This is a genomic window from Phenylobacterium sp. J367, from assembly GCF_024699985.1.
In the GTDB taxonomy this organism is placed as follows: domain Bacteria; phylum Pseudomonadota; class Alphaproteobacteria; order Caulobacterales; family Caulobacteraceae; genus Phenylobacterium.
In genome coordinates this window covers 2,488,891-2,544,706 of sequence record NZ_JAJONA010000001.1, presented here as the reverse complement: position 1 = coordinate 2,544,706, position 55,816 = coordinate 2,488,891, and the positions used below count along the sequence as shown (strand labels likewise).

At 71.0% G+C, this 55,816-nt stretch carries 49 protein-coding genes and 12 pseudogenes (2 of these 61 running past the window's edge); 34 read left to right on the top strand and 27 right to left on the bottom strand.

Features of this window, described 5'->3' with window-relative positions:
• Window positions 1-41: pseudogene (locus LRS04_RS26905) on the top strand (hypothetical protein); its annotated part reaches 94 nt to the left of the window's first position; the annotation flags it as partial.
• 301 nt (window positions 42-342) lie between these two features.
• Here LRS04_RS26905 and LRS04_RS13705 read toward each other — a convergent pair.
• From LRS04_RS13705 to LRS04_RS13675, 8 genes and pseudogenes are all read right to left on the bottom strand, one after another.
• Entirely contained in the window at window positions 343-1,827 is a 1,485-nt protein-coding gene (locus LRS04_RS13705; protein WP_257816843.1) for a tannase/feruloyl esterase family alpha/beta hydrolase, read from the bottom strand.
• Window positions 1,824-2,186, bottom strand: a complete 363-nt coding sequence (locus tag LRS04_RS13700; RefSeq protein WP_257816842.1) for a tannase/feruloyl esterase family alpha/beta hydrolase — start codon at window positions 2,184-2,186, stop codon at window positions 1,824-1,826. Before LRS04_RS13700 ends, LRS04_RS13705 begins: the two co-directional genes overlap by 4 nt.
• A gap of 22 nt (window positions 2,187-2,208) precedes the next feature.
• Window positions 2,209-3,207 (bottom strand): alpha/beta hydrolase family protein, encoded by a 999-nt coding sequence (locus LRS04_RS13695; RefSeq protein WP_257816841.1) that lies wholly within the window; start codon window positions 3,205-3,207, stop codon window positions 2,209-2,211.
• Window positions 3,204-5,228, bottom strand: coding sequence for an acetoacetate--CoA ligase (locus tag LRS04_RS13690; protein WP_257816840.1), 2,025 nt, complete (start codon window positions 5,226-5,228; stop codon window positions 3,204-3,206). Before LRS04_RS13690 ends, LRS04_RS13695 begins: the two co-directional genes overlap by 4 nt.
• A gap of 130 nt (window positions 5,229-5,358) precedes the next feature.
• Window positions 5,359-7,608, bottom strand: coding sequence for a TonB-dependent receptor (locus LRS04_RS13685; protein WP_257816839.1), 2,250 nt, complete (start codon window positions 7,606-7,608; stop codon window positions 5,359-5,361).
• Between the two features lie 265 nt (window positions 7,609-7,873).
• A pseudogene (locus tag LRS04_RS27955) lies at window positions 7,874-7,966 on the bottom strand (hypothetical protein); the annotation flags it as partial.
• Window positions 7,967-8,217: 251 nt separating this feature from the next.
• Window positions 8,218-8,838, bottom strand: a pseudogene (locus tag LRS04_RS27950) (AraC family transcriptional regulator ligand-binding domain-containing protein); the annotation flags it as partial.
• A 40-nt stretch (window positions 8,839-8,878) separates the two neighbouring features.
• Window positions 8,879-10,186: an MFS transporter gene (locus LRS04_RS13675; protein WP_257816837.1), complete on the bottom strand. Its 1,308-nt coding sequence runs from the start codon at window positions 10,184-10,186 to the stop codon at window positions 8,879-8,881.
• Between the two features lie 224 nt (window positions 10,187-10,410).
• Between LRS04_RS13675 and LRS04_RS13670 the strand changes: the two genes are divergently transcribed.
• On the top strand, window positions 10,411-11,406 hold the full coding sequence (locus LRS04_RS13670; protein ID WP_257816836.1) for an AraC family transcriptional regulator: 996 nt from the start codon (window positions 10,411-10,413) through the stop codon (window positions 11,404-11,406).
• 12 nt (window positions 11,407-11,418) lie between these two features.
• Here LRS04_RS13670 and LRS04_RS13665 read toward each other — a convergent pair whose 3' ends face one another.
• Window positions 11,419-12,597 carry a cyclopropane-fatty-acyl-phospholipid synthase family protein gene (locus LRS04_RS13665; protein WP_257819113.1) on the bottom strand — a complete coding sequence of 393 codons (1,179 nt, stop codon included), beginning with the start codon at window positions 12,595-12,597 and terminating at the stop codon, window positions 11,419-11,421.
• 104 nt (window positions 12,598-12,701) lie between these two features.
• On the opposite strand from LRS04_RS13665, the gene LRS04_RS13660 reads away from it, so the two are divergent.
• Window positions 12,702-14,084 carry an RNB domain-containing ribonuclease gene (locus LRS04_RS13660; RefSeq protein WP_257816835.1) on the top strand — a complete coding sequence of 461 codons (1,383 nt, stop codon included), beginning with the start codon at window positions 12,702-12,704 and terminating at the stop codon, window positions 14,082-14,084.
• On the opposite strand, the gene LRS04_RS13655 is transcribed toward LRS04_RS13660, so the two are convergent.
• Window positions 14,081-15,331 carry an acetyl-CoA C-acetyltransferase gene (locus LRS04_RS13655; RefSeq protein WP_257816834.1) on the bottom strand — a complete coding sequence of 417 codons (1,251 nt, stop codon included), beginning with the start codon at window positions 15,329-15,331 and terminating at the stop codon, window positions 14,081-14,083. The two genes, LRS04_RS13660 and LRS04_RS13655, sit on opposite strands and share 4 nt — an antisense overlap.
• A gap of 389 nt (window positions 15,332-15,720) precedes the next feature.
• On the opposite strand from LRS04_RS13655, the gene LRS04_RS13650 reads away from it, so the two are divergent.
• Window positions 15,721-16,062, top strand: a complete 342-nt coding sequence (locus LRS04_RS13650) for a DUF1905 domain-containing protein (RefSeq protein WP_257816833.1) — start codon at window positions 15,721-15,723, stop codon at window positions 16,060-16,062.
• A gap of 143 nt (window positions 16,063-16,205) precedes the next feature.
• On the opposite strand, the gene LRS04_RS13645 is transcribed toward LRS04_RS13650, so the two are convergent.
• Window positions 16,206-16,949 (bottom strand): SDR family NAD(P)-dependent oxidoreductase, encoded by a 744-nt coding sequence (locus LRS04_RS13645; RefSeq protein WP_257816832.1) that lies wholly within the window; start codon window positions 16,947-16,949, stop codon window positions 16,206-16,208.
• Between the two features lie 151 nt (window positions 16,950-17,100).
• Between LRS04_RS13645 and LRS04_RS13640 the strand changes: the two genes are divergently transcribed.
• Complete coding sequence (locus LRS04_RS13640; protein WP_257816831.1) at window positions 17,101-18,420, top strand: aminotransferase class V-fold PLP-dependent enzyme; 1,320 nt, start codon at window positions 17,101-17,103, stop codon at window positions 18,418-18,420.
• Between the two features lie 4 nt (window positions 18,421-18,424).
• Here the strand turns inward: LRS04_RS13640 and LRS04_RS26900 are convergent, their stop codons facing one another.
• The 4 genes and pseudogenes from LRS04_RS26900 to LRS04_RS27940 form a co-directional block, all read right to left on the bottom strand.
• The gene (locus LRS04_RS26900; protein ID WP_308238140.1) at window positions 18,425-18,856 is read right to left on the bottom strand and encodes a UTRA domain-containing protein; all 432 of its coding nucleotides are present in this window, start codon (window positions 18,854-18,856) and stop codon (window positions 18,425-18,427) included.
• 136 nt (window positions 18,857-18,992) lie between these two features.
• Window positions 18,993-19,058: pseudogene (locus LRS04_RS27945) on the bottom strand (hypothetical protein); the annotation flags it as partial.
• A 71-nt stretch (window positions 19,059-19,129) separates the two neighbouring features.
• On the bottom strand, window positions 19,130-20,014 hold the full coding sequence (locus tag LRS04_RS13630; protein ID WP_308238139.1) for an amidohydrolase family protein: 885 nt from the start codon (window positions 20,012-20,014) through the stop codon (window positions 19,130-19,132).
• Between the two features lie 67 nt (window positions 20,015-20,081).
• Window positions 20,082-20,483: pseudogene (locus LRS04_RS27940) on the bottom strand (amidohydrolase family protein); the annotation flags it as partial.
• A 70-nt stretch (window positions 20,484-20,553) separates the two neighbouring features.
• Here LRS04_RS27940 and hutI point away from each other — a divergent pair.
• The 9 genes and pseudogenes from hutI (at window position 20,554) to cueR (ending at window position 29,179) form a co-directional block, all read left to right on the top strand.
• A pseudogene (gene hutI, locus LRS04_RS13625) lies at window positions 20,554-21,759 on the top strand (imidazolonepropionase).
• Window positions 21,756-22,226: an aromatic amino acid lyase gene (locus LRS04_RS13620; protein ID WP_257816830.1), complete on the top strand. Its 471-nt coding sequence runs from the start codon at window positions 21,756-21,758 to the stop codon at window positions 22,224-22,226. The pseudogene hutI and the gene LRS04_RS13620 overlap by 4 nt, the downstream one beginning before the upstream one ends.
• Entirely contained in the window at window positions 22,211-22,669 is a 459-nt protein-coding gene (locus tag LRS04_RS13615) for an aromatic amino acid lyase (RefSeq protein ID WP_257816829.1), read from the top strand. The genes LRS04_RS13620 and LRS04_RS13615 overlap by 16 nt, the downstream gene beginning before the upstream one ends.
• Window positions 22,623-23,288: an aromatic amino acid lyase gene (locus LRS04_RS13610; RefSeq protein WP_257816828.1), complete on the top strand. Its 666-nt coding sequence runs from the start codon at window positions 22,623-22,625 to the stop codon at window positions 23,286-23,288. The genes LRS04_RS13615 and LRS04_RS13610 overlap by 47 nt, the downstream gene beginning before the upstream one ends.
• Window positions 23,289-24,102: pseudogene (gene hutG / locus LRS04_RS13605) on the top strand (N-formylglutamate deformylase). It abuts the gene before it with no gap.
• Window positions 24,103-24,114: 12 nt separating this feature from the next.
• A complete protein-coding gene (gene hutU, locus LRS04_RS13600; RefSeq protein ID WP_257816827.1) occupies window positions 24,115-25,779 on the top strand; it encodes a urocanate hydratase in 1,665 nt (554 codons plus the stop codon).
• 50 nt (window positions 25,780-25,829) lie between these two features.
• Window positions 25,830-26,306: a HutD family protein gene (locus LRS04_RS13595; protein WP_257816826.1), complete on the top strand. Its 477-nt coding sequence runs from the start codon at window positions 25,830-25,832 to the stop codon at window positions 26,304-26,306.
• Window positions 26,307-26,379: 73 nt separating this feature from the next.
• On the top strand, window positions 26,380-28,740 hold the full coding sequence (locus LRS04_RS13590) for a heavy metal translocating P-type ATPase (protein ID WP_257816825.1): 2,361 nt from the start codon (window positions 26,380-26,382) through the stop codon (window positions 28,738-28,740).
• 10 nt (window positions 28,741-28,750) lie between these two features.
• A complete protein-coding gene (cueR, locus tag LRS04_RS13585) occupies window positions 28,751-29,179 on the top strand; it encodes a Cu(I)-responsive transcriptional regulator (RefSeq protein ID WP_257816824.1) in 429 nt (142 codons plus the stop codon).
• Here cueR and LRS04_RS13580 read toward each other — a convergent pair.
• Together LRS04_RS13580 and LRS04_RS13575 are read right to left on the bottom strand one after the other, a co-directional pair.
• Entirely contained in the window at window positions 29,145-29,357 is a 213-nt protein-coding gene (locus LRS04_RS13580) for a hypothetical protein (RefSeq protein WP_257816823.1), read from the bottom strand. The two genes, cueR and LRS04_RS13580, sit on opposite strands and share 35 nt — an antisense overlap.
• Before the next feature lie 62 nt (window positions 29,358-29,419).
• On the bottom strand, window positions 29,420-31,057 hold the full coding sequence (locus LRS04_RS13575; RefSeq protein WP_257816822.1) for an NAD(P)/FAD-dependent oxidoreductase: 1,638 nt from the start codon (window positions 31,055-31,057) through the stop codon (window positions 29,420-29,422).
• Window positions 31,058-31,372: 315 nt separating this feature from the next.
• Here LRS04_RS13575 and LRS04_RS13570 point away from each other — a divergent pair, with 315 nt between their 5' ends.
• The 6 genes and pseudogenes from LRS04_RS13570 to LRS04_RS13545 all read left to right on the top strand — a co-directional run bounded on the left by LRS04_RS13570 (window position 31,373) and on the right by LRS04_RS13545 (window position 34,723).
• Window positions 31,373-31,558 carry a hypothetical protein gene (locus LRS04_RS13570; protein ID WP_257816821.1) on the top strand — a complete coding sequence of 62 codons (186 nt, stop codon included), beginning with the start codon at window positions 31,373-31,375 and terminating at the stop codon, window positions 31,556-31,558.
• Window positions 31,543-32,406, top strand: a complete 864-nt coding sequence (locus tag LRS04_RS13565) for a hypothetical protein (RefSeq protein ID WP_257816820.1) — start codon at window positions 31,543-31,545, stop codon at window positions 32,404-32,406. Before LRS04_RS13570 ends, LRS04_RS13565 begins: the two co-directional genes overlap by 16 nt.
• A 187-nt stretch (window positions 32,407-32,593) precedes the next feature.
• Window positions 32,594-33,160 (top strand): GMC family oxidoreductase, encoded by a 567-nt coding sequence (locus LRS04_RS13560; RefSeq protein ID WP_257816819.1) that lies wholly within the window; start codon window positions 32,594-32,596, stop codon window positions 33,158-33,160.
• Window positions 33,061-33,348 (top strand): annotated as a pseudogene (locus tag LRS04_RS13555) (GMC family oxidoreductase N-terminal domain-containing protein); the annotation flags it as partial. The gene LRS04_RS13560 and the pseudogene LRS04_RS13555, both read left to right, overlap by 100 nt.
• 88 nt (window positions 33,349-33,436) lie before the next feature.
• Window positions 33,437-34,204: a GMC family oxidoreductase gene (locus LRS04_RS13550; RefSeq protein ID WP_257816818.1), complete on the top strand. Its 768-nt coding sequence runs from the start codon at window positions 33,437-33,439 to the stop codon at window positions 34,202-34,204.
• Between the two features lie 144 nt (window positions 34,205-34,348).
• Window positions 34,349-34,723: an HAD-IIIC family phosphatase gene (locus LRS04_RS13545; RefSeq protein WP_257816817.1), complete on the top strand. Its 375-nt coding sequence runs from the start codon at window positions 34,349-34,351 to the stop codon at window positions 34,721-34,723.
• Between the two features lie 18 nt (window positions 34,724-34,741).
• Here the strand turns inward: LRS04_RS13545 and LRS04_RS13540 are convergent, their stop codons facing one another.
• Window positions 34,742-35,029 carry a hypothetical protein gene (locus LRS04_RS13540; protein ID WP_257816816.1) on the bottom strand — a complete coding sequence of 96 codons (288 nt, stop codon included), beginning with the start codon at window positions 35,027-35,029 and terminating at the stop codon, window positions 34,742-34,744.
• Between the two features lie 585 nt (window positions 35,030-35,614).
• On the opposite strand from LRS04_RS13540, the gene LRS04_RS13535 reads away from it, so the two are divergent.
• Both LRS04_RS13535 and LRS04_RS13530 read left to right on the top strand, forming a co-directional pair.
• Complete coding sequence (locus LRS04_RS13535) at window positions 35,615-36,328, top strand: phosphotransferase (RefSeq protein WP_257816815.1); 714 nt, start codon at window positions 35,615-35,617, stop codon at window positions 36,326-36,328.
• Complete coding sequence (locus tag LRS04_RS13530) at window positions 36,325-37,014, top strand: capsular biosynthesis protein (protein WP_257816814.1); 690 nt, start codon at window positions 36,325-36,327, stop codon at window positions 37,012-37,014. Before LRS04_RS13535 ends, LRS04_RS13530 begins: the two co-directional genes overlap by 4 nt.
• A gap of 246 nt (window positions 37,015-37,260) precedes the next feature.
• On the opposite strand, the gene LRS04_RS13525 is transcribed toward LRS04_RS13530, so the two are convergent.
• The 3 genes from LRS04_RS13525 to LRS04_RS13515 all read right to left on the bottom strand — a co-directional run bounded on the left by LRS04_RS13525 (window position 37,261) and on the right by LRS04_RS13515 (window position 39,237).
• Window positions 37,261-37,992 carry a ParA family protein gene (locus LRS04_RS13525; protein ID WP_257816813.1) on the bottom strand — a complete coding sequence of 244 codons (732 nt, stop codon included), beginning with the start codon at window positions 37,990-37,992 and terminating at the stop codon, window positions 37,261-37,263.
• Window positions 37,993-38,124: 132 nt separating this feature from the next.
• Entirely contained in the window at window positions 38,125-38,385 is a 261-nt protein-coding gene (locus tag LRS04_RS13520) for a hypothetical protein (RefSeq protein ID WP_257816812.1), read from the bottom strand.
• Window positions 38,386-38,478: 93 nt separating this feature from the next.
• Window positions 38,479-39,237, bottom strand: a complete 759-nt coding sequence (locus tag LRS04_RS13515; RefSeq protein WP_257816811.1) for a competence/damage-inducible protein A — start codon at window positions 39,235-39,237, stop codon at window positions 38,479-38,481.
• 267 nt (window positions 39,238-39,504) lie between these two features.
• Between LRS04_RS13515 and sfsA the strand changes: the two genes are divergently transcribed.
• From sfsA to LRS04_RS13495, 4 genes are all read left to right on the top strand, one after another.
• Window positions 39,505-40,233: a DNA/RNA nuclease SfsA gene (gene sfsA / locus LRS04_RS13510; protein ID WP_257819112.1), complete on the top strand. Its 729-nt coding sequence runs from the start codon at window positions 39,505-39,507 to the stop codon at window positions 40,231-40,233.
• 47 nt (window positions 40,234-40,280) lie between these two features.
• Entirely contained in the window at window positions 40,281-40,694 is a 414-nt protein-coding gene (locus LRS04_RS13505; protein ID WP_257816810.1) for a hypothetical protein, read from the top strand.
• 94 nt (window positions 40,695-40,788) lie between these two features.
• Window positions 40,789-41,607: a type I methionyl aminopeptidase gene (gene map / locus LRS04_RS13500; RefSeq protein WP_257816809.1), complete on the top strand. Its 819-nt coding sequence runs from the start codon at window positions 40,789-40,791 to the stop codon at window positions 41,605-41,607.
• 118 nt (window positions 41,608-41,725) lie between these two features.
• Window positions 41,726-42,604, top strand: a complete 879-nt coding sequence (locus LRS04_RS13495) for an ABC transporter ATP-binding protein (protein WP_257816808.1) — start codon at window positions 41,726-41,728, stop codon at window positions 42,602-42,604.
• A gap of 48 nt (window positions 42,605-42,652) precedes the next feature.
• On the opposite strand, the gene LRS04_RS13490 is transcribed toward LRS04_RS13495, so the two are convergent.
• Window positions 42,653-42,847, bottom strand: coding sequence for a hypothetical protein (locus tag LRS04_RS13490; RefSeq protein ID WP_257816807.1), 195 nt, complete (start codon window positions 42,845-42,847; stop codon window positions 42,653-42,655).
• A gap of 710 nt (window positions 42,848-43,557) precedes the next feature.
• Between LRS04_RS13490 and LRS04_RS13485 the strand changes: the two genes are divergently transcribed.
• Entirely contained in the window at window positions 43,558-46,209 is a 2,652-nt protein-coding gene (locus LRS04_RS13485) for a M1 family metallopeptidase (RefSeq protein ID WP_257816806.1), read from the top strand.
• Window positions 46,210-46,435: 226 nt separating this feature from the next.
• Window positions 46,436-47,189 (top strand): annotated as a pseudogene (gene radC / locus LRS04_RS13480) (DNA repair protein RadC).
• Here radC and LRS04_RS13475 read toward each other — a convergent pair.
• Genes LRS04_RS13475 through LRS04_RS13465 form a run of 3 tightly spaced genes read right to left on the bottom strand, consistent with a single transcriptional unit; the run spans window position 47,167 to window position 50,486 of the window.
• Entirely contained in the window at window positions 47,167-48,690 is a 1,524-nt protein-coding gene (locus LRS04_RS13475; protein WP_257816805.1) for an ATP-binding protein, read from the bottom strand. The pseudogene radC and the gene LRS04_RS13475 overlap by 23 nt on opposite strands.
• A gap of 3 nt (window positions 48,691-48,693) precedes the next feature.
• Window positions 48,694-50,184: a circadian clock protein KaiC gene (gene kaiC / locus LRS04_RS13470; protein ID WP_257816804.1), complete on the bottom strand. Its 1,491-nt coding sequence runs from the start codon at window positions 50,182-50,184 to the stop codon at window positions 48,694-48,696.
• Window positions 50,181-50,486 carry a circadian clock KaiB family protein gene (locus LRS04_RS13465; protein ID WP_257816803.1) on the bottom strand — a complete coding sequence of 102 codons (306 nt, stop codon included), beginning with the start codon at window positions 50,484-50,486 and terminating at the stop codon, window positions 50,181-50,183. Before LRS04_RS13465 ends, kaiC begins: the two co-directional genes overlap by 4 nt.
• 209 nt (window positions 50,487-50,695) lie before the next feature.
• Between LRS04_RS13465 and LRS04_RS13460 the strand changes: the two genes are divergently transcribed.
• The 4 genes and pseudogenes from LRS04_RS13460 to LRS04_RS13445 all read left to right on the top strand — a co-directional run bounded on the left by LRS04_RS13460 (window position 50,696) and on the right by LRS04_RS13445 (window position 54,193).
• On the top strand, window positions 50,696-51,454 hold the full coding sequence (locus LRS04_RS13460; RefSeq protein WP_257816802.1) for a Crp/Fnr family transcriptional regulator: 759 nt from the start codon (window positions 50,696-50,698) through the stop codon (window positions 51,452-51,454).
• 247 nt (window positions 51,455-51,701) lie between these two features.
• A complete protein-coding gene (locus LRS04_RS13455) occupies window positions 51,702-52,226 on the top strand; it encodes a DUF4402 domain-containing protein (RefSeq protein WP_257816801.1) in 525 nt (174 codons plus the stop codon).
• A 76-nt stretch (window positions 52,227-52,302) separates the two neighbouring features.
• Window positions 52,303-53,421 (top strand): annotated as a pseudogene (locus LRS04_RS13450) (DUF885 family protein); the annotation flags it as partial.
• On the top strand, window positions 53,417-54,193 hold the full coding sequence (locus LRS04_RS13445; RefSeq protein WP_308238337.1) for a DUF885 domain-containing protein: 777 nt from the start codon (window positions 53,417-53,419) through the stop codon (window positions 54,191-54,193). The pseudogene LRS04_RS13450 and the gene LRS04_RS13445, both read left to right, overlap by 5 nt.
• On the opposite strand, the gene LRS04_RS13440 is transcribed toward LRS04_RS13445, so the two are convergent.
• On the bottom strand, window positions 54,168-54,365 hold the full coding sequence (locus LRS04_RS13440) for a PfkB family carbohydrate kinase (protein ID WP_257819109.1): 198 nt from the start codon (window positions 54,363-54,365) through the stop codon (window positions 54,168-54,170). The two genes, LRS04_RS13445 and LRS04_RS13440, sit on opposite strands and share 26 nt — an antisense overlap.
• A gap of 154 nt (window positions 54,366-54,519) precedes the next feature.
• A pseudogene (locus LRS04_RS13435) lies at window positions 54,520-55,044 on the bottom strand (PfkB family carbohydrate kinase); the annotation flags it as partial.
• Between the two features lie 77 nt (window positions 55,045-55,121).
• Between LRS04_RS13435 and LRS04_RS27935 the strand changes: the two are divergent.
• Together LRS04_RS27935 and LRS04_RS13425 are read left to right on the top strand one after the other, a co-directional pair.
• Window positions 55,122-55,733, top strand: a pseudogene (locus tag LRS04_RS27935) (beta-N-acetylglucosaminidase domain-containing protein); the annotation flags it as partial.
• 64 nt (window positions 55,734-55,797) lie between these two features.
• Window positions 55,798-55,816, top strand: the beginning of a protein-coding gene (locus LRS04_RS13425) for a siphovirus ReqiPepy6 Gp37-like family protein (RefSeq protein WP_257816799.1). The gene runs 374 nt beyond the window's last position; the window shows 19 of its 393 coding nt (coding positions 1-19); the start codon lies at window positions 55,798-55,800; the stop codon falls past the right edge of the window.

Here is a 55,816-nt window from a genome sequence, read left to right as displayed (position 1 = left end):
TCCAGCTGAGACCCGGCTACGCCCCCTCCGAGGAGCTCAGGCGCGAGATCCTGGAGTACGCCGCGCGGACGATGGCCAGGTACAAGGTCCCCCCGCGGCATCGATTTCGTGGACGCGCTGCCGCGCAGCGAGGCTGGCAAGATCCTGCGAAACAAGGTCCGCGCGCCCTATTGGGAAGGCCGCGCCCGGGCGATCTGAGCCGCGCGGCGGCGGGCGGGCTTGAGGGCCGGTTTGTCCCGCCGGGGCTCCAGCACCAGCCGGTCTTCCGCCGCGTCCCATCGCGCCTGCACCCGGTCGCCGTCGCGGACCTCGCCGCCAGGCATGGCGCGGGCCAACTCGGTCTCAAGCGTCCCGCGGATCAGCCGCCGGAGTTCGCGCCCCGCGTCGACCGCGGCCCTTGCGGATGCGGTGATCGCCGCCCTGCGCTGAGTCCGTGTCGGTGGGCGGGATCCGTGACGTGCGCCCGCCACCATGGTGGGGGGCGGATCGTGTTCGGCGGCCGTGACGTCCGGCGCCGGCGCCCCCCGCTCCGGCTATCCTCCGGCCCCGTCGGCCGGCCCCCCGCGGCCGGACCACCGCGCAGGTGAAGTTCCGGGCGTCGTTCGGGTCGCCGGCGCCGCGATACCAGGCCTTGGCGGGATAGGCGCAGAGCGGCCGCTGCATCGCGATCCCCTTGGCCGGCTGACCGCCGACATAGCGGGTGGCGATCACCTGCGCCGGCGCCGGGCCGCCGTCGACCCAGGTCTCCAGCGCCGCGAAGAGGTCGTGCTGCGGGGTCAGCGTCGGCGTCGGGATGGCCCCGCCGGACGCCGAATTGAAGACGTCCGGGCCCGGCCCGCCCGCACAGTGCGAGAACCCGGGCGCCATGAACAGGCGGGCGAAGTCCTGCACCTGGTCGAGCCCGCCGGCGTCGCGTGCGGCGCGATCGTAGAACGCCACGCTCTGGTCCGGCGGCACCAGACTGTCGGCCCAGCCGTGGTAGATGATCAGCTTGCCGCCCCGGGCGCGGAAGTCGCGCAGGCTGCCGCGCGTGGCGTCGTTGACGATCGGGCCGAGCGCCCGGTCGACCCGGGCCATGTCGCGCTCGACCTGGAACCCCGACCAGTCCCATTTGGCGCCGAACACCCACTTGAAGAGGCTGACGAAGGCCGGCTCGCCGTTCGGCCGCGACTGCAGGAACGTCCAGTCGTAGAAGCCGGTCGCCTCGCTCCCCGGAAGCCAGCCGTGGAACAGCGGCCGGCCGGCGCGGCTGGTCGGGCCCGAGTAGAACGCCCGCGCCGTCGCGACCTCGGCGGCGGTCAGGCAGTCGGCGCGGTCCCCGTCGCGGCAGGCGAGCACAGCGGGGTCGAACCGGCAGGCCTTGGGGTCGCCGATGAAGGGATCGCCGGCCAGGCCGCTGCCGGCGCCTCCGCAGCGCTGGACGGCCGTGTCGCTGAGCAGGCGGAGCTTGGCGTCGGAGAGACGGTGGCCCGGCTTCAGGTGGGCCGCGAGGTCGTTCCACAGCACCGCCCCGTGGCCCCAGGTGCGGTTGATCACCGGCGCGCCCACCAGGATGCCGTCGTAGTCCTCGGGGTAGTAGAGCGCCTCGATCAGGCCTTGCTGGCCGCCGGTCGAGCAGCCCGTGTAGAAGGCGCGCCGCGCGGGCGTCCCGTAGAAGGCCTGGGCCACGGCCTTGCCGGTGACGGTCATGGCGTGGGTGGAGCGCCGGCCCCAGTCGCGCCACTTGACCGGCTGGCCGATCAGCGCGTCGCCCGCCAGCGGCGTCGCCGGCGCCGTGCCGGTGTCGGTGACCGCGGTGACGTAGCCGCGCCGCAGGCCCGCGCTCATCGGACCGTAGGCCCCGTCAGGATGCCGGCGAACCCGCCGTTGCCGTTGCCGTGGAAGACCCCGGTCCAGCCGCTGGCGGGCAGCCAGATCTCGACGCCGATGTCGGAGCCGGGCTCTGTGCTCACCGAGGCGACGACCCGGCAGAACGGCGGCAGGTCCTGCGTCCGCATCGCCCCCATGCCGGCGAAGCCTCCGGCCGGGACCGGTTCGGCGCTCCTGATCACGGCGCCCGGCAGTTTCAGGTCGCGGAGCGCCTCGCACGACGCCGCCGCACTGGGGCCGGCGGCGGCGAGCGCCAACAGGGCGGCTGCGCCGGCCAGCAGGGTGCGGGCGGTCACCGGGCGGGTCTGCGGGAACATCGGCGGCTCCATGGTTTGCGGATCACCAGTTTCGGATACGGCGCGGATCGACGGGTTCGGCGGGCAGGCCGGCCGCGCGCTTCTGGGTGTCCATGACGGCGCGCGTCTCCATCACCTGGCGGTCGATCCAGGCGGGCGGATCGATCTGCCGGCCCAGGAAGCCCAGGGCGTCGGCAAGGCGCGGCGCGAGCGAGGGCCCCACGTGCTCGGCGCCGCGGACCAGGCGGTACTCGTGCGCGACGCGGGCATCGAACAGGACGCGGTGCAGGAACTCGACCCCATGGGTCAGGTAGAGCATGTCCTGGTCGCCGACCTCCAGATAGACGCCGAGGTCGGCCAGGCGCCGCGGGTCGCCCCTGGCGATGGTCGCGGGATTGTTGGCCGCCCAGTAGGCCTCGTCGACGGGGGAACCGAAGATCCGCTGGTAGATCTCGTCCGAGCGCCAGAACTTCACCTTCGGCCCGATCTCGCGCCATGCCAGCGCGGGCTCGACCGCCGGCTCCAGCGCCGCCACCGCCGCGAACGTCTCGGGATGCTTGAAGGCGAGCCGGAGCGCGCCCAGCCCGCCCATCGACCAGCCGCCGACGAATGTCCCCCGCCGCGCCCCGTCCACCGGCAGGGTCGCGCGCAGGTGCGGCAGCAGGTCCTGGAGAATGAAGCTCTCCCACCGCTCGGCCCCGTCGCGGGTGTCCATGTAGAGCGACCGGCCCGCGGCCGGCATCGCCACGATCAGGGGCGCGATGCGGCGCTCCGCGATGGCGCCGTCGATGACCCGGGCGAAGCGCGTGAGGTCCGCCTCGCTCCCGCCGCCGCCGTGCAGCAGGAGCAGGAGGGGATAGCGCTCGCCCGGCGCTCGCGCGCCCGGCGGGCGGTACACGCTCACGGCGACCGCGGCGGCGACGTGCGTCGAGCGGAGCCGCAGCGTGCTCAGCCGGCCCTGCGACGGGTCGGACGCCGCCGCCGCCACCGGCGCAGCCGCAGCCAGGGTCGCCGCCTTGGCGAGGTCCCGGCGGCGGATCATGCAGGGCTCGCGCTCGGAGCCCTGGCGAGCCACGCCCCGGCCTGGGCCCGGTACCAGGCGACGACGTCGGGGTTCTCGATCCCGTCGAGGTTGAAGACCTTCGTCACCGGCCACCCCTGGAACAGCCGCTTCACGGGAAGTTCCTGCTTCTTGCCGGAGAGCGTGCGGGGAATCCCCGGGGCCTGGATGAAGGCGTCCGGCACGAAGCGGGGCGACAGCGCGTCCCGGATCGCGCCGGCCATCGCCGCCTCCAGGCCGGCGTCGAGCGCCCGCCCGTCGCGCGGGACGACGAACATCAGGAGCTGGCTGCCGCCCTCCCCGTCCTCGAGGTCGATGACCAGGCTGTCGGCCACGTCGGCGAGGCGTTCGACGGCGGCGTAGAGCTCGGCGGTGCCCATGCGCAGGCCGTTGCGGTTGATGGTGGCGTCGCTGCGGCCGCTGATCGAGCAGCTCCCGTCCGGCTCGACCTGCAGCCAGTCCCCGTGCCGCCAGACACCGGGCCACTGGCCAAAGTAGGAGGCACGGTAACGCTCGCCGTCCGCGTCGCCCCAGAAGTAGAGCGGCATGCTCGGGAAGGGCCGGGTGCAGACGAGCTCGCCCACGCGGCCGATGACCGGATGGCCATCCTCGTCCCACGCCTCGACGGCCGCGCCGAGATGCCGGCACTGCAGCCGCCCCGGGGCCGGCGGCAGCTCCCGGTTCCCCGACAGGAACGCCGCGGCGATGTCGGTGCCCCCGGAGATGTTGCACCACCAGATGCCCGGTCGGCCCAGGGCCGCGAACTGCCCCTCTCCCCAGCGCTCCACGTCGGCCGGCAGCGGCGAGCCGGTGCTCCCGAGCGCGCGAACGGCGCTCAGGTCGCCGACCTCGCCAAGGGAGAGGCCGGCCTTCCGGCAGCTCGCGAAGAAGGCCGCACCCGCGCCAAACCAGGTCACCCGATGGCGCGCCGCGAACCGCCAGAGGCGGCTCCAGTCCACCTCGTCCCGGGACCCGCTCGGCGAGCCGTCGAAGAGGCAGATGGTAGTCCCGCTGAGCAGGCCGCCGGCCTGCTGGTTCCACATCACCCAGCCCGTGGCGCTGTACCAGTGGAACCGCTCGCCGAAGGTGTTCGGGTCGTAGCTCGGGCCGAGGTCGAGGTGCATGTTGCCAACCACGCCGGCGAGAACCACGCCGCCATGGCCGTGGACGATGGCCTTGGGCAGCCCCGTGGTCCCGCTGGAATAGAGGATCCAGAGCGGATGGTCGAACGGCAGCCATTCCGGCTCGAAGGCCGCTGTCTCGGCATCGTCACGAGCCTGAGCCGTGGCGAAGTCCGTGGCCCCGTCGATCGGCGTCTCGCCGTGGCCCGTCGAGACGACGAAGACGGCCTGCAGGCTCGGCAGGCCGCGCCGGATCTCCTCCACCACGCCGCTGCGGTCCCGCGCCCGGCCGCCGTAGTGGACGCCGTCGACGGCGATCAGCGCCTTGGGCATGACCTGCCGGAAGCGGTCGAGCACGGCGGGCGTGCCCATGTCCGGCGAACAGAGGGTCCAGATCGCGCCCAGGCTCGCGCAGGCCAGCAGGGCGACCACCGCTTCGGGCGCGTTCGGCAGGTAGGCCGCCACCCGGTCGCCGCGTCCGACGCCGGCGCGCCGAAGCTCCAGGGCGAGCGACGCGGTCCGCCGCCTGAGCTCGGCCCAGCCCACCTCCACGACGCGTCCCGTCTCGTCCTCGGCGAGGATCGCCGGCTGCCCCGCGGCCTCCGCGGCCTCCGCGTGCCGGAAGACCTGCCGGGCATAGTTCACCTGCGCGCCGTCGAACCACCGGGCGCCCGGCATGCCGCCGGCGAGGACCGCGCCGTGCGGGGTGGGCGACTCCAGGCCGCCGTAGACCCAGATGCTCTCCCAGAAGGCGGCGAGGTCGGTCGTCGACCAGGCCCACATCGCCTCGTAGTCGTCGAACTGAAGACCGTGGGTCGCGTGGAGCCATTCCCGGTACAGCGCGAGCTGCGGCTTTGGATCGGCCCGGTCGGGGCGTGGCATGGCAAGGTCCCGTGTAAGCGGACGGATCGCGGCGTGGCGGAAAGTCTGCGGGTGCGGGCCGCCGCCCGCACCGCGCAGGGCCCACCCTGCGGGGTGGGCCGCAGCTCGGCGGGGAGGCGCCCGAGCTGTCCTAGAACTGGTGGGTGATCGTGACGCCGTACATCCGGGGCAGGCCCATGGAGCCGGTGACCGCGGGCGTGGCGCCCGATCCCGCCGAACCCTGGCTGATGTAGCGCTCGTCCGCTGCGTTGCGGATCCAGGCCAGCAGGGCCCAGGCCCGGTCACGTGAGGCCAGTTCCACCGACCCGTTCAGCAGCCCGTAGGCGGCCTGCGAGTTCTGCGGATTGTTGTAGATGTCGAAATAGGTCCGGCTCTGCCACTTGTAGTCCGCCCGCGCCGTGAGGTTCAGGTTGTCGGACACCGGGACCGTGTACTGGGCCGAGAGGTTGTACTGCCAGCGCGGGGCCTGGGTCAGCGTATTGCCTTCGAGCTGGACGGCGCCGGGCGGCAGCGGCTGTCCGTCCCGGGTCTCGCCGACGCAGGACGGCGAGGTGGGCTGGGTCGGGTACAGCGGATCGTTGTTGCAGAAGAAGCCGAACCCGGCGTCGAGGTAGGTCACCGCGCCGGTGAACCGCAGGCCGTTGATCGGATTCGCCTCGCCTTCGAACTCGATGCCCTTGATGGTCGCCGAGGTGGAGTTCTCTACGCGGGGGAAGCGCACCTGGGTCGCCTCGTTCAGGCGGAACACGGTCTGCTGCAGGTTGGTATAGTCGGCGTAGAAGCCGGTGAGGCCCAGCCGCACCTTGCGGTCGAACATCATGGCCTTGAGGCCCGCTTCGTAGTTCCAGACGTACTCCGGGTTGAACCGGTTCACCGGCATGGAGACGTCGCCCAGCGTGTTGAAACCGCCCGATTTGAAGCCCCGCGAGATGCTGGCGTAGACCAGGGTCTCCTCCGTCGGCGTGTAGTCGAGCACGAAGCGCGGGGTGAAGGCGCTGAACTTGCCGGAGTCCGAGCTCAGGCGGGGCACGCCGCCCACGGAGGAGTCCATCTGGTAGGACTTGTCGTCGGTGGTGTAGCGGCCGCCGACCGTCGCGCGCAGCTTGTCCGTCACCTGGTAGCGGAACTGCGCATAGGCGGCGTAGGAGTCGAGGGTCTCCTCGGGAAGATAGACCAGGTAGTTCCGGAAGGCCGCGAGGCTCAGGTAGAGCGGCTCGCTGGACTCGCCGCGCATGTAGAAGGCGCCGGCCACGAGGTCGGCCCGCTCGCCCAGGTCGGCCGTCAGGGTGAGTTCCTGCGTCACCTGCCGGGCGTAGATGCCGATCAGGTCGAACCGCGAGGTGTTGTACGGCGTGGCGTCGACGTCGAGGTCGGTCAGGTCGATCTCGTGATCGATGAACCCCGTCGTCGAGGTCAGCGTCATGTCCGGCGTGATCGCCCAGGTGGCGATGGCGGTGGCCCGGATGCTCTCCACGTCCCGGCGGTTGGGCTCGTTGAAGTAGAAGGTGAGATTCTCAGGGTCGTTGCGCGTGTAGATGTAGGTCGGCAGCTCCGGCACCGTCGGCCGCGCCGGATCGGCCCGGCCGAGGATCTGGGCGAAGCCGGGGTCGCTGCGATCGCGGGTGTAGTCGACGAGGCCGCGGAGGCTGAACGATCCGTCGGCGTGAACAGCAGTTGCCCGCGCACCTCGGCGACGTCGGTGTTGTCGTTCCGTCGCCCGAGGAAGCCGTTCTTCAGCCAGCCGTCCGCCACCTCGCGCTGAAACGACAGCCGGCCGGCGAGCTGGTCGGAGAACGCCGCGTTGAGGTGCCCGCGGACGCCCCGGCGGGACCGGTCGCCGACGGTGACGCTGAGGCTGCCGTCGTCGTCCGGGCGCCGGCGCCTTGCTGTGGATGTTGATCGCGCCGCCGGTGGCGTTGCGGCCGGCGATCGTGCCTTGCGGCCCGCGCAGGACCTCGACCCGCTCGAGGTCCAGGAACGCCGGGTTCATCATGAAGTGGTTGAGCAGCGGCACGCCGTCGAGCGAGACGGTGACGCCCGACTGGCTGCCGATGTCCTGGCCCGCCTGGCCGATGCCGCGCATGGCGATGAAGACGTTGGTCGAGCGGGTGCCGAACTGCAGGCTGGGCGTCAGCTGGACGAGGTCGCCCACCTCCTTCGCCCCGGCCCTTTGCAGCGTCGTCTCCGAGATCGCCGTGATGGCGATGGGGATGTTCTGCAGGCCCTCGGCGCGCTTCTCGGCGGTGACGACCACCTCTTCCAGCGCGGCCTCGTCGGCCCGCGGCTGGGCGAAGGCCGTGGCCGGCAGGGCCACACTGCCCAGCAGGGCTGCGGCGCCCAGCGGCAGCGCGCCAGCGCGTCGGATTACATTGCGGTTCATTGCACCCTCCCTCGATCGCAGGATCGCTTCAGCCCGGAGTCTGAAGCTCCGGTCCCTGAGGAATGGCCGCGGTCGGGGCCGGGACTCAATCGCAGGGCTGACAGCGTGATTTGGCGTAAGTGACCAGGCTCCGCGCGGCGGCTCACGGGACCCGCCGCTCGCCAAGCACCGCCGTCGCGCTCGCCAGCCTGGCGGCGTCGGCCACGTACTGGGCGCGGAAGGACGACGGCGTCATCCCGGCCCAGGCGGCGAACTGCCGCGAGAAGCTGCCGGGATCGCTGAATCCCAGGACCAGGCCGATCTCGGTGATCGGGATGTCGCTGGCGAGGAGATAGGCGCCGGCCAGCTCGCCGCGCAGGCGGCTGCGGATCTCCTGGAAGCACTCCCCCTCGCGGTGGAGGTCGCGCCGGAGCGCCGCGGGCCGGTCCTCAGCCGCGCGGCGACGGCCTCCAGGCTGGGCGACCAGTCGCCCGCCTTGTGGAAGTCGAGCAGCACCTGCTGGGTGCGCTCCCGCCAGCTCGCGCCGCCGCCCGGCGCCTCGAACCAGTCGGGCTCGCCGGCATAGTAGGCCTCGTAGTCGCCGAGGGCGTTGTGGGCCAGGGGCGCCGACAGGTCGTTCCAGTCGTACGAGAGCGAGTCGACCTCGGCGTCGAACCTCACCGGGCAGCGGAAGACGGCGAAGCGGTCGAAGCCGTTCTCCTGCACGGGCCGCGGTCCCTGGATCGACAGGCCGCGCAGGGCCAGCGGCCGGCCGATCAGCCAGCTGAAGAAGTGGTAGATCCAGAGGAACCGGATCCACACCAGGACCTGTCGGTCGACGCCCTCGACCGTGTGATACTCGCACGTGTGCTGCAGGCCGGTCCCGTGGTCCTCGGTCACCGCCGGCCCGGCGTCGGACGACATGGCGTTGGTGAAGCGGATGCTGACCCGGAGCGCCTCGCCGAAGGTGGCGCAGCTCATCAGCGAGATCATCCGCTCCGCTTCCAGCGCCAGCCGGCTCGGGTTGGCGAAGAAGCCCAGGAAGACGTCGTCCAGGGCGAACTGGGTCTGGCGGACCAGCCGGACCAGGGCCTTGCCGTCGATCGTCCGCGCGGGGCGGCCATAGACGGCCGGGTCTATGCCCGCCTTCAGCAGGATCTCCGCCGGATCCTTGCCGCGGCGGACCGCGCCCTGCAGCAGGGCCTGCACCGCCGCCCCGTCCAATCCCGTGGGTGATGTCGGACCCTGCATCGGCTCACAGGCTCCTCAGGCCGCGAACGTCGCGGGCTCGTCAGCCTTCCGGTGGGCATGGAGCCAGGACACGCAGACGAGCGAGACGAAGCAGGTTGCCGCCATGTACCCGGCCACCGTCATGCTGTTGCCGGAAGCCGCGAACAGGGCCGTGGCGATCATCGGCGCGAAGCCGCCGCCCAGCAGGACGCCGACCTGATAGCCCAGGGACGCCCCCGAATATCGGACCTCGGTGGAGAACAGCTCGGCGAACAGCGCCGCCTGGGGGTCCGTACATCATGGCCACGCAGCAGAGGCCGACCGCGATCGCCGCGCCGACGCCGAGCGGCGAGCCGGTCTCCAGCAGCGGGAAGAAGGCGAAGGACCACAGGCCGGTCGTGATGCAGCCCAGCCGGAAGAGGCCATACCGGCCGAACCGGTCGGACGCCGAGGCGACGAGGATCAGCGCCGGGATCATGCACAGGCTGCCGAACATCACGCCGCCCAGCATCAGCTCGCGGGACAGGGCAAGCTCCGTGGTGCCGTAGGAGATCACCCAGGTGATGATCACGTAGAAGCAGGCGTTGCTGGCGATGAAGGCCCCGCCGGCCAGCAGGATCCGCCGCCAGCTCGAGGCGATGACCTGCAGGATCGGCGAGCGCCGCGGCGCCTGCGACGGTCCGGCGGCCTTCCGCTCGGCCGCGGCCGCCACGAATTCCCGCGACTCCTGGATGCGCGTGTGGACGAAGAGCGCCAGGCCGACGACGACGATGCTGAGCAGGAAGGGAATCCGCCAGCCCCAGGCCTCGAACGACGCCCGGTCCATCAGGCCGTCGGAGAGGATGAAGGCGACGTTGGCCAGGATCACGCCGGACGGCACGCCGATCTGCACGAAGCTGCCGAACAGGCCGCGGCGGCCCTCGGGGGCGTTCTCGATGGCGATCAGCGCCGCCGCGCCCCACTGTCCGCCGACCGCGAACCCCTGCGCGAACCGCAGGACGATCAGCATCAGCGGCGCCCACATGCCCGCGGTCGCGTAGGTCGGCAGCAGGCCGACCAGCAGGGTCGAGACGCCCATGATGACCAGCGCCGCCACCAGGGTCGTCTTGCGCCCGTAGAGGTCGCCGAAGTGCCCGAACACCACGCCGCCCAGCGGGCGGGCGATGAAGCCGACGGCGAAGGTGCTGAAGGCCGCGAGCTGCGCCACCAGGGGCGACAGGTCCGGGGAGAAGAAGATGTGCGGGAACACCAGCGCCGCCGCCGTCCCGTACACGAAGAAGTCGTACCACTCGACGCCCGCGGCGACCGACGAGGTCATCGCAAGTCGGACGGTCGAGCCGCGGGTGTGTGCGGCGGCCGGCGCTGTCATGGGGTCCCCTTCCCTGTCGCGGCCGATCTGCGCCGGCCGCAGCCACAGGATAGGAAGAAGCCGGTCCGCGATTTGAGGTCCCGGACGGACACATATATGTCTTTGCCGGACAAACTTGGGGGGTGCGCTTGGCAAAGAGACCGGTCGGCCCGCGCGCGGGCCCGTCTTCAGGGCAGATCCCGCCACCCGGCCGGCCGCTTCGCCGTCCGCTGCCGCGTCAGAGGATGTTCGCGCCCTACAAGATCGCCACGCTCATCGACACCGTGGCCGCGCAGGCCGTGACCGCCGACGACGTGCTCGCGGGCACGGGCCTCAGCCTGGCCGACGTCCGCCACCCGCACACCCTCACCTCGATCAGCCAGTACCTCGCCGCGTGCGACAACGTCGTGCGGGTCGGCGTGGACCTGGACGTCGCCTACGAGGTCGGATCGCGCCTGCACCTCTCCGCCTACGGCATGTATGGCTACGCCCTGATGTGCTCGCCGACGATGCGGGACTTCTTCGACTTCGCGGTGCGCTACCACCCGCTCGCGACCCCGATCCAGCAGCTCGGCTGGCGCCGGGACGGCGACGTGGCGGTCTGGACGTTCACCGAGATCTACGGCGATCTCATGAGCCAGGACCTGCGCAACTTCCTGCTGCGCCAGCAGATGATGATGACCTCGACCCACATGCGCGACGTGATGGGCGCGGGCGCCCGGCCGATCCGGGCGTCCTTCGGCCTGGCCGACATCGGGCGGGCGGCGGCCGACGAGGCGGCGCTCGGTTGCCCCTGCCAGTTCGGACAGACCGCCCACGAGCTCCACTATCCGGCGGCCGTCCTCGACCAGGCGCCCGAACTCGCCAACCGCCTGACCCGCGCCATGCTGGAGGACACCTGCGACCGGCTTGTGGGCCAGGCCAAGATGGCGACGGGCGTCGCGGGCGACGTCTACCAGCTGCTGATGCTCTCGCCGAACCGGTTTCCGTCGATGCAGGCGGTCGCCCAGCGCCTGGGAATGACCGAGCGCACCCTGCGGCGGCGTCTCGACGACGACGGGCACACCTATGCGGGGATCGTCGACGACGTGCGCAGGACTCTGACCCTGGAGTATCTCCAGACCACCCGCATCAGCGCCGACGACATCGCCTGGAAGGTCGGCTTCAGCGACAGCGCCAACCTCCGCCGCGCCGTCCGGCGGTGGACCGGAACCACCATCGGCGAGCTGCGGCGCGGCTGACCGGCCCCGGCGCTAGTCGGCCATGTAGGTCCGGGTGACCGGCAGGACGTCCACCCGGCGGGTGAGCTGGACCTGCAGGTTCATGTGTCCGCCATACCGGAAGCCGACCTCGGCGGAGGCCAGGTAGAACTCCCACATCCGCCGGAAGCGCGCGTCCCAGAGCTCGGGGATCTCCGGATCGGCCAGGAAGCGCTCGCGCCACTGGCGCAGCGTCTCGGCGTAGTGCAGGCGCAGGACCTCCACGTCGGTGATCCACAGGCCCGCCTCCTCCACCGCGCGGGACACCTCCGACAGCGCCGGGATGTAGCCGCCCGGGAAGATGTACTTGCGGGTGAAGGCGTTGGTGAGGCTGGGGCCCTCCATCCGGCCGATGGTGTGGATCAGCGCGACCCCGTCCTCGGCCAGCCGGTCGCGCACCACCTGGAAATAGGCCCTGAGGTTCGGTGCGCCCACATGCTCCAGCATGCCCACCGAAACCACGCGGTCGAAGGTCCCCGCCAGGTCGCGATAGTCCGCCAGCTCGATCCGGACGCGGTCCTCCAGCCCGGCCGCCGCGATCCGCCGCTGGGCCAGGTCGAGCTGCTCGGTGGAGAGGGTGACGCCCAGCACCTCGACGCCGAAGTCCCTCGCCAGCGTCATCGCCAGCCCGCCCCAGCCGCAGCCGATATCCAGCACCCGCTGGCCCGGCGAGAGGCGCAGCTTGGCCGCGATGTGGCGCTTCTTGGCGGCCTGGGCCTCCTCGAGCGTCATGTCCGGCCGGGCGAAATAGGCGCAGGAGTACTGCAGATCCTCGTCGAGGAAGCGCCGGTACAGGTCGTTGGAGACATCGTAGTGGTGGGCGACGTTGGCCCGGGCGGTCGCCCGCGCGTTGGCCTGCTGCAGGCGCCGGCGGATCGCGCGCCTGGTCCGCTTCAGCCAGCCGCCACGCCCCTTCGGCAGACGTGACCCGCTGCGTCCGGTGAGCTCAAGGAGATCCCAGACCGTGCCCCGCTCGAAGACCAGGTCCTCATCCATGAAGGCCTCGCCGAGCCCCAGCCCGGGCTTGGCGGCGATCCGCCGGACGCCCCTGGCGGTCACGCGGACGACCACGGGCGGACCGGTCCCGTCCCCCGCATGGATCTCGCGACCTCCCGGCATCCGCACGGTCAGATCGCCAACCTTCACCTGCTCCGAAAGCAGGGTCTCGATCATGCCCATGCGGACGACTATGGCCACGCTTGCGCGAGGTGCAACACCCCGGCGCGGACCCGACTTGCCTTGAACCTTTCCCCGGTCCGTGCGTCTGGAAACGCCACATGAAGTCGCTCGTCGATCCGAACGGAGTCCTGGCTGGAGGCCTGGCCGCCATCCGCGACCGCTACAAGGTCCCCGCCGCCTTCCCGCCTGAGGTGGTCTCCGCCGCCGAGTCCGCCGCGCGGCGGCCGCTCACCGACCATGCCGACCGCACGGCCTGGCCGTTCGTCACCCTGGACCCGGCCACCTCCACCGACCTCGACCAGGCCTTCGTCATCGACCGCGACGGCGAGGACCTGGTCCTGCGCTACGCCATCGCCGACGTGGCCTGGTTCGTGGACGACGGCGGGCCGCTCGACGTGGAGGCCTGGAAGCGCGGCGAGACGCTCTACCTGCCCGACGGCAAGGCCGGCCTCTATCCGCCGGTCCTGAGCGAGGCCGCCGCCAGTCTGCTCCCCGGCGCCCCCAAGGCCGCGGTGATCTTCTCGGTGCGGGTCGCCCCGGACGGTGCGGTGCGGCTCGACGGGGCCGAACGGGCGGTGATCCGCAGCACGGCCAAGCTGGCCTACGACCGGGTCCAGCCTTCCGAGCTTCCGGCCGGCTTCGCCGAGCTGGCCGACCGTATCCGCGCCGCCGAGGACCGGCGCGGCGCCAGCCGTGTGGATCCGCCGGAGCAGGAAGTCTCGCGCCGCGAGGACGGCCGCTTCGAGCTGCGCTTCCGCCCGCGCGCGCATGCCGAGGACCAGAACGCGGCCCTGTCGCTCGCCACCAACCTCGCCGTCGCCGACCTGCTGCACGACAACGCGACGGGCCTCTTCCGGGTGATGGCCGAACCCGACGCCCGCGCCGTGCGCCGCCTGCGCCAGACGGCGAAGGCCTTCGATGTCGCCTGGCCCGCCCACGTGGCGCTCGGCGACTTCGAGCGGACGCTCGATCCCCGGAAGCCCAAAGACGCCGCCCTGATGATGGCGATCCGCCGCGCCGGGCGGGCGGCGGCCTACGAGCCCTACAGTCCGGAGCGGAAGCCCTGGCACGCCGCCATGGCCGCCCGCTACGCCCATGCCACCGCCCCGCTGCGCCGCCTCGCCGACCGCTATGTGGTGACCGCGGCGCTCGCGGTCGCCAACGGCCGTCCCGTGCCGGAGGCGACGCAGGCCGCCTTCGCCAGATTGCCCGAGGTGATGGCCCGCGCCGACGCCAAGGCCGCCCAGGTCGAGCGCGCCGTGATCGACCTCGCCGAGGTGGCGGTGCTCCAGGGGCGGGAGGCCGAGACCTTCCGCGCGGTGGTCACCGACCTGGATGAGCGCGGCGCGCGCATCCAGCTCTGCGAGGACCCGATCGTCGCCCGCGTGGCCGCCGCCAACGCCGGCATCGGCGACGTGCTCTACGTCCGACTGGCGCCGTCACCGGCCGGCCAGTCGGTGGCGTTCCAGCGCGTGGATTAGACGCGCTCGATGATGATCGCCGGGGCCATGCCGCCGGCGGCGCACATGGTGACGAGGCCGCGCTTCAGGTCGCGGCGCTCCAGCTCGTCGAGGATGGTGCCGATCAGGATCGAGCCCGTGGCGCCGATCGGATGTCCGAGCGCCATGGCCCCGCCGTTCACGTTCACCTTCTCGCGGTCCAGGTTGAGGTCGCGGATGAACTTCTCGGCCACCACCGAGAACGCCTCGTTGATCTCCCACAGGTCGATGTCGTCCGGCGTCAGGCCGGCCTTGGCCAGCACCTTCTTCGCCGCCGGGACCGGCGCGTTCAGCATCAGGGTCGGGCTGTCGCCCAAATTGGCCGTGGCGACGATGCGGGCGCGGGGCTTCAGCCCGTTCTTCTTCGCGTACTCCGGGGAGGCCAGCAGGATCGCGGCGGCCCCGTCGACCACGCCCGAGGAGTTCCCGGCGTGGTGGAAGTGCTGGATCTTCAGGTCCGGATAGACGCGGTTGATCAGGCCGGCGAGCGTCGTGCCCTCGGCGTCCATCGGCATGTTGGCCATGGCCTCGAACGACGGCTTCAGGCCGGCCAGGCCCTCCCGCGTGGTCTGCGGGCGGGGGAACTCCTCCCGGTCCAGGGCCACCGTCCCGTCCTCGCGATAGACCGGCACCAGGGACCGGTCGAAGCGGCCCTCGCGGATCGCCACGTCGGCCCGCTGCTGGCTCACATAGGCGAGCTCGTCCAGCGCCTCGCGGCTGATGCCTTCCAGGGTCGCGATGGCGTCGGCGCAGACGCCCTGGTGGCTCTGCGGGTGCTTGGCGCGCAGGCGGGTGTTGCCGCTGTCGATCAGCGGCGGGCCGCCGTCCGGCCCCTGCATGGCGGCGGTGGCGGCCGTGTAGCTCATCATCTCGGTGCCGCCGGCGATCACCAGGTCTTCCATGCCCGACATGATCTGGGCCGCGGCCAGGTTCACGGCGGTGATCCCCGAGCCGCAGAAGCGGTCCAGCGTCACGCCCGAGGCGCGGGTGTCGTAGCCGGCGTCCAGCGCCGCCATCCGGCCCAGGTCGCCGCCCTGCTTGCCCCGCTGGGAGGAGGTCCCCCAGATGATGTCGTCCACCTCGGCGGTGTTCAGGCCGTTCCGCTCGGCGATGGCCTTCAGCACGGTGGCCGCCAGGTGCTGCGGGTGATGCTCCGCCAGCGCCCCCTTGCCCACCTTGCCGATGCCGCGGGGCGTGCGGGCCGCGTCGATGATCAGGGCTTCGGGCATGGGTCGTTCCTCGGATGCGATTCAGGGTTCGTCGCCCCGACCCTCCCCACCCGACGCAACGTCAGTCCAGCGCCGCTAAGAAGAACCACGGAATACACGGACCACACGGAAGGAGAGGTCCACGACCCACACGAACGAAGAAGACCTCGAAAGGCACGAAAGACACGGAAAACAGGCCAGCGCTGACCGTGCCCGCTCGGCGAGGCCGTCGATCATCGATCGCGCGCCGCCGGCGCGCATTCCAACCCTCGGCGTCGGCCGATCTCTTTTCGTGTCTTTCGTGCCTTTTGTGGTTCAATCCGGTCGCCTTCCGTGTGGTCCGTGTATTCCGTGGTTCGAACCCTGTTCGTGTGGTTCGTGTGGTTCGTGGACCTCCAACCGGGGACGGCATGCCTGACCTCCTGCTCGAGCTCGCCTTCGAGGCCGAGGCCATCCACTGGCGCGGGCCGTCGCCCTACTTCTTCATCCCCGTCCCGGCCCCCGAGGCCGCCGAACTCAAGGCCGTCTCCCGCGCGGTCAGCTACGGCTGGGGTATGGTGCCGGCCGAGGCCGAGATCGCCGGCCACGCCTTCGCCACCGCGCTATTCCCGAAGAACGGGACCTACTACCTGCCCCTGAAGGACGACGTCCGCGACCGCACCGGCGTCACCGCCGGCCACCTCGTGCCGCTGACGCTCAGGGTGTATGCCAACGCCTCCCTCTCCCCCGCGCAGCGGAGAGGGAGAGGGTAGGGTGAGGGGCCGGCTGGCCCTCGCCGCCGCTCCGGATCAGAGCCCGAGGGCCCTCGCCCGCTCGCCGGTGAAAAATGTTCTCACGAGCCGCCCCTCACCCTACCCTCTCCCTCTCGGGCTTCGCCTCGGGGGGAGAGGAACCTTCAGCCCATCCCCCCGTCCACCCGCACGATCGCCCCTGTGGTGAACGACGACGCCGGGCTGGCCAGGTAGAGGGCGGTGGTCACCACTTCCTCCGGGCGGCCGGGGCGGCGCAGCGCATTGTCGGCGGTTTCGCGGGCCTCGGCGCTCCAGGCCTTGGAGATGTCGGTGAGGAAGGGGCCGGCGGAGATGGTGTTGACCCGCACCTTCGGCCCGTACTCGTGGGCCAGCGACACGGTCATGGCGTTCAGCGCCGCCTTCGCCCCCGAATAGGGCACCGCGCCCGGCAGCGGCACGAGCGCGCCCGAGGACGAGACGTTGACGATCACCCCGCCCTCGCCGTCGGCCATCCGCTTCGCCACCTGGCTGGCGAGCCGGAACGGGCCCTTGAAGTTCAGCCCGACCACGCTGTCGAACAGCGCCTCCGTCACCTCGTGGCTCGGGACGGCGGGCGACATGCCGGCGTTGTTCACCAGGATGTCGATGCGTCCGAACGCGGCGTAGGCGGCCTCGATCAGGGCGTCGATCTGGTCCCACTTCGCGGCGTGCACGGCCACCGCCAGGGACCGGCCCCCCATGGCCCGCACCTCGTCGGCGACGGCCTCGCAGGCGTCCAGCTTGCGGCTGGCGACGATCACGTCGGCGCCGTGCCTCGCGAAGGCCCGCACCATCTGCAGCCCCAGCCCCCGGCTGCCACCGGTGACCAGCGCCACCTTGCCGGTGAGGTCGAAGAGATCGTCCGCCACGCGCCGCTCCCCATGCTTCCGACCGGAGCCTAGGGCGCTCGCCCCTGGGTCAGGCAAGCGAACGTGAGCGGCCCACCCGGAACCCCCGGCTCCGCTTGGAATTACGCCCGGCGTTCAGGGAATGGCGGCGCTTGCCGGCGGGAGGTGCGTTGTGGGTCTCGATCGGCGTCAGCTTCTCCAGATGTCCGGCGGCGCGCTGGCCGCCGCGGCCGCGGTTCCAGCGCACGCCCAGGTCGCCCCGGAGGTCGCCGCCCCGCCGCACGCCCCACAGCCGCCCGTCGACTGGTCCCGCGTGCGCAGCCAGTTCGTCCTCGCTCCCGACCGGGTCGACATGTCGGCCATGCTCATCGCCTCGCACCCCCGCGAGGTGCGCAACGCGATCGAGCGGCACCGCAGGGCGCTGGACGAGCAGCCGATCGAATACCTGGAACAGAACAACCGCCGGCTCCAGAACGCCGCCCGCCAGGCGGTCGGACGCTACATGGGCCTGCCGGCGGGCGACGTGGCGCTCACCGACTCCACCACCATGGGGGCGGGCCTGGTCTACAATGGCCTCCTGCTGCGCCCCGGGCAGGAGGTGCTGACCACCCATCAGGACTACTACGTCACCCACGAGGCGCTGAGGCTCGCGGCGATGCGCACCGGCGCGAAGGTCCGCCGCATCTCGCTCTACGACCGGCTGGAGACGGTCACCCCCGACAGCCTCGCCGCCAATGTTGTGGGCCAGATCGGCCCGTCGACGCGCGTGCTGGCGCTGACCTGGGTGCTCTCCTCCACCGGCCTGAAGGTCCCCGTCGCCCAGATCAGCCAGCGGGTGCGCGCGATCAACGCCACGCGACCCGCCGACCAGCAGGTGCTGGTCTGTGTCGACGGCGTCCACGGCTTCGCCAACCAGGACGTGGGCTTCCAGGAGCTGGGCGCCGACTTCTTCTTCGCCGGCTGCCACAAGTGGCTGTTCGGCCCGCGCGGCACCGGCGTGGTGCTGGGCTCGCCCGCCGGCTGGTCGGCCATGGCGCCGACCATCCCGACCTTCCTGGACAGTAGCGCCTATTCCAACTGGATCTCCGGCGCCGAGCCACAGGAATGCACGGGCGCCCGGCTGACGCCCGGCGGCTTCAAGGCCTTCGAGCACATCTGGGCGCTCTCCGACGCCTTCGTCCTGCACGAGTGGGCGGGCCGCAAGGCCGTCGCCGACCGCACCGCCGAACTCGCCGACCAGCTCAAGACCGGGCTCGCCGCCATGCCGCACGTGACGCTCTGGACGCCCCGCTCGCGCGAGCTCTCCGCCGGCATCGTCTCCTTCGACGTGGCCGGGATGAGCGCCAACCAGGCGGTGGCCAAGCTGCGCGAATGGAAGATCCTGGCGTCGGTGGCGCCCTACGCCCGGCCGCACGTCCGCCTCACGCCGTCGATCCGCAATTCGCCGCAGGAAGTCGACTTCGCGCTCCAGGCCGTGCGGGCGATGGCCTAGCCGATCAGCCGCGGTTCGGCGTGAACCTGGCCACCAGGTCGTAGGCCTCGCCGGGGAAGGTCAGCCGCACGTGGGTGATGCGGTCGTCGCCGCGCCAGGTGCGGCGCTCCAGCACCAGGCAGGCCGCCGTCGCCGCCACGCCCAGCAGCTTCGCGGCGCCCGCGGCCGGATGCGCCGCGCTGATCCGGTGCTCGGCCTCGGTCCAGGGGATGTGGGCGAGGAGCCAGCCGCCCGGCGGGCTCGCGGCGAAGTCCACGCCCTCCACCTCCGGCGCGGCGGAGAGGTTGATCAACCGCTCCTCCAGGCCGAACGGCGCCCCCGTCCGCCCGGTGCAGACAACGCAGCGCCAGCACCTTGGCCGAGCCGTCGAGTCCGAGCGCGGCGCGGTCCTCCTCGGTCGCCTTGCGCACGGTCCGCGACAGCAGCTCGTAGCCATAGGCCTCCCGGCGCGCCGCGACCTCCGCTGCGATGTCGGGGATGTCCAGCACCGCCGAGTGGATCTTCGGCCGCGCCACGAAGCTGCCGGCCTTGCGGCGGCGGACGATCAGCCCGCTCTCGGCCAGCGGCGCGAGCGCCTTGTTCACCGTCATCCGCGAGCAGCCGTACTGGGCCATCAGCTCGTGCTCGGCCGGCACGCGCGCGCCCGGCGGCCATTCGCCGGAGAGGATCTTCTCCGAGATCTCGCTGCGGATCTTCTGGTGCAGGACGCTCATGCGAGGAGCCCGGCCAGCGCCGTGCGGTAGCGCGCCTCGACCGCGTCGCGCGCCGTGTGCCGTCCCTCGGCCACCACACGCCGGCCGAACCGCCAGACGTCGCGCACCGCGCCCGATCCCGCCGCGAACACATAGCTGTCGAGGATCTGGTCGCCCGACCGGCCCGCGAGGTCGGGATGACCGGCGTCCAGCGCCACGATGTCGGCCGCCGCCCCCTCCGCCAGCCCATCGTCCGCGACGCCCAGCGCCTGAGCCCCGCCCGCCAGCGCCCCGCGGTAGAGGTCCGCCCCCGTGGACCGCCCGGGCCCTCCGGCCAGGACATTGCGCGCCCGCGCCGTCAGCCGCTGGGAATACTCCAGCAGCCGCAGCTCCTCGGCCGCATCGATCCGCACATTGCTGTCCGAGCCCACGCCGAACCGGCCGCCGGCCGCCAGGTAGTCCGCGCCCGGGAAGACCCCGTCGCCGAGGTTGGCCTCGGTGACCGGGCAGAGGCCGGCGACGGCGCCGCTCGCCGCCAGGGCCCGGGTCTCGCCGGCCGTCATGTGCGTCGCGTGCACCAGGCACCAGCGGCCGTCCACCTCCGCATGATGCAGCAGCCAGTCCACGGGGCGGCGCCCGCTCCAGGCGAGGCACGCGTCGACCTCCGCCGTCTGTTCCGCGATGTGGATATGCACCGGCCCGTCGCCCAGGCGGCTGACGGCGGCCAGTTCGCCCTCGGTGACCGCCCTCAGACTGTGCGGCGCGACGCCCACGACGCCCCCCGGCAACCGCCCGATCGCCGCCTGCGCGCCCTCCACCAGCCGGGCGAAGCCGTCGGGATCGTGGACGAACCGCGCTTGGCCCGCAGCTGGCGCCCTGGCCGCCGAATCCGGAGTGCGCATAGAACACCGGCAGCAGGGTGAGCCCGATCCCCGCAGCGTCCGCCGCCGCCGCGATCCGCGCCGACATCTCGGCCGGGTCCGCGAACGGCGCCCCGCCCAGGTCATGATGCAGGTAGTGGAATTCGCCGACCCGGGTGAAGCCGCGCTCCAGCATCTCGACGAAGGCCAGCGCCGCGACGGCCTCGAGCTCGTCGGGGCCGAGCCGGTCCACGAACCGGTACATCAGCTCGCGCCAGGTCCAGAAGCTGTCGTCGCCCGGGCCCCTGACCTCCGTCAGCCCGGCCATCGCCCGCTGGAACGCATGGCTGTGCAGGTTCGGCAGGCCCGGCAGGGCGATCCCGTGGCGCGCCGCGCCGCCCGCCTCGACGCCGGTTTCCAGCCGGGCGATCCGTCCCTCGGCGAGCTCCACGCGGACGCCGCGCGCCCAGCCGGACGCCGTCAGGGCCTGTTCGAACCAGAGCGCGCTCATGCCATTATGTCTATACAATAAGAACGCTCGGCGCTAGGTGAGTACGACGCCGAAGCCAAGGAGGATGACGGTGCGCTGCGACCGCATCTGGCGGAACGCCCGCCTGGCCACGATGAGCCCCGCCCTGCCCGGCCTCGGCGAGGTCGCGGACGGCGTGGTCGCCTGCCAGGACGGCCGCATCCTCTATGCCGGCCCGGCGGCCGACGCGCCGGCCTTCGAGGCCCCGGCCGCCACCGACTGCGAAGGCCGCTGGATCACGCCCGGCCTGATCGACCCGCATACCCATCTCGTCCACGCCGGCGACCGGGCCCACGAGTTCGAGCTTCGCCTCGCCGGGGCGACCTACGAGGAGATCGCCCGGGCCGGCGGCGGCATCGTCTCCACCGTGCGCGCCACGCGCGAGGCCTCCGAGGCCGGGCTGGTCGCCCAGACCCTGCCCCGCCTCGACGCCCTGATCGCCGAGGGGTGACCACCGTCGAGGTGAAGTCGGGCTACGGCCTCTCCACCGCCGACGAGCTGAAGCAGCTCCGCGCCGCCCGCGCGCTCGGCGCCGTCCGCCCGGTGCGGATCGCCACGACCTTCCTGGGCGCCCACGCCCTGCCGCCGGAGTTCGCCGGTAACCCCGACGGCTACATCGACCTCGTCTGCGAGGAGATGATCCCCGCCGTCGCGGCCGAGGGCCTCGCCGACGCCGTCGACGCCTTCTGCGAGGGGATCGGCTTCACGCCTGCCCAGACCCGCCGGGTCTTCGAGGCCGCGCGAGCCCACGGCCTGCCAGTGAAGCTCCATGCCGAACAGCTCTCCAACCTGAACGGCGCGGCCCTGGCCGCCGAGTTCGACGGCCTCTCCGCCGACCACCTGGAGCACCTCGACGACGCCGGCATCGCCGCGATGAAGGCCGCCGGCACGGCCGCCGTCCTGCTGCCCGGCGCCTACTATTTCCTGCGGGATACGAAGCTGCCGCCGATCGAGGCCCTCCCGCGCGGCGCAGGTCCCCATGGCGCTCGCCACCGACTGCAATCCCGGCACCTCGCCGCTCACCTCGATCCTGCTGGTCCTCAACATGGGCGCGACGCTGTTCCGCCTCACCGTCGAGGAGTGCCTGCTGGGCGTCACCCGGCACGCCGCCGGCGCGCTCGGCCTCGGCGCCGAGATCGGCACGCTGGAGGCCGGCAAGGCCTGCGACCTCGCCATCTGGGACGTCGAGCGGCCGGCCGAACTTGTCTACCGCATGGGGTTCAATCCGCTCCATGCGCGCGTCTGGAGGGGTCATTGACCGAAGTCCTGCTGCAACCCGGCGACGCCACGCTCGATCAGTGGCGCGAGGTCTACCGCGGCGCGTCCGTCAGCCTCGACGACGCGTGCCGGCCGGGCATCGCCGAGAGCGCCGCCGCCGTGGGCCGGATCCTCGCGAAGGGCGAGCCGGTCTATGGCATCAACACCGGCTTCGGGAAGCTGGCCACCGTCCGTATCGACGACGCCGACCTCGCCACGCTCCAGCGCAACATCGTCCTTTCCCATGCGGCCGGCACGGGCGACCCGTCGCCCACGGCGATCGTCCGCCTGATGCTGGCCCTCAAGGCCGCCAGCCTCGCCCAGGGCGCCTCGGGCGTCCGCGTGGAAACGGTGGAACTGCTCGAAGCCATGCTGGCCAAGGGTCTGACCCCCGGTCATCCCCAGCCAGGGCTCGGTCGGCCCCTCCGGCGACCTCGCGCCCCCTCGCCCACATGGCCGCCGCCATGATCGGCGTCGGCGAGATCGAGGTGGACGGCCGCCGCCTCCCCGCCGAGCCGGCGCTGCGCGAGGCCGGCCTCGCCCCGCTGACGCTCGGTCCCAAGGAAGGCCTCGCCCTCCTGAACGGCACCCAGTTCTCCACGGCCAACGCGCTCGCCGGCCTGTTCGAGGCCGAGCGCCTGTTCCAGGCGGCGCTGGTCACCGGCGCGCTCTCCACCGAGGCCGCCAAGGGCTCGGACACTCCGTTCGACCCGCGCATCCACACGCTCCGCAAGCAGCCCGGCCAGATCGCCGCCGCCGCCGCCCTGCGCGAGCTGATGGCCGGCTCGGCGATCCGGGCCTCGCACCTTAAGGACGACGAGCGGGTGCAGGACCCCCTATTGCCTGCGCTGCCAGCCGCAGGTCATGGGCGCGGCCCTCGACATCCTGCGCCAGGCCGCGACCACCCTTGAGCGCGAGGCCAACGGCGTTACCGACAACCCGCTGATCTTCGCCGGGGAGGACGTGGCGCTGTCCGGCGGCAACTTCCACGCCGAGCCGGTGGCCTTCGCCGCCGACATCATCGCGCTCGCCGTCTGCGAGATCGGCAGCCTCGCGGAGCGCCGCATCGCCATGCTGGTCGACCCGGCGCTCTCCGGCCTGCCGGCCTTCCTGACGCCGAAGCCGGGCCTCAACTCCGGCTTCATGATCCCGCAGGTGACCGCCGCCGCGCTGGTCTCCGAGAACAAGCAGCGCGCCTACCCGGCCAGCGTGGACTCGATCCCGACCTCCGCTAACCAGGAGGACCACGTCTCCATGGCCGCCCACGGCTCGGCGCGCCTTCTGCCGATGGTGAGGAACGCCACCGCGGTCATCGGCATCGAACTCCTGGCCGCCGCGCAAGGCTGCGACTTCCACCAGCCGCTGACCTCCAGCGCCGCCCTGGAACGGGTCCGCGCGACGCTGCGCGCCTGGGTTCCGACCCTCGACCACGACCGCCACATGGCCCCCGACATGGAGGCCGCCTGCGACCTCGTCCGCTCCGGCGACCTGATCGTCGCCGCGGGACTCGGCTTGCCGGGCGTCGCCTAGATGAGCTTCGTCGAGGTCCACCGCGGCGACGCGCCCCTGGTCGTCAGCTTCCCGCACACCGGGACCGACATCCCGGCGGACATCGAGGCGCGGCTGGTTGATCCGTGGCTCGCCCGCAAGGACGCCGACTGGTGGATCCACCAGCTCTACGACTTCGCGAAGGATCTCGGCGCGACCCTGGTCCGCACGCCGATCTCGCGGACCGTCATTGACGTGAACCGCGACCCGTCCGGCGCCTCGCTCTATCCCGGCCAGGCCACCACCGAACTCTGCCCGACCACGACCTTCGATGGCGAGCCGCTCTACAGCCCCGGCCAGGAGCCCGACGCCGCCGAGGTCGCCCGGCGGCGCACGACGTACTTCGAGCCGTACCACGCGGCGCTGGCTGCCGAGTTGGACCGCCTCCGGGCCGCCCACGGCCAGGTCGTGCTCTACGAGGCCCACTCGATCCGCTCGCGCATCCCGCGGCTGTTCGACGGCGAGCTGCCCAACTTCAACATCGGCACCAATTCGGGCGCGAGCTGCGACCCGTTGCTCGCGGACGCCGTGGAGGCGGTCTGCGAGGCCTCGGACTTCAGCTGCGTCGTCAACGGGCGCTTCAAGGGCGGCTGGACCACCCGCCACTACGGCCAGCCCGCCGCCGGCGTCCACGCCCTGCAGATGGAACTCGCCTGCCGCGGCTACATGGACGATCCCGACACGCCGCCGACACCCGACACCTGGCCCACCCCCCTACGACCCCGCCCGCGCCCGCTTCATGCGCCGCGTGCTGGAGGACGTGCTGGGGGCCTGCCTGGATTTCGCCCGTTCCTAGGAAAAGATTGGCATGACCCGCCACGACCCCACCCGCGTCATCAAGCCCGCCACCGGGACCGAGCTCTCGGCGAAGTCCTGGCTAACGGAAGCCCCCTTACGGATGCTGATGAACAATCTGCATCCGGACGTGGCCGAGAATCCGGCCGACCTCGTCGTCTATGGCGGCATCGGCCGCGCGGCCCGGGACTGGGAGAGCTATGACGCCATCGTCGAGACCCTGAAGCGGCTGGAGGACGACCAGACCCTGCTCGTCCAGTCGGGCAAGCCGGTCGGCGTCTTCCGCACCCACGCCGATGCGCCCCGGGTCTTGATCGCCAACTCCAACCTGGTGCCGAAGTGGGCCGACTGGGACCACTTCAACGAGCTCGATCGCAAGGGCCTGGCCATGTACGGCCAGATGACCGCCGGCTCCTGGATCTACATCGGCACCCAGGGGATCGTGCAGGGCACCTACGAGACCTTCGTGGAGATGGGCCGCCAGCACTATGCCGGCGATCTCTCCGGCAAGTGGTTGCTCACCGCCGGGCTCGGCGGCATGGGCGGCGCCCAGCCCCTCGCCGCCGTCATGGCCGGCGCCTCGTGCCTGGCCATCGAATGCCAGCCGAGCCGTATCGAGATGCGGCTGCGCACCGGCTACCTCGACCGCGCCGCCGAGAGCCTCGACGAGGCGCTGGCGATCATCGCCGACGCCACGGCGAAGAAAGAGGCCGTCTCCGTCGGCCTGCTCGGCAACGCCTGCGAGGTGCTGCCGGAGATCCTCGCCCGCGGGGTGAAGCCCGACCTGCTCACCGACCAGACGTCCGCCCACGATCCCATCAACGGCTACCTGCCGAAGGGCTGGACGCTCGAGCGCTGGGCCGCCATGCGCGACCAGGACCCCAAGCAGGTCGAGGAGGCCGCCCGCGAGAGCATGGCCGAGCACGTCCGCGCCATGCTGGAGTTCCGGCGGCGCGGCGTGCCCACCGTCGACTACGGCAACAACATCCGCCAGGTGGCCAAGGACGCCGGCGTCACCGACGCCTTCGACTTCCCGGGCTTCGTGCCGGCCTACATCCGCCCGCTGTTCTGCCGGGGCATCGGGCCGTTCCGCTGGGCGGCGCTTTCCGGCGATCCGGCCGACATCGCCGCCACCGACGCCAAGGTGAAGGAGCTGATCCCGGACAATCCGCACCTGCACAACTGGCTCGACATGGCGGCCCGCAAGATCCGCTTCCAGGGCCTGCCGGCCCGGATCTGCTGGGTGGGCCTGGGCGATCGCCACCGGCTGGGCCTGGCCTTCAACGAGATGGTCCGCACCGGCGAGCTGAAGGCGCCCGTCGTCATCGGCCGCGACCACCTGGATTCCGGCTCCGTCGCCTCGCCGAACCGCGAGACCGAGGCCATGCGCGACGGCTCCGACGCGGTCTCCGACTGGCCTCTGCTGAACGCGCTGCTCAACACCGCTTCGGGCGCCACCTGGGTCAGCCTGCACCACGGCGGCGGGGTCGGCATGGGCTATTCCCAGCACTCCGGCATGGTCATCGTCTGCGACGGCACCGACGCGGCCGCGAAGCGCATCGAGCGCGTGCTCTGGAACGACCCGGCCACCGGCGTCATGCGCCACGCCGACGCCGGCTACCCCGAGGCCCTCGCCTGCGCCCGCGAAAAGGCCCTCGACCTGCCCGGCATCCTCTGAGCCGATGCAGATCCTCCGCGCCGCCGACCGGGTCGCTGTCCCCTGGAAGAATGGGGGCGGCGTCACGCGAGGTGGTGGCCTGTCCGCCCGGCGCCGGCTTCGACGCGTTCGACTGGCGGATCAGCATGGCCGAGGTCGCCGCCTCAGGCCCCTTCTCCGTCTTCCCCGGCGTGGACCGCTGGCTGGCGGTGATCGAGGGCCGCATCCGCCTCGACATCGAGGGCCTGGGCTCGGTGACGCTGGGCCCCGGCGACCACCTCGCCTTCCCCGGCGACGCGCCGACCCACGGCGAGGTGCTGAAGGGCCCCGTTCTCGACCTCAACGTCATGTCCCGTCGCGGCCGCGTCCGCGCGACCGTCGAACGGATCGACAGCGGCCGGCTGGGCGGCGCGGAGCAGGTCGCCGTCGCGCTTGGGCCGGCCACGGTCGGCGGCGTCGCCCTGGCGACGCACGACGCCCTGCGCCTCGGGCCCGACGCGGCGGCCGCCGCGGCCGTGGGCCCGCTCTATGTGGCGACTTTCTCCTGACTGCCCCCTTGACCCTCCCATCATGGGAAGGTCCATCTGGATGTGGCCTCACCAACCGGGGTGGAGACCGACCATGTCCAAGAGCTGCTGCCAGCACGATCACGCCCACCACGGCCATGACCGTCACGCGACCCCTGCCGCCCCCGACGCCGTGAAGGACCCGGTGTGCGGGATGACGGTGGACCCGCTCGCCACGCCCCATCACGCCGAGCATGCCGGCGAGCCGTACTTCTTCTGCTCGGCCGGTTGTCGCACGAAGTTCGTCGCCGATCCGGAGCGCTACCTGTCGCCGGGCCGGGTCGAGGCGCCCGCCGCCCCGGCCGGGACGATCTACACCTGCCCGATGCACCCGGAGATCCGCCAGGTCGGACCCGGGTCCTGCCCGATCTGCGGCATGGCGCTGGAGCCGGAGATCGCCACCGCCGACGCCGGGCCGAATCCGGAGCTCGCCGACTTCACCCGCCGCTTCTGGATCGGCCTGGCGCTCACGGTCCCGGTCTTCGTCCTGGAGATGGGCGGCCACCTCACCGGCCTGACCATGAGGCTCGGCGGCCAGACCTCCAACTGGCTGCAGCTCGCGCTCGCCACCCCCGTGGTGCTGTGGAGCGGCGGACCGTTCTTCGTCCGCGGCTGGCGCTCCCTCGTCACCCGCAACCTCAACATGTTCACCCTCATCGCCATGGGGACCGGCGTCGCCTGGCTCTACAGCGTCGTCGCCACCGTGGCCCCAGACCTGTTCCCCGACGCCTTCCGCCGCCACGACGGGACGGTAGCGATCTACTTCGAGGCCGCCGCGGTGATCACCGTGCTCGTGCTGCTGGGCCAGCTCCTCGAGTTGCGGGCCCGCGAGCGGACGTCCGGCGCCATCAAGGCCCTGCTCGACCTCGCGCCGAAGACCGCGCGCCGGATCGCCGCCGACGGCGCGGACGAGGAGGTCTCCCTCGACCAGGTCCAGGTCGGCGACCGCCTCAGGGTGCGTCCCGGCGAGAAGGTCCCCGTCGACGGGGAAATCGAGGACGGCCGCGCCACCCTCGACGAGTCGATGATCACCGGCGAGTCCCTGCCCGTCACCCGCGAGGCCGGCGATAAGGTGGTGGCCGGCGCGATCAACACCACCGGCGCCTTCATTCTCAGGGCTGAGAAGGTCGGCGCCGACACCCTGCTCGCCCAGATCGTCCAGATGGTCGCCCAGGCCCAGCGCAGCCGGGCGCCGATCCAGCGGCTGGCCGACAGGGTCTCGGGCTGGTTCGTCCCGGCGGTGATCGCCGTCGCGGTCCTCGCCTTCGCGGCCTGGGCGCTCCTCGGGACCGAGAGTCCCTACGCCACCGGCCTCGTCGCCGCGGTCTCTGTGCTGATCATCGCCTGCCCCTGCGCGCTCGGTCTCGCCACGCCGATCTCGATCATGGTCGGCGTCGGCCGCGGAGCCCAGGCCGGCGTGCTGATCAAGGACGCCGAGGCCCTCGAACGCCTGGAAACGATCGACACGCTGATCGTCGACAAGACCGGCACCCTCACCGAGGGCCGCCCCGCGTTGGTCGGCATCCACCCGGCCGACGGTTTCGACGAGGCCGAGGTTCTGCGCCTCGCCGCCAGCCTTGAGCGCGGCAGCGAGCACCCGCTGGCCGACGCCGTCGTCCGCGCCGCCGCCGACCGTGGCCTGGCCCTCGCCGAGCCCTCGGATTTCGACAGCCCCGTCGGCAAAGGCGTCACGGGATTGGTAGAGGGCCGCCGCCTGGTCCTGGGCTCCGGCCGGTTCCTCGCCGAGCAGGGCGTGGACACGGGCGCGCTCGACGACCGGGCCGAGGCCCTGCGCGCCGACGGCGCCACCGCGATCTTCGCAGGCATCGACGGCGCCGCCGCCGCGGTGTTCGCCATCGCCGACCCGGTGAAGCCTACGACGCCCGACGCGCTCCGCGCCCTCCGGGCCGAGGGCGTCCGCGTCGTCATGCTGACCGGCGACAACCGCACCACCGCGGAAGCCGTCGCCCGTCGCCTCGGCATCGCCGAGGTCCAGGCCGAGGTCCTGCCCGGCGACAAGGCCGCCGTTGTGGAGCGGCTGCGGGCCGAGGGCCGCCGGGTCGCCATGGCCGGCGACGGGGTCAACGACGCGCCGGCGCTGGCCGCCGCCGACGTCGGGATCGCCATGGGCCACGGGGCCGACGTCGCCATCGAGAGCGCCGGCGTCACCCTGCTGCAGGGCGACCTGCAGGGCATCGTGAAGGCGCGGCGGCTGTCGCGGGCGGTGATGCGCAACATCCGCCAGAACCTGGTCTTCGCCTTCATCTACAACGCCGCCGGCGTGCCGGTGGCGGCGGGGCTGCTCTATCCGGTGTTCGGCTGGATGCTGTCGCCGCAGATCGCCGCCGCCGCCATGGCGCTCTCCAGCGTCAGCGTCGTCGGCAACGCGCTGCGCCTGAGGGGCGTGAAGCTGTGAGGAAAGCGCCATGAACATCGGCCAGGCCGCCCGGGCGACCGGCATCAGCGCCAAGATGATCCGCTACTACGACGAGATCGGCCTCGTCCGGCCCGCGGCGCGCACCGAGGCCAACTACCGCGAGTACGACGCGCGGCAGGTGAACGAGCTGCGCTTCATCCGCCGCGCCCGCAACCTCGGCTTCTCGATGGCGGAGATCACCCGGCTGCTGTCCCTGTGGCGCGATCGCGAGCGCCCGAGCCGGGAGGTGAAGGCCATCGCCGACCGGCATGTGGCCGACCTCGACGCCCGGATCGCCGAGATGCAGGCCATGGCCGACGCCCTGCGGCATCTGTCCCACTGCTGCGCCGGCGACGACCGCCCGGACTGCCCGATCCTGGCCGACCTGACCGCGGGCTCCCTGCCTAGCGATCCTCCTCGCCGCTCCAGGCCATCTTGAGCGCCAGGGCCGCCGCCTCCGCGGCCTGCGGCCCCTGCTCCCGCTGGATCTCGGACAGGCGCGCGAGCGCCTTCAGCAGGAGCGTGGCCTCCGCCTCGCTGGCGCCGCCGTTGGCGAGGATCAGGGCGGGGATGTGCCCCCGCGCCCGTTCGCTCAGTTGGTTCCCGTCGTCTCCCACGGGGGATAAGGGACGACTCGCCTCCCGATTGCAAATTTACAACCGGAGGATGTTTACATTTGTTAGTTCGCGGCCAGCTCTAGTCCGCGGAGATCCCCCTCGGCCCGCCACGCTTCGAGCACCCGCGTGAACGCCACCGGCCCCGCCCCGTAGGAGCTGTTCTTGGCGCTCATCACCTCGGGCTTGCCCTCATTGTTGTAGTAGCCGGGCGTGCACTCCTTGAGGAACGCCTCGCGCAGCACCGCGAGGTTCACGATGGTGTCGACCCAGTCCGCCTCGGCCTCGGCGCTGGGCTCCACCGTGCGGGCCTGCCGCTCGGTCGCCGCTTGCACGATATAGGCGATGTGCTTCACCTGCTCGTTGATCATGTGCGGGAAGTTGGCCGAGAAGCCCGACTGCACGTTCGAGACGATGAAGCAGTTGGGGAAGCCGCGGGTGGTCAGCCCGTGCAGGGTCGAGGCGCCCTCCTTCCACTTGTCGGTCAGCGTCTGGCCGCCGCGCCCGTACAGCTCGTAGCCCGAGCGCCGGGTGTACTCGGTGCCGACCTCGAATCCCGTCGCATAGATCAGGCAGTCGAGTTCGTACTCGCGACCGTCCACCACCGCGCCGGTCTCGGTGATCCGCTCGACACCTTGGCCCTTGGTGTCCACGAGCGTGACGTTCGGGCGGTTGAAGGTGGGCAGGTACTCGTCGTGGAAGCACGGCCGCTTGCAGAACTGGTTGTACCAGGGCTTCAAGGCCTCGGCGGTCGCGGGGTCCTTCACCACCTCGTCCACCCGGGCGCGCACCTGCTCCATCTTCTTGAAGTCGGCGAGTTGCATCAGGGCGGCCGGGTTCTCCACCGGCTCGCCGGCCGCGGCCTTGCGCCGGGCCAGCAGCAGGATGTTGCCGATGATGTCGGTCCAGCCGTCGGCCACCAGGTCCTCGTCGGCGAAGCCGCCCGAGACCAGGGTGTTGAAGTTGTCCATCCGGTACTGCTGCCAGCCCGGCTGAAGCGTCTGCGCCCAGCCCGGATCAGTCGGCCGGTTGGCGCGCACGTCGATGGAGGACGGCGTCCGCTGGAAGACGTAGAGATGCTTGGCGCCCTCGCCGAGGTGCGGGATGCACTGCACGGCCGTCGCGCCGGTGCCGATGATCCCGACGACCTTGTCCTTCAGGCCCGTGAGCCCGCCGTTGGAATCCCCGCCCGTGTAGGCATAGTCCCAGCGGCTGGTATGGAACGAGTGGCCCTTGAAGCTCTCGACGCCCGGGATGCCGGGCAGCTTGGGCCGGTGCAGCGGCCCGTTGGCCATGACCACGAAGCGGGCCTTCATGGCGTCGCCGCGGTTGGTCGTCACGATCCAGCAGGCCGAATCCTCGTCCCACCGCATCCCGGTGACCTCGGTCTGGAAGCAGGCGTTGTCGTAGAGGCCGAAGTGCTCGCCGATCGCCCGGCTGTGCGCCAGGATCTCCGGCGCGCGGGAGTACTTCTCCTTCGGCAGGTAGCCGATCTCCTCCAGCAGCGGCAGGTAGATGTAGCTCTCGATGTCGCAGGCCGCGCCGGGATAGCGGTTCCAGTACCAGGTGCCGCCGAAGTCCCCGCCCTTCTCGACGATGCGGATGTCCTTCACCCCGGCTTCCCGCAGCCGGGCCCCGGCCAGCAGGCCCCCCGAAGCCGCCCCCGACCACCAGCACCTCGACCTCGTCGGCGAGCGGCGCACGCTCGACCTTCTCGACGTAGGGGTCGTCCAGGTAATGGGCGAACCGGCCGGCGATCTCGACGTACTGCTGGTTGCCGTCGGCGCGCAGCCGCTTGTCGCGCTCGGCCCGGTAGCGCGCCTTCAGCGCCTCCGGATCGAACCCCAGATCGTCCGGCTTGCGGTCCAGCGTCTCCGACATGGCCGTCCTCCCACCTCGTGTTATCGCCGATCAGCCTCCAGGTTCCCCGACGACAATCAAGCCCGAAAGGCGCCGCACCTGACGCAGCGCCATACCGAAAGCTCGACAATCGGAGGGGAGCGGCGGTAGCGTTCCGAATGACGACGTTCCGCCCGACTCTCCGCAGCTCCCTCCTCGCCCTCGCCGCGCTCGCCCTGGCGACGACCGCCGCCGCCCAGGCCTACAAGGCGCCGCGCAACGCCCTCGGCCAGCCGGACCTGGGGGCGTGTGGACCAACGCCGCCATCACCGGGCTGGAACGCCCGGCGATGTTCAAGTCCCTGACCCTCACCGAGGACGAGGCCAGGGCCTTCGAGGCCCGCCGCGCCGCCATGCGCGCCGCCCAGGACAGGCCGACCGATCCCAACGCCGGCGCCCCGCCGGTGGCCGACGATCCCGGCGGCTACAACGCCGCCTGGACCGATCCCGGCACGACGCTGGGCCGCATCCGAGGCGAGGCGCGCACTTCCTGGATCGTCGAGCCGGCGGACGGCAAGCTGCCCTACAGCGCTGAGGGCCGGAAGCTGCTGCAGGCGACGCTCGCCAAGGCCCGCAACACCTTCGACGGCCCCGAGGACCGCCCGCTCGGCGAGCGGTGCATCCTGGGCTTCGGCTCCACCGCCGGTCCGCCGATGCTCAACGTGCTCTACAACAACCACTACGAGATCGTTCAGACCCGGGACACGGTCGCCATCGTGGTCGAGATGAACCACGACGCCCGGGTGATCCGGCTGAACGACAAGACCCACCTGCCGGCCCACATCCGTCCCTGGATGGGCGACTCGATCGGCTGGTGGGAGGGCGACACCCTCGTGGTGGAGACCACCAACTTCAATCCGGGCGAGGTGCTCAGGCCCTACTTCGCGGCCACGATCTACATTTCCGAGGACGCCAAGGTGACCGAGCGCTTTACCCGCATCGCCGACGGCCAGATCCTCTACCAGTTCACTGTCGACGACCCGAAGGTGTTCACCCAGCCCTGGAAGGCGGAGATGCCGCTCAACGCGGCCAAGGGCCCGGTCTACGAATACGCCTGCCACGAGGGCAACTACTCCCTCCCCGGCATCCTCGCCGGCGCGAGACTGGCGGAGAAGGAAGGCCGGGCGCCGGAAAGCGTGGATCTGACGGAGTAATCTCCTCTCCCGCGAGCGGCAGCGAGTGGGAGAGGGTAGGGTGAGGGCCGGCTGGGACCCGTCCGCCACGCCGGATGCGAGCCCGAGGGCCCTCGACCTCTCACCGGCGGAACACCACCGCACGTGCCGCCCCTCACCCTGCCCTCTCCCCTCGCGTCGCGACGGGAGAGGAGGCTAAAGAGCACCCGTGCCTGACCTCGGAACCTACGACTACATCGTCTGCGGCGCGGGCAGCGCCGGCTGCCTGCTGGCGAACCGCCTGTCGGCCGATCCTTCCAACCGCGTCCTCGTGCTGGAGGCGGGCGGTCAGGACGACTGGGTCTGGTTCCACATCCCCGTGGGCTACCTCTTCGCCATCGGCAATCCGCGCGCCGACTGGATGTTCGAGACCGAGGTCGAGGCGGGCCTGGGGGGCCGGGCGCTCGCCTATCCACGCGGCAAGGTGATCGGCGGCTCCAGCGCCATCAACGCCATGATCTACATGCGCGGCCAGGCCGCCGACTACGACGGCTGGCGCCAGCTCGGCCTCGAGGGCTGGGGCTGGGACGACGTGCTCCCTGCGTTCAAGCGCCATGAGGACCACATCGACGGCGGGAGCCCGTTCCACGGGTCGGGGGCGAATGGCGCGTTGAGCATCCCCGCGTCCGCTGGCAGATCCTCGACGCGGTCCGCGACGCCGCCGCCGAGCTGGGGATCCCCAAGATCGGCGACTTCAACACCGGCGACAACGAGGGCTCGGCCTACTTCCAGGTGAACCAGAAGCGCGGCCGCCGCTGGAGCGCTGCGCGCGGCTTCCTGAAGCCGGCCCTCAAGCGCCCGAACCTGCGCCTGGAGACCGGCGTCCACGTGGAGCGGGTGACGTTCGATGGGACGCGGGCTGCCGGCGTCGTCTTCCGCCGCGGCGCCGAACTCTTCGAAGCGAAGGCCGCGGGCGAGGTGATCCTGGCCTCCGGCGCGGTGATGAGCCCCAAGCTGCTGGAGCTCTCCGGCGTCGGCGACGGCGCCCCGCCTGCAGGCCCTCGGCGCCCTCGTGGTCCATCACAGCCCCGGCGTCGGCGAGAACCTGCAGGACCACCTGCAGCTCCGCCCGGTGTTCAAGGTCTCAGGCGTCCGGACCCTCAACACCGAGTACGCCAACCTCGCCAAGCGTGCCTGGATGGGGATCGAATACGCCCTGAACGGCTCCGGGCCCCTGACCATGGCGCCGTCCCAGGTCGGCCTCTTCGCCAGGTCGTCGGCCCGCTACGCCACCGCCAACCTGGAGTTCCACTTCCAGCCGCTGTCGCTCGACCGGTGGGGCGAGGGCATGCACCCGTTCGGCGCCTTCACGGCCAGCGTCTGCAACCTGCGGCCGTCCAGCCGGGGCAGCATCCACGCCGTCTCGCCGGATCCCGCCGCCCCGCCGCGCATCGCCCCCAACTACCTCTCAACCGACGAGGACCGCGAAGTGGCCTGCGACGCGCTCCGCCTCGCCCGCCGCATCGCCTCGCAACCCGCCCTGGCGAAGTACCGGCCCGAGGAATTCCGCCCCGGCGCCCACCTGACCAGCGACGAGGACCTCCGCGCCGCCGCCGCCGACATCGGCACCACCATCTTCCACCCGGCGGGCACGGCGGCCATGGGCCCGGACCACGACCCCAACGCGGTGCTGGACGCCCGACTGCGCGTCCGCGGCGTTCAGGGCCTGCGCGTCGTCGACGCCTCGGCCATGCCCCGCATCGTCAGCGGCAACACCAACTCCCCCACCCTGATGATCGCCGAGAAGGGCGCGGCCATGATCCTGGAGGACCGGCGCTGAACCATTCCTCCCCTTCGGGGGAGGTGGCCCGAAGGGCCGGAGGGGGGTCCGCTCAGACAGTGGATGACCCCCTCAGTCGCCTGCGGCGACAGCTCCCCCGATGGGGAGCAATTGGGCCTCCAGAATCGTCCTACCCTCGGCTCCATGAAGCGCCTCGTCTTCGACCTCGACGGGACCCTAACCCACGACGACGCTGGCCGCCCCTACGCCGAGCGGGCGCCCAACCTCGCCATGGTCGAGAAGCTGCGCGCCTACCGCGATCAGGGCTTCGAGATCGTCATCTGCTCGGCGCGCAACATGCGCACCTACGGCGGGGACATCGGCAAGATCAACGCCAACACCCTGCCGGTCATCCTCGACTGGCTGGCCCGCCACGACGTCCCCTACGACGAGGTCCATGTGGGCAAGCCCTGGTGCGGGACCGAGGGGTTCTACGTCGACGACAAGGCGATCCGCCCGTCGGAGTTCCTGGCGCTCTCCCACGAGGAGATCCACGCCCTCCTCGCGCGGGAGGCCTGAGGTTGAGCGTCCGCCTGATCATGTCGGGCGCCGTGGTCGGCCAGGAGCTGGCCGCCGAGTTCGGCCCCCCTGCCCCCGTCCTTCCTGCCTGTCGGCGTCCAGCGGCTCTACGAGCTGCAGCTCGCCGCGCTCGGCGAGGGGCCGGTCCATCTCGTGCTGCCCGAGAGTTTCGACATCCCCGCCGCCGACGCCCAACGGCTGGCCGAGCTCGGCGTGGAGGTCGTGCCGATCCCGGAAGGCCTCCGCCTCGGCGAGGCCGTGGTCTATGCGCTGAACGCCATCGGCGCGGGCGACGTGCCGGTCCACCTGCTACACGGCGACACCCTGATCCCGGCCCCGCCCCCTCGGCCGCACGGACGTCTTCGTCAGCGGCCTGCGCTCGAGCGAATACGCCTGGGCCGAGCTGGAGGTCGACGCCGCTGGCCGCATCCTCGCGCTCCACGACACCCCGGCCGGCGAGGACGGCCACGAGGGCTGGCCGATCGCCGCCGGCTATTTCGCCTTCGCCTCGGCGCTCGACCTGCTCCGCTCGCTCACCCGCTGCCGCGGCCACTTCGTCGACGGCCTGAACCACTACCTGGCCGGCCACGCCGTGCGCCTGGCGCCCGCCGACGCCTGGCTCGACTTCGGCCACCTCACGACCTTCTTTCAGTCGCGCCTGGCGGTGACCACAGCCAGGGCCTTCAACACCGTCCGCATCGACGGGCTGACCGCGAAGAAGTCCTCCGACGACACCGCCAAGATGCGCGCCGAGGCCCACTGGCTGCAGGCCGCCCCGCCGTCGGTGCAGATCTATACCGCCCGCCTGCTGGGCTTCGGCCTGGAGCAGGGCCGCGCCTTCTACGAGACCGAATACGAGTTCCTCCCCCGTCCTCTCCGAGCTCTTCGTCTATGGGGCGGTGGGGAAGAAGCCGTGGCTGCGGATCATGGGCTCGGTGGAGGACCTGCTCCGGGCCATGGCCGCCGTCCCGGGCGACGGCTCCGGGCGACGCGGCGCTCCGCCAGCTCGCCGCCGAGAAGACGCTGGCCCGCCTGGAGACCTTCGCCCGCGACACCGGCTGGCCGATCGACAAGCGCATCCGCTACGGCGACCGCGCCTGCCCCTCGCTCGTCCGGATCGCCGAGCAGCTCGCCTCGGCCATGGACCTCAGGAGCGGCCGGCGCGAGGTCGCCATGCACGGCGACCTCTGCTTCTCGAACCTGCTGTGGGACAGCCGCAACCGCCGGATCAAGGCCATCGACCCGCGCGGCGCCGTCGACCGCGCGCCGACCCTCCACGGCGACCTGCGCTACGATCTCGCCAAGCTCGCCCACTCGGTGGTCGGCCGGTACGACCAGATCATCGCCGGCCGCTATGCGCTCTCCGCCGACGGGGAAATCGCCTTCGATCCCGTGGCCTGCCAGCCCTGGCTGGAGGGCGCGCTGGCCGACCTCGTGGTCGACGGCCAGGGCGGGCTCTCCCAGCCGGTCCGCGCGGTGATGGCCAGCCTCTTCCTTTCCATGCTCCCCCTGCACGCCGACCGCCCGGACCGGCAGCAGGCGTTCCTCGCCAATGCGCTCCGCCTCTGGTGCGAGCTCGACGGATCGCTCAGGGCCGCCGCGTGATCGTCATCCCCATGGCCGGCCGCTCGCAGCGGTTCTTTGACGCCGGCTACACCGTGCCGAAGTACATGCTGGACCTGAACGGCAGGAGCGTCTTCGCCAATGCGGTCGGCAGTTTCGAGGCCGAGTTCCGCCGCCGGCCCTTCCTGTTCATCACCGCCGGCGACAACGACGGCTTCGTCCGGCACGAGGCCGAGCGCCTGGGGATCGAGGACTCCCGTGTCGTCGGACTCGACGGCCCCACGGCCGGCCAGGCCGAAACCGTCGAGCGCGGCCTCGGCGGCCACGACGGCCCGCTCACCATCTTCAACATCGACACCTTCCGGCCGGGCTTCACCTTCCCGGGCGGGCTCTTCGACGACGCCGACGGCTGGTTGGAGGTTTTCCGCGGCTCCGGCGCCAACTGGTCCTACGTGAAGCCGGCGTCCGGCCCCGAGCCCTGGGCCATCGAGACCGCCGAGAAGAAGCCGATCTCCGACCTCTGCTGCACCGGCCTCTACCACTTCGCCCGCGCCGCGGACTTCCGCGCGGCGCTTTCCGCCGAACGCGAGGCGCCCCCAGGCTCCCGAGCTCTATGTCGCCCCGCTCTACAACCACCTCATCCGCGCCGGCCGCCGGATCGCCTGGCGCGAGATCGACCGTTCCGAGGTGGTCTTCTGCGGCACGCCTGCCGAATACGAGGCGCTTAAGGGCTAGCGCGCCGCGCGGCGCAGCCGCGCCATAGATCCACGAACGCGGCGCACCACGAACGTCGCCGACGGCCCGCCTTCTGTGTGGTTCTGTGTGTTTCTGTGGTTTGAATCCTGCGACGTCAGCGCCGCCGCGGGGCTGCAGAATGGGAACCACAGAAACACACAGAAGGAGCCCGCTGCCTCCGGGCCAAGCGGATCCGTCCGACCGCTTCGCCGTCCTTCTTCGTGGGTTCTTGGACCGACCTAGGCCGGCGGCTGGACGAAGGTCACGCCCGGCGCGCGGGGGATCATCCACGGCCTCGCCAGGTCGTCGTTGGCCGTGCGGACCGGGGCGGGCTTCTCGCCGTTGATCCGCTTCCAGACCTCGGCGAACAGCGCCTTCACCTCGGCCGAGGCCGGGCCCTCGCCGTCGATCTCCAGCACCGAGCGCTGCTGGGCGAACGCCGTCTGGTAGACCAGCCGCGAGCGCAGCGCTGCGCCCGCCACCGGCAGGCCCGCGAACCTCAGCGCCTCGAAGGCCTTCAGCACCGCCGGCGGCTCGACGCCGTTCCGGGCCGGCGCGCACTGGTTCAGCACGATGACGCCATCGCGGCCCAGCCGCTGGATGATCGCCACCGAGCGCACCGCCGCGGCCAGGTCGAGGTAGGTCGGGCGCGCCACCGCCAGGCACAGGTCGGCCACCTTCACCGCCTCGGAGACGTCCATCTCGGGCGCCGCCGGCGTGTCGATGATCAGCAGTTCGGCCCCGCCGCGCCGGCAGGCCTCGGTGAGCGCGAAGAGCTTGGCCGCGCTGGTCTCGAACAGCAGGGAGGCCGCCTCCTCCCGCTCGCGCAGGACTTCGCAGGCGCTGCGCAAGGGGTCGGCGTCGGCGAGCAGGGCCTTCACGCCCATGGCGCGGGCGGCCAGGGCCAGGTTGACCGCGACCGTCGTCTTTCCGGCCCCGCCCTTGCGGGACATCACGGCAAGCGTCTTCACCTGCGCGCCCCCCAATCCATCGCGGCAACCCCCTCTCCGGAGGGTTCCCAGGCGTTAAGGATGCGCAGACTTATCCACAGCTGTGAAGATCGTTTGACAGCTATGGGAATCAGGCGCGCGCGGCGCCCGGAATCAACCCACCGGCTGGGGGTTGAACCGCTGCTGCTGCTCGGTGTTCTGGCGGTCGATCATCCGGCGCTCGTCCCACTGCTCCTGGGTCATGCAGACCTTGGTGGGCAGCTTGGAGCCGAGGACCGCCTCCTTTTTGCAGACGAGGCCGTTCTTGTTCACCTTGCCCTTCTTGGCGGGCTGCTCGGCGACCGGCGCCGGCTGCGCCGCCTGGGCCGTGGTGTCGGCCATCATGAGGACGGCGGCGAAGGTGATGGCGATCATGGACTGGCGCTCCCCGGAGACGGTCTGGCTCAAGACATAGCCGAACGACGGCCACGGAACAAATCAACCCGATGTCACACCGCCGTAACCGGATCAGGCAGGTTCGATCTCTCGGACCGTCTCGATGCCGGCCGCGCGGAGCGCGTTCAGCAATTCATCCACAGCCGAGGCGAGCGCCTGTGGATCGCGGCCCCGCAGCACGAGGTTGGAGCCGTACCCCTCCGGCGTGAAGAACGGATAGCTGCCGAGCGACAGGTCGGGATGGGCCTTGGCCACCGCCTCAAGCGGCGCGGCGATCACCCCCTCGCCCGAGCCCTCGACCCGCACGGTCCGCGACACGGTGACGGCCCCGCCCTTCAGCCGCGGCCCCACGTCCTCCAGCATCCCACGCATGATCTGCGGCACGCCGGCCAGCACGAAGACGTTGCCGATGGTGAAGCCCGGCGGCCCCTGGACGGGGTTCTTCACCAGCTCGCCGCCCACCGGCACCCGCGCCATGCGCCGCCTGGCGGCGTTCAGCTCGTCGCCCCAGCGCGCGGTCATCATGGCGAGGATCTCGGGATGCTCGATCAGCTCGACCCCGAACGCCGCCGCCACCGCGTCGGCGGTGATGTCGTCGTGCGTCGGCCCGATCCCGCCCGTGGTGATCACATAGTCGTAGCGCGTCCGGAGCGCGTCCAGCGCCGCCACGATCTCCTCCAGGACGTCCGGCACGGTCCGGGCCTCGGCCAGGTCCACGCCGTGCACCCCCAGATACCGCGCGATGTCCCGAAGGTTGGTGTCCTGCGTCCGCCCGGAAAGGATCTCGTCGCCGATGATCAGCACGCCGGCCGTGACGCGATCCTCAGACATCGACTTCCCTCACTGAAAACACGTTCCACCACGATTGGAGCCGTGGCCTCCGACGCGGTCAAGGAAGGAACCACGCGTCCTTCCCTCTACGTGTCATCCCGGTTTGGGCGAAGCCCAAGACCGGGACCCAGTAGCCACCGCCCACGCCCGTTGCGCCTGGCTTCTCGCCCCCGCCCTTCCTTCACCGCCGCGCTTCCTGGGTCCCGGTCTTCGCCTGCGGCGAAACCGGGATGACATCGGAGAGAAGCGCAAGCAGAGATGCCCACCATGCTCTTCCCCTCGCCGCTCCTCCGCGGAACCCTCGTCGCCCGGTACAAGCGCTTCTTCGCCGACGTGGTCCTGGAGGACGGGACGGCGATCACCGCCCACTGTCCGAACCCCGGGGCGATGCTCGGGCTGAACACGCCGGGCCTGCCCGCCTGGGTCTCCACCTCCGACGACCCGAAGCGAAAGCTCCGCCACACCCTTGAGCTCGTGGAGGCCGACGGCGGCCTCGTCGGCATCAACACCCTGCACCCCAACCGCCTGGTCGCCGAGGCGCTCGCCGCCGACGCCATCCCCGAGCTGACCGGCTACGAGGTCCACCGGCGAGAGGTGAAGTACGGCGCCAATTCCCGCGTCGATTTCCTGCTGGAGCATCCCGGCCGTCCGAGAGCCTGGCTCGAGGTGAAGAACTGCCACCTGAAGCGCCAGGACGGGCTCGCCGAGTTCCCCGACTGCGTCGCCGCCCGTTCCACCAGGCACCTGCGCGAGCTCGCCCACACGGTCACGGAAGGCGACCGCGCCATCGTCCTGTTCGTCGTCCAGCGCACCGATTGCAGCCGCTTCAGCCCCGCCGCCGACTGCGACCCGACCTTCGCCGCCGCCCTCTCCGAAGTCGCCGAGCAGGGCGTCGAGGTCCTGGTCTACGGCTGCGAGATCGACACCACGGGCGTCCGGCTGACCCGGCCCATGCCCTGGGTCGGCGCACGGAATCCTCAGGTCCTCGCCGGATAGCGGGAACGCCGTTCCGCTTCCGGGCATTTGCGCCCCGGAGGCCCTTGATGAACCGATCCTTCCGCGCCCTCGCCCTCGCCGCCGCCGTCCTGTCGCCGATCCCCGCTGTGGCGGCCGGGGCCGTGGTCGATCCCGCCGCCGCGCCCGCGGCCGACGACGACATCCGGGGCACGGTCGGGGTCTGCGTCCGCTGGGGCGCCGACGCCACCAAGCTCGCCGAGGTCGTGGTGGTGAAGCCCTCCGGCGACGCCCGCGTCGACGCGCTGGCGGCCGGCACGCTGCGGGAGCTGCCGTTCCCGAAGCCGCCGGGCGACACCGGCGCCTGGCGGGCGATGAGCATGGGCATCGGCGGCGCCGAGCCCCCTGCCGAGCCGCCGAGTTGCGCCGGGCTCTCGTCCGTGGTCTCCGACGAGAGCGAGCCACTCGCCGACAAGCCGCTGCCCAAGCAGATCGCGGCTTAAACGCCCGCCGCCGTTGAACTTCCGGTCAGGGATTGCGACATAGGCTCTTTACGGCGGCCCCGGTCTGAGGCCGCCCGCGCTCAAGAGCTCTCCCATGACCGACATCCTCGACGGCGAACACCGCACCGGCCAGATCAAGATCCACACGCCCGAGGACTTCGAGGGCATGCGCCGCGCCGGCAAGCTGGCCGCCGAGTGTCTGGACATGCTGATCCCGCACGTGGTCCCCGGCGTGGTCACCGAGAAGCTCGACGATCTGGCCCGCGAGTTCATCCTCGACCACGGCGCGATCCCGGCCTGCCTGGGCTACCGCGGCTACACCAAGACCACCTGCATCAGCCCGAACCATATCGTCTGCCACGGCATCCCCGGCGAGCGCGTGCTGCGCGAGGGCGACATCGTCAACATCGACGTCACCGTCATCGTCGACGGCTGGCACGGCGACACGAGCCGCATGTACGGCGTCGGCGCCGTCGCGCCCCGCGCCAAGCGGCTGGTGGACGTCACCTACGAGGCCCTCGAGCGCGGCCTCGCCGCCGTGAAGCCGGGCCAGCGCACCGGCGACATCGGCCACGCCATCCAGACTTACGTCGAGAGCATGCGCTGCTCGGTGGTTCGCGACTTCTGCGGCCACGGCCTGGGCAGGGTGTTCCATGACACGCCGAACATCCTGCACTTCGGCCAGAAGGGCACGGGCGAGCTGCTCCGCCCCGGCATGTTCTTCACCATCGAGCCGATGGTGAACCTCGGCAAGCACCCGGTGAAGCTGCTCTCCGACGGCTGGACGGCGGTCACCCGCGACAAGTCGCTGTCGGCCCAGTGCGAGCACTCCGTCGGCGTCACCGAGACCGGCGTCGAGATCTTCAGCGCCTCCCCTACCGGCCAGTTCAAGCCCGAGATGCTGAGCGCCTAGTCCCTCCCTATTCAGGGAGGGAAGTAACACTCCGCCCCCAAACGTTACGCATCCCTAACTTGCGCGCGTAACCGCCTCCGGTGCAGCCTCCCCCGCAACGAGGGGTGGTGAAAATCCGATGCTGTCGATCAAGAACCTGACGCACGTGTACGGCAATGGCACGAAGGCGCTCGACGCCGTCGACCTGGAGGTCGGCACCGGGATGTTCGGCCTGCTGGGCCCGAACGGGGCCGGCAAGTCCACGCTGATGCGGAGCATCGCCACCCTGCAGACGCCGACCTCCGGCGAGATCCGCTTCGGCGACATCGACGTCATCAAGGAGCCCGAGAAGCTCCGCCGCACGCTGGGCTACCTGCCGCAGGACTTCGGCGTCTATCCGCGGGTGAACGCCTACGACATGCTCGACCACATGGCGGTCCTGAAGGGGATCGCCGGCAAGGCGGAGCGCAAGGAGACGGTCGAGGGCCTGCTCCACCAGGTGAACCTCTGGGACGTGCGCAAGAAGGCGGTCGCCGGCTACTCGGGCGGCATGCGCCAGCGCTTCGGCATCGCCCAGGCCCTGATCGGCCGGCCCCAGCTGATCATCGTCGACGAGCCCACCGCCGGCCTCGACCCCGAGGAGCGCAACCGCTTCCTCAACCTGCTGGCCGAGATCGGCGAGAACGTCGTCGTCATCCTCTCGACCCACATCGTCGAGGACGTCTCCGACCTCTGCCCGCGCATGGCGATCCTCGCCGGCGGCAGGATCCTCAAGGAGGGCGCGCCCGCCCAGCTCATGGGCGACCTCAAGGGCCGCATCTGGACCAAGACCATCGACCGCCACGAGCTGGACGCCACGCGCGCCGCCCACGAGGTGATCTCCACCCGCCTCTCCGGCGGCCGCACCGTCGTCCACGTGCTCTCCGACACGTCGCCGGGCGCCGGCTTCACGCCTGTCGAGGGCGGCCTCGAGGACGTCTACTTCTCCACGCTGACCGCCTCGCGGCGCGCGGCCTAAAGCCCAGGACGCGCCCATGTTCGGCAAGATCGCGGGCTTCGAGCTCCGCTACCAGATCCGCCAGCCGATCTTCTGGATCGCAGGCCTGATCTTCTTCCTGCTGGTCTTCGGCTCGATGACCATCGACCAGATCCAGATCGGGTCCGGCGGCAACATCCACAAGAACGCACCCAGCGCGATCAGCCAGACCATGCTGATCATGACGCTGTTCTTCATGTTCGTGTCGACGGCCTTCGTGGCCAACGTCATCGTCCGCGACGACGAGACAGGCTACGGGCCGATCATCCGCTCCACGCGGATCCGCAAGTTCGACTACCTGTTCGGCCGGTTCGCCGGCGCCTTCGTGGCGACGGCGGCGTCCTTCCTGTTCGTGCCCCTGGCCATCTTCCTGGGCTCGCTGATGCCCTGGGTGGACCCCGAGACGCTCGGGCCGAACCACCTCGACTACTACCTGTTCGCCTACCTCTGGCTCGTGCTGCCGAGCCTCTTCCTGGTCTCGGCGATCTTCTTCTCGCTGGCCACGGCCACCCGCTCGATGATGGCGACCTACGTCGGCGTCGCGGCCTTCCTCGTCCTCTACATCGTGATGAATGCGGCGCTGCGGGACCCTGAGCGGCGCGAGATCGCCGCCCTGGCCGATCCCTTCGGCCTTGCCGCCTTCTCCCTGGCCACCCGCTACTTCACCGCCGCGGAAGCCAACACCACACTGCCGGCCATTGAGGGCGCCCTGCTCTGGAACCGGGTGATCTGGGTCGGGGTGGCGCTGGCCTTCCTGGCCGTGGCCTATGCGGTGTTCCGCTTCGAGGTGCGCGGCAAGAAGGCGAAGAAGCTCGACAAGCTGCGCGCCGCCGCCGAGCTCGAGGGCGCCGCCCGTCCGCACCGGCCCGCTGCCGGCCCCGAGCGAAGGCCCGGCCACCGCCTGGGCGCGGCTCTCCAAGCGCACGCGCTTCGAGATGGGGCAGGTCTTCAAGAGCCCGGCCTTCGTGGTCCTGCTGCTGCTCGGCCTCTTCAACTCGGCCGGCAGCCTGGTGCTGGGCGCCGAACAGGGCGGCACCGACATCTATCCGGTGACCCGCTGGGTGATCTCCACCCTGAACGGCAGCTTCACCTTCATCACCATGATCGTGTCGATCTACTACGCGGGCGAACTGGTCTGGCGCGAGCGGGACCGCAAGACTCACGAGATCATCGACGCCACCGCCGTGCCCGACTGGGCCTTCGTGGTTCCCAAGACCCTGGCGCTGACCCTCGTGCTGCTCGCCACCCTGCTGGTCAGCGCGATCGCCGGCGTGATCATCCAGCTCAGCAAGGGCTACACCGACGTCGCCATCGGCAAGTACCTCGTCTGGTACGTGATCCCGAACGCCATCGACTGGACCCTGGTGGCGGTGCTGGCGATCTTCTTCCAGGCGATCTCGCCTCACAAGTTCGTCGGCTGGGGCCTGATGGTCCTCTACCTGATCGCCTCGATCACACTCGGCAACCTGGGCTTCGAGCACAACCTATACAACTACGGCGGCGCGCCGCCCGTGCCGCTCTCCGACATGAACGGCCAGGGCGACTTCGCCGGCTTCGCGGCCTGGTTCCGGGCCTACTGGACGGCGTTCGCGGTGATCCTGCTGGTGCTGGCCTACGGCCTCTGGCGGCGCGGGACCGAGACCCGGCTCGCGCCGCGCCTGAAGCGCCTGCCCCGGCGCCTCACCGGCCCGGCCGGCGCGCTCGCCGCCGTGTCCGTGGTCGCCTTCGTGGGCTTCGGCGGCTTCATCTACCTCAACACCAACGTCTGGAACGAGTACCGCACCCGCCTCGACGGCGAACGTTGGCAGGCCGACTACGAGAAGCAGTTCCTGAAGTACGAGCGCCTGCCCCAGCCCTCGGTCACCGACGTCCGGCTGGACCTCGACCTCGATCCGCACGCGCCCCGCCTGGTCACCCGCGGCACCTACCGGATGGTCAACGACAGCCCCGCCCCGATCGGCGAGCTGCACGTCCGCATGGACCGCGAGACCGAAGCGCGAAAGCTCACCCTGTCGGTTCCGGCCACGGTCAGCTTCGACGAGCGCTTCAACTACCGCATCTTCCGCCTCGCCCAGCCCCTCCAGCCCGGCCAGGCGGTCGAGCTCGTCTTCGAGACGGTCATGCAGCAGCGCGGCTTCAAGAACAGCGGCAACACCACCCGCCTCGTCGACAACGGGACCTTCGTGAACAACTTCGAGTTCGCGCCCTCGATCGGCATGGGCCGCGACCAGTCGCTGCGCGACCGCGCCAAGCGCCGCAAGTACGGCCTGCCGGCGGAGCTGCGGCCCGCCAAGCTGGAGGACCGCTCGGCCCAGGACCGCAACTATGTGGGCAACGCCGACTGGGTGAACGCCGACATCACCATCACCACCGTCGCCGACCAGACCCCGATCGCGCCGGGCTACCGCGTCTCGGACGTCACCCGCGATGGCCGCCGCACGGTCCGCTATCGCACCGACGCGCCGGTGCTGAACTTCTTCTCGGTGCAGTCGGCGCGCTACGCGATCAAGAAGGTCGACCACAAGGGCGTCGAGCTGGCGATCTATTACGACGCCCAGCATCCCTACAACGTCGACCGGATGATCCAGGCGCTGCAGGTCGGCCTCGACTACTTCCAGGCCGAGTTCAGCCCCTATCAGTTCCGGCAGGCGCGGATCCTGGAGTTCCCGGGCTACGCCACCTTCGCCCAGGCCTTCGCCAACACCATGCCCTACTCCGAGGCGATCGGCTTCATCGCCGACAACCGGGACAAGGAGAAGGTCGACTTCGTCACCTACGTCACCGCCCACGAGCTCGGCCACCAGTGGTGGGCGCACCAGGTGATCGGCGCCGACATGCAGGGCGGCACCATGCTGTCCGAGACGCTGGCCTCCTATTCGGCGCTGAAGGTCATGGAGAAGATCCACGGCCCCGACGGCATCCGCCGCTTCCTGAAGCGCGAGCTGGACAACTACCTTCGCCGCCGCGGCGGCGAGGCCGTCGAGGAGCTGCCGCTCATCCGGGTCGAGAACCAGGACTACATCCACTACCAGAAGGGCGGCATCGTCATGTACCTGCTGGCCGACCGGCTGGGCGAGGCGAAGGTCAACGCGGCGCTCCGCCAGGTCCTCCAGCAGTACGCCTTCAAGGGCGCGCCCTACCCGCGCTCCCAGGACCTGGTGGACGCCCTCCGCGCCCAGGCCGGCGCCGACCCCGTGGCCCAGCAGCTCATCACCGACCTCGTCGAGAAGATCACCATCTACGATCTCAAGACGAAGACGGCGGTGGCCAGGAAGCGCGTCGACGGCCGCTACGACGTCACCCTGACGGTCGAGGCCCGCAAGATGTACGCCGACGGCCAGGGCAAGGAGACCGAGACCCCGGTCGCGGGCGAGCTCTTCGATGTGGGCGTCTTCACCGCCGAGCCCGGCAAGGGCGGCTTCTCGTCGAAGGACGTGGCCTACTTCCGGCTCCAGCCCTTCCGCACGGGCTCGCAGACGGTCACCGTCACCGTCGACAAGCCCCCGAAGTACGCCGGCGTCGATCCCTACAACAAGCAGATCGACCGCAACTCCGACGACAACGCGATCCGGGTGACTGGCGGCTAGCGCGCGCGCCATCCCTCCCCTTCAGGGGAGGGAAAGGCCGCGCAGCGGCCAGGGTGGGGAAGTGGCGTTCAAGCGCCGCGTTGCACGGAAGCGCGCCCTTCGCCGCCGTGTCGCGCCCGATCCACACACCCCCACCCGGCGGCGCTCCGCGCCGTCCATCCTCCCCTGAAGGGGGAGGGATTTGGCCTCTTGCCATCCCGGAACATTTGCGGAACATTGTTCCCCCATGGACCACCTGCCCGCCGTCGAGGACGCCAGCGCCGCCGCCGATCTCTGGACGGCCCAGGCGCCTGCAAGGTCGCCTGCGCCGAAGCCCCACTACTTCGGCCACCGCGACCGGCTGCGGACCCGCGCCCAGGCGAGCCTCGCGGCCCTGCCCGACTACGAGGTGCTCGAGCTCCTCCTCTTCCGCTCGATCCCGCGGGGCGACATCAAGCCGCTCGCCAAGCAGCTCCTCGCCCGCTTCGGCAGCCTCGCCGCCGTCCTGGGGGCCACGGTCGACGAGCTGAAGACCGTGAAGGGGGGTGGGCGAGGCCGTCGCCCTCGATCTCAAGCTTCTGCACGAAGCCGCGCTCCGGGCCGGCCGCGACCAGGTCGCGCGGCGGCCGGTGATCTCCTCCTGGTCGGCGCTGCTGGCCTATGTGAAGACCGCGCTGGCCCACGAGGCCCGCGAGCAGTTCCGCGTCCTCTTCCTCGACAAGAAGAACCAGCTCATCGCCGACGAGGTGATGAACCGCGGCACCGTCGACCACGCGCCGGTCTATCCGCGCGAGGTGGTGCGCCGCGCCCTGGAGCTGTCGTCCAGCGCCATCATCCTCGTCCACAACCACCCGTCCGGGGACCCGACGCCGTCGGCCGCCGACGTCGACATGACCCGCCAGGTGGTCGATGCGGCCCGCCCCTTGCGCATCGCCATCCACGACCACCTCGTCGTCGGTCGCCACGGCGTCGCCAGCTTCAAGGCGCTGGGGCTGTTCTAGGTCGCCGCCCTATCGCGGAGCGCCCTTTGGCGCGGCGCAGCACCCGCGACAGGTCCTCGACGGCATAGGGCTTCTGGAGCAGCTCGAAGCCGTCCCGCCCCTCGTCGGTCAGCGCGGCGCTGTAGCCGGAGGTCAGCACGACAGGGATCTCGGGATACCGCCGGCGGATCTCCTGGCCGAGCTCGAGGCCGCTCATGCCCGGCATCACCACGTCGGTGAACACCAGGCGATAGGCCTGGGGGCCCTCCGCCAACCGTCGGAGCGCTTCCTGGGCGCTCGGTACGGATTCCGGCTCGTAGCCGAGGTCGGTCAGGAGCTCGGCCGAGAGCCGGCCCACCTCGGGATTGTCCTCGACGATGAGCACCTTCCCGCCGGGCTCGTAGGGCGGCTCGGCCTGGGCGGGGGTCTCGGAGCGGGGCGAGGCGGCGCGCGAGCCGTCCACTGCGGGCAGGTAGAGGGTGAAGGCGGCGCCCTGGCCCTCCGGGCTCCGGACGGCGACGTCGCCGCCGGACTGCTTGGCGAAGCCATAGACCTGCGACAGCCCGAGGCCCGTCCCCTGCCCCACCGCCTTGGTGGTGAAGAAGGGCTCGAAGATGCGCGTGAGTTGCTCGGCGGAGATCCCGGCGCCCGTGTCGGTCACGGTGATGGCGACGCACCGGCCAAGCGTCTTGGAGGCCGGCGGCTGGTCCACCTCCACCGTCAGCACCCCTTCCCCGTCCATGGCGTCGCGCGCGTTCATGGCGAGGTTGATCAGGGCCGTCTCGAACTGGCTGCGATCCGCCTCGACGAAGGCCTGGGCGCAGTGGCGGACCAGGTTGATCCGGATGCGCCCGCCGAGAAGGTTCTGCAGCATCTCCGTCACCGTGGCGACGCGCTCGACCACGTCGAACACCTCCGGCTTCAGGGCCTGGCGCCGCGCGAACGCCAGAAGCTGTCCCGTCAGCTTCGCCGCGCGGTCCACGGTGTCGCTGATGGCGTCGATGTAGCGGCGGCGCTTCTCCTCGGACACCGCCCGCCCGCGCAGCAGATCGGTGGAGGAGCGGATCACCATCAAGAGGTTGTTGAAGTCGTGCGCGACGCCGGCGGTGAGCTGGCCGACCGCCTCCATCTTCTGCGCCTGCCTCATACGCTCTTCGAGCTCGCGGCGGCGGGAGATGTCGCGCAGGCTGCACAGCCGGGCCGGCCTGGCGTCCCACGTCGTCTCGGCGACCCGCACCTCCGCCTGGATCGGCGGGCCGCCCGGCGGGAAGACCTCGATCTCGGTCGTCTCGTCCGACACGAACGGCATGCCCAGCGCGTGGCCCACGAGGTCTTCGACCGACCGGCCGAAGATCACCGAGGCGGCCGGATTGGCGAACATCACCGTCCCGTCCTCGTCCAGCACGAGGATGCCGTCGGCGTTCCGCTCGATCAGCAGGCGGAACTCGGCCCCCGAGATCGACGGCAGCGGCTCGGGCGCAGGACCGCCTGCGCCGATCTGGACGGACGCGTCCGAAGCCATGGCTCAGGAACTCAGTTCGTCACCGGCGCCGGGCCCGAGAATGTCGGGCGCCGCGTCCGGCGCCGCGCCCAGATGCATGCCCTGGCCGTCGATGGTGAAGCGCCGGAACTGCTTGGCGTGCTCGCTGCCGCGCATCTTCAGGACCATGAGCCCGCGGTTCATCGTCTCCTGCTCCTGGATGTAGCGAAGCAGGACGATCGAATCCGTGAGCGTCGAGATGTGCTGCTCGCTGACGCTCTCGCCGCCGATCAGCGACTTGCTCGTCGAGGTGCACAGCCCGGCGATCTCGTGCTTCTTGATGAAGGACGTCAGGCTGATCAGGAATTCCCGGAAACCGACGTCGGGGGCCACGCGCTCGAGCGCGGACAGGCTGTCGATGGCGATCCGGTCGGGCCGGAATTCCTCGACCAGCCCGCGGATGGTCAGCAGGTGGTCCGGCAGGCTCTGGGCCTCCGGGTAGAGGCAGACCACCTTGAGCTTGTCCGCCGCCTCCATGGCCGCGAAATCGACGCCCCAGCCCCGCGCGTTGCGGAACAGCTGTCCGCGGCTCTCCTCGTAGCCGAGGAGCAGCGCCCGCTCCCCGCGCTTCACGCCGCCCGCCAGGAAGTTGGTCACCAGCAGGGTCTTGCCCGTGCCGGTCGCGCCGCTCACCAGAGTGACGCTGTCCCGGAAGAAGCCGCCGCCGCACATCTGGTCCAGCGTGTCGTTGCCGCTGGTCACCCGCTTGGTGCTGCTCTCCTGCTCCAGCCGCAGGGACGACAGCGGCACGGCGACGATGCCGCGTCCGCTGACCATGGTGATCGGCGCCTCGCCCTCGACGTGGTGGCTGCCGCGCATCTTCAGCACCTCGATCGTCCGGCGGCGCTTCTCCCGTTCGAGCACGTTGCGCAGGATGACCACGTTGTCGGCGACGAACTCCTCCATGCGGTGCCGGGTGATGTCGCCGTACTCGCTGTTGCGCTCGGCCGTCATCAGGACGGTGAGGCCCGTGCGCTTGAGGGCCGAGCAGATCCGGAAGAGCTCTCGGCGCATGACGTTCGGATCGGCGATGAAATGGTCGAACAGCTGCGCGAGTGAATCCAGCACGACGCGCTTGGCCTGGACCGTCTCCACCGCGTGCAGGATCCGCGCGAGCAGGCCGGACAGGTCGAACTCGCCGATGACCAGTTCTTCGTGATCCCGGGGGCTGGCGTCCACGAACGCCAGGTGGCCCTCCTCGCGCCAGCGCGTGAGGTCCCATCCGAAGCCCTGCATGTTCGCCTCGATCTCGGCCGGCTCCTCCTCGAAGGTGACGAAGACCCCGGCTTCGCCGAACTTCGAGATGCCGTGGGCGAGGAACTGGGTGGCGAACACGGTCTTGCCGCTGCCGGGCGTGCCGCCCACCACCGTGGCCCGACCGCGGGGCAGGCCGCCCATGACCAGGTCGTCGAACGCCTCGACCCCCGTTTGCACACGTTCGAGAACAGGCTCGAGGACGTCCTCGGAAGGGCTCATGCGGACGTACTCCGTCGGGGGAGGGAAAAGAACTCGATGACCTTCGCCGCGTCGCTCAGGTCGCCGACGATCCGCCGCGGCGGGGTGCGGCTCTCGTCGGACAGCGTCGGTGTGGCGATGACACCGGCCGCCTCGGCCTTCGCGGGCGACTGGAGGATGTCGACGATCTCGATCGCGACACCAGGCCCGAGGGCCTCGATCAGGCGTGCGCGCTGCGCGAGGGCCCGCTCGGCGCCGGGGGTCTCCCCGGCGATAAACAGATGGAGATGGAAGAACGGCCGATCGGTGGATCCGCGGCTCACAAGGCGATCCTGGCCCGGAGCCTGGCTCCGGCCGATAGGCGCACCTTGCGATTGGGCGGGCATGCACGTGGTCGCGTCAATCCGCCCCCCTTTGATCCTTAGATGTGGGTGCGACCCATATACGCAGCTCGACAGCACGTCTGCGCACTAGTGGACACATCCGCCGCTTTCCGCGTTGAGCTCTGCAGGAAGCCACCGGGGGTCTTGAGATGAGCGTCGCCGCGACCAGCCTGTTCCGGGACACCGGTCCCCGGAACAACCTTCTGGACGCGCTGCGCGAGGACGACTTCGCGCTGTTGCAGCCGTCGCTCAGCACCCGCCCGGCCGATCGGGGCGACGTGCTCTACGAGCCCGGCGATGCGGTGCGTTACGTCTATTTTCCCTGTGGCCGCACCCTGGTCTCGTTCCTGGTGCTCCAGGACGAGGGCCACGCCGTGGAGACCGCCCTCGTCGGTCGCGAAGGCGCGATCGGCGGGGTCGTCAGCCAGGGCCGCCTGCCGGCCTTCGCGCGCGTCCAGGTCCAGTACGGCGGGACGCTCCTGCGGATGGAGGCCGCCGCGCTGGAGGACGCCAAGTCCCGTTCCAAGACGCTCCAGAACCTGTTCGCCCGATACGCGGACTGCGTCATGGCGCAGGTCTTCCAGGCGGTCGCCTGCAACGCGACCCACACGATCGAGCAGCGGGCCGCCAAATGGTTGCTGGCGGCCATCGTCCGGACCGGCGACCACGAGGTGCCGCTCACCCAGGACCAGCTCGCCAGGATGCTCGGCGTCGGTCGCGGCTACGTCAGCCGGGTCATCCGGACCTTCAAGGAGAAGGATGTCCTCGCCACCCGCCGCGGCGGCCTGATCGTGAAGGACCTGGACGAACTCGACCGGGTGAGCTGCCGGTGCAACGACGCCGTGCACCGCCATTTCGACGACGTCCTCAAGGGGGTCTATCCCGAGCCCACCGACGACGGCGCCTGAGCCGCGGCCGGCGGCTGCCCGTCCCCGTCGCGCCCGCCAGGGAACCGCCCGCGACTCTCAGGCGCTTTACAGTCAAGCCGTTTCACATATCTTCGTTCGTCGATTTCAATGCTCTGTAGTTGTGCGGCGCGAAAACTCCGCCCGCCCGAGTTGTAAAGCGTGGCCTGAAAGTTGCTCCACAGGCGTGTGTGCAGTACGCGCGTCCCAGGACGGACCGGGGACGCTGTTCGATATCTTGGGGAATTCAGTGACCATCCGCCCTCTGCTGGCCCGCCATCTGCTTGGAATGGGGACGATCGCCGTCGCGCTTGCTGCGGCGGGAAGCGCCTGCGCCCAGACCAACCAGTCTGCGACGGGCAGCATCACGGTCATGCAGCCGGTCCTCAACGTCACAAAGAACACCGACCTCAACTTCGGTTCGGTGATCCGGCCGACCAGCGGCTCCGGCACCATCATCATCGACGCCAACTCCGGCAACGTCAGCACCTCGAACCTGGCCCAGGCGAACGGCAACACGCCGACCCGGGCCAACTTTACGGTCGAGGGCCAGCCGAACGCCAACATCAACGTCACCTATCCGAACAACGTGACCCTCACCCGGGCGGGCGGCTCGGAGACGCTCACCGTCTACCTGACCTCGTCCATGGGCGGCGGCCAGATCGGCGGCGGCGGCACGGTGCAGTTCAACATCGGCGGCCAGGTGACGCTCTCGTCCTCGACGGTGATCGGCGCCTACTCAAACAGTTTCACGGTCACGGTCGCCTACAACTAGACCGTCGCCCCGCATCCTTCCCCAGCCGGGTGGGACACCCTACGGTCCCGCTTGACCTCCAACGACGGGACCGCCGATGCGCCTCGACCGCCGCGAACTCCTTCTCTCCGCGGGCGCCGCCGGCCTGCTGGCCGCCCAGCCCGCGGTCGCCCAGGTGCTGCCGGTCACGCCCGCCCCCGAGACCGCCGACCAGGCGCTGGCCCGCAAGCTCGACGACCTCGCCGAGCGCCTGCTGATCCGCAATCCGGAGCTCGCCACCGGCCTCGGCCTCGACAAGGAGGCCCGCGCCGGCCTGAAGGGCCAGCTCAACGACGCGGCCTGGGTCAATGTCGAGGACGACCGCGAATTCTGCCGCGACAACCTGCGCGCCATCGAGGCCACGCCGGACGCCGGCCTGTCGCGCGACAGCCGCATCCACAAGGCGGTCGTCTCCTACGTCCTGAAGCTCGGCGCCGACGCCGCCCCGTTCGACTACGGCGACAACACGCTGGCCTCGGCCATGAGCGAAAGCTCGACGCCCTACGTCGTCAGCCAGCAGGACGGCGCCTATTCCTACGTGCCGGAGTTCCTCGACAGCCAGCATTCGATCGAGACCGAGGACGACGCCGACGACTACCTCTCGCGCCTGCACGAGATGTCCAAGGTGGTCGGCGACGAGACCGCCCGCATCGAGCGGGACGCGGGCCTGGGCGTCATCCCGCCGGCCTTCATCCTCTCGAACATCCTGGGCCAGCAGCGGGCGATGCTCGCCGTGGCGCCGGCGAAGTCGCGGCTGGTCGGCTCCCTCGCCCGCCGGGCCCGCGAGAAGGGCCTCTCCGCCGACCTCGAGGCCCGGGCCGCCCGGCTCGTGGAGGGCGAGGTCTATCCCGTGCTCGCCCGCCAGCACGCGACGCTCGCCGCCGTGCAGTCCCGCGCCGGCCAGGACGCCGGCGTCTGGCGCCTGCCGAACGGCGAGGCCTACTACCGCTGGCTGCTCCGCGAGGGCACGTCCACCTCGCTGACCGCCGACGAGGTGCACCGCATCGGCCTGGAGCAGAACCGCGCCATCGATTCCCGGATGGACGCGCTCTTGAAGGCCCAGGGCCTGACGAAGGGCACGGTGGGCGAACGGATGACCGCGCTCGGCCGCGACCCGCGCTTCCTGTTCCCCGACACCGACGCCGGCCGCCAGCAGATCCTCGACTACCTGAATGGCGTCATCGCCGGGGTACGCCCGAAGATGGCCGACGCCTTCACCCTGCAGCTCAAGGCCCCCCGTTCAGGTGAAGCGGGTGCCGATGGAGATCCAGGACGGCGCGGGCCAGGGCTATATGAACCCGGCCGCGATCGACGGCTCCCGGCCGGCGACCTACTACATCAACCTGAAGGCCACCTCGAACTGGCCGAAGTTCCGGCTGCCGACGCTCACCTACCACGAGGCCCTGCCCGGCCACGCCTGGCAGCTCGGCTACCTGACCGAGGCCGGCACGACGCCGCTGATCCGCATCCTGCTCTCCGGCATCAACGCCTATGTGGAAGGCTACGCCCTCTACGCCGAGCAACTCGCCGACGAGATCGGCATGTACGAAACCGACTGGGCCGGCCGGCTGGGCTACCTCCAGGCCCAGCGCTTCCGCGCCATCCGCCTGGTGGTCGACACCGGCCTGCACGCCAAGCGCTGGACGCGGGATCAGGCCATCCAGTGGGCGGTGGAGAATTCCGGAAATCCGCGCGACGCCATGACCAGCGAGATCGACCGCTACTGCGCCACCCCCGGCCAGGCCTGCGGCTACAAGATCGGCCACACCGAGATCAACCGGATGCGCGACAAGGCCCGGACCGCGCTTGGCCCCCGCTTCGACGTCCGCCGCTTCAACGACCTCCTCATCGAGACCGGCGCGGTCCCCCATGAGCGTGCTCTCCGGCGTCGTCGACGAGTGGGTGCGGCGGGTTTAGCCCTCTCTAGGGCATCGCGTCCTTCGGGATGATCGCGCCCATGTGGCCGACCACCACCGCCGCCAGCTTCCGCCCGGCCTCCACGGCCTCGCGCGGCGACGCGCCGCCGAGCCGGGCGGCCAGATAGCCCCCGTTGAAGCTGTCGCCGGCGCCCGTGGTGTCCACCACCTGCGCCGCCCCCGGCCCGGCCGGCAGGACCTCCACCGTCCCGCCCGCGTGGATCGCCACCGTGCGGTCCTCCTCGCGGCGGATCACCTCGCCGCCGTGCGCGGCCCAGGCCTCGGCCACCGACTCCGGCGCTCTCGCCGCACAGGGTCTCGGCGTCCGGCGCGCTCACCGAGACGTAGCGGCAGAACGGGATCACCGCCTCCGCCGCCGCGCGCGCCTGCTCCGCGCTGGCCCACAGCCTGGGCCGGTAGTTGGGGTCGAAGCCGATCGCCACGCCCTTCGCCCTGCACTCGGCCAGCAGGCCGCCCAAACCGGCGCGGCCCGCCTCGCCGATCATCGCCAGGCTGACCCCCGACAGGAACACCAGCTCGGCCTCCAGCATCGCGGCCCGGAGCGCCGCCACGTCCACATGATCGAAGTAGCTGCGGACCGCCGACTCGGCCCGCCAGTAGAAGAACCGCCGCTCGCCGGCCGCGTCGCGTTCGATGGCGTAGAGCCCGGGCAGCCGGCCCTCCAGCCTGAGCATCAGGTCGGCCGAGATCGCCTCCTCGGCCATCAGGCCCAGGATCGCCCGGCTGAACGGATCGTCGTCGCCCACCGCGCTGGCGTAGGCCACCGGCCGCCCCAGCCGCGCGAGATAGACCGCCGTGTTGAAGGTGTCCCCGGCGTAGGCGATGCGGCCGGTCCCCGCCTCCCCCAGGCTGAGCTCCACCATGCATTCGCCGAGCGCGACAATCCGGTTCATGCAGCCCCGCTTTCCACATTCGGGCGAACGCCGCTAGCCTCCAGGCCATGTCGGTGGAAATCGGTGTCATCGAGGGGTTCTTCGGCCGGCCCTGGAGCTGGGCGGACCGCAAGGCCAACGTCAGCTTCCTGGGCCCCCGCGGCTACGGCTTCTGGCTCTATGCGCCCAAGGCCGACCCCTATCTCCGCCGCAGGTGGCGCGAGCCCTATCCTCAAGGCGAGCTCGACGCGCTCAAGGCGTTCGGCGCCGCCTGCCGCGAGGCCGACGTCCGCTTCGGCGTGGGCCTGACGCCGTTCGAGCTGCACTTCGGCTTCGACACCGCCGCCAAGGTGGCGCTCTCCGCCAAGCTCGCCCAGCTCGACGATGCCGGCGTCGAGGACCTCGCCATCCTGTTCGACGACATGCGCGGCGACCTGCCCGACCTCGCCGCCCGCCAGGCGGAGATCGTCCACTGGATCGGCCCGCGCACCAAGGCGTCGCGGCTGATCATGTGCCCCAGCTACTATTCCGACGACCCGGTGCTCGACCGCGTCTTCGGCCAGCGGCCGCCCACCTACCTCGCCGAGTTGGGCCTCGCCCTGGAGCCCGTCGTCCATGTGATGTGGACGGGTGAGGAGGTCTGCAGCCTGGAATATTCCCCCGGCCACCTGGAGCGCGTCGGCCAGCAGCTCCGCCGCCGGCCGTTCCTCTGGGACAACTATCCGGTCAACGACGGCCCCCCGGATGAGCCAGCACCTCCACC

Coding starts and splice junctions, on each gene's coding strand:
- LRS04_RS13705 (WP_257816843.1), bottom strand. CDS start 1,827: ATGAGCGCGGGCCTGCGGCGCGGCTACGTCACCGCGGTCACCGACACC.
- LRS04_RS13700 (WP_257816842.1), bottom strand. CDS start 2,186: ATGTTCCCGCAGACCCGCCCGGTGACCGCCCGCACCCTGCTGGCCGGC.
- LRS04_RS13695 (WP_257816841.1), bottom strand. CDS start 3,207: ATGATCCGCCGCCGGGACCTCGCCAAGGCGGCGACCCTGGCTGCGGCT.
- LRS04_RS13690 (WP_257816840.1), bottom strand. CDS start 5,228: ATGCCACGCCCCGACCGGGCCGATCCAAAGCCGCAGCTCGCGCTGTAC.
- LRS04_RS13685 (WP_257816839.1), bottom strand. CDS start 7,608: ATGAACCGCAATGTAATCCGACGCGCTGGCGCGCTGCCGCTGGGCGCC.
- LRS04_RS13675 (WP_257816837.1), bottom strand. CDS start 10,186: ATGACAGCGCCGGCCGCCGCACACACCCGCGGCTCGACCGTCCGACTT.
- LRS04_RS13670 (WP_257816836.1), top strand. CDS start 10,411: ATGTTCGCGCCCTACAAGATCGCCACGCTCATCGACACCGTGGCCGCG.
- LRS04_RS13665 (WP_257819113.1), bottom strand. CDS start 12,597: ATGATCGAGACCCTGCTTTCGGAGCAGGTGAAGGTTGGCGATCTGACC.
- LRS04_RS13660 (WP_257816835.1), top strand. CDS start 12,702: ATGAAGTCGCTCGTCGATCCGAACGGAGTCCTGGCTGGAGGCCTGGCC.
- LRS04_RS13655 (WP_257816834.1), bottom strand. CDS start 15,331: ATGCCCGAAGCCCTGATCATCGACGCGGCCCGCACGCCCCGCGGCATC.
- LRS04_RS13650 (WP_257816833.1), top strand. CDS start 15,721: ATGCCTGACCTCCTGCTCGAGCTCGCCTTCGAGGCCGAGGCCATCCAC.
- LRS04_RS26900 (WP_308238140.1), bottom strand. CDS start 18,856: ATGGCTACGAGCTGCTGTCGCGGACCGTGCGCAAGGCGACCGAGGAGG.
- LRS04_RS13630 (WP_308238139.1), bottom strand. CDS start 20,014: ATGCGCACTCCGGATTCGGCGGCCAGGGCGCCAGCTGCGGGCCAAGCG.
- LRS04_RS13615 (WP_257816829.1), top strand. CDS start 22,211: ATGGCCGCCGCCATGATCGGCGTCGGCGAGATCGAGGTGGACGGCCGC.
- LRS04_RS13610 (WP_257816828.1), top strand. CDS start 22,623: ATGGGCGCGGCCCTCGACATCCTGCGCCAGGCCGCGACCACCCTTGAG.
- hutU (WP_257816827.1), top strand. CDS start 24,115: ATGACCCGCCACGACCCCACCCGCGTCATCAAGCCCGCCACCGGGACC.
- LRS04_RS13595 (WP_257816826.1), top strand. CDS start 25,830: ATGGGGGCGGCGTCACGCGAGGTGGTGGCCTGTCCGCCCGGCGCCGGC.
- LRS04_RS13590 (WP_257816825.1), top strand. CDS start 26,380: ATGTCCAAGAGCTGCTGCCAGCACGATCACGCCCACCACGGCCATGAC.
- cueR (WP_257816824.1), top strand. CDS start 28,751: ATGAACATCGGCCAGGCCGCCCGGGCGACCGGCATCAGCGCCAAGATG.
- LRS04_RS13570 (WP_257816821.1), top strand. CDS start 31,373: ATGACGACGTTCCGCCCGACTCTCCGCAGCTCCCTCCTCGCCCTCGCC.
- LRS04_RS13565 (WP_257816820.1), top strand. CDS start 31,543: ATGTTCAAGTCCCTGACCCTCACCGAGGACGAGGCCAGGGCCTTCGAG.
- LRS04_RS13545 (WP_257816817.1), top strand. CDS start 34,349: ATGAAGCGCCTCGTCTTCGACCTCGACGGGACCCTAACCCACGACGAC.
- LRS04_RS13535 (WP_257816815.1), top strand. CDS start 35,615: ATGGGGCGGTGGGGAAGAAGCCGTGGCTGCGGATCATGGGCTCGGTGG.
- LRS04_RS13520 (WP_257816812.1), bottom strand. CDS start 38,385: ATGATCGCCATCACCTTCGCCGCCGTCCTCATGATGGCCGACACCACG.
- LRS04_RS13515 (WP_257816811.1), bottom strand. CDS start 39,237: ATGTCTGAGGATCGCGTCACGGCCGGCGTGCTGATCATCGGCGACGAG.
- sfsA (WP_257819112.1), top strand. CDS start 39,505: ATGCTCTTCCCCTCGCCGCTCCTCCGCGGAACCCTCGTCGCCCGGTAC.
- LRS04_RS13505 (WP_257816810.1), top strand. CDS start 40,281: ATGAACCGATCCTTCCGCGCCCTCGCCCTCGCCGCCGCCGTCCTGTCG.
- map (WP_257816809.1), top strand. CDS start 40,789: ATGACCGACATCCTCGACGGCGAACACCGCACCGGCCAGATCAAGATC.
- LRS04_RS13495 (WP_257816808.1), top strand. CDS start 41,726: ATGCTGTCGATCAAGAACCTGACGCACGTGTACGGCAATGGCACGAAG.
- LRS04_RS13485 (WP_257816806.1), top strand. CDS start 43,558: ATGGGGCAGGTCTTCAAGAGCCCGGCCTTCGTGGTCCTGCTGCTGCTC.
- LRS04_RS13475 (WP_257816805.1), bottom strand. CDS start 48,690: ATGGCTTCGGACGCGTCCGTCCAGATCGGCGCAGGCGGTCCTGCGCCC.
- kaiC (WP_257816804.1), bottom strand. CDS start 50,184: ATGAGCCCTTCCGAGGACGTCCTCGAGCCTGTTCTCGAACGTGTGCAA.
- LRS04_RS13460 (WP_257816802.1), top strand. CDS start 50,696: ATGAGCGTCGCCGCGACCAGCCTGTTCCGGGACACCGGTCCCCGGAAC.
- LRS04_RS13445 (WP_308238337.1), top strand. CDS start 53,417: ATGGCGTCATCGCCGGGGTACGCCCGAAGATGGCCGACGCCTTCACCC.